The following is a 57,671-nucleotide window of genomic DNA, read 5'->3' as shown; positions in this document are numbered from 1 at the left end:
TTTATCGCACCAGATGCATTGGTAAGTATCAGAGTTTTTATTCTAAGTAGCTTTAATACATATACAGGAGTGGCAAGCTCACTGTATTCATATCCTTCATAATAATGAAATCTCTTAGTCATACAAATTATATATTTTCCAGATAATCTGCCAAAAATAAATTTACCGCCATTACTTTTGACTGTAGAAATTAAAAAATTCGGCACATCTTTATATTCAATTTCAATTTTATCTTCAATCTCATCTAAAAGTGTTTCAAGTCCTGTTCCAAGAATAATTGCTATTTCAGGTTTTATTTTTATTTTATCTAATATAAAATCTGCACTTTCTTGATAGTGTTCAAATTTTTTCTCTGCTATCATATCCTACCTCACAAAATTTAATATAATTTTAGTCTAACACAGCTTAATTAATTGTCAATTATTTGCTATATGTGATAAATTATATATTATAAATACGAGGTGTATAATGAATTATAGAAAATTATTGGTAGAATATGGAATAAAACTTCTTAATAAAAATTTAGTGGCTGGAACTAGTGGCAACTTAAGTATAAGAGGTGAAGACGAAGATAGCTTTTATATAACTCCAAGCGGTATTGATTATTTAAAAATGCGTGAGGAAGATATTGTCAAAATCAACTCAAAAGGTGAAAGTTCAAATATGAATACAAAACCTTCTTCAGAGTGGAGAATGCATATAGAGATTTATAAGAATTATCCTAATTACAACGCAGTAGTTCACACCCATTCAACTATTGCAACTGCATTTGCTGTATCCAATAAGAAAATTCCACTTATTTTAATAGAGATGATTCCGTTCTTAGGAGGCGAAATTGATGTAGCTCCTTATGCAAAAGCAGGTTCTAAACGGCTTGCCCAAAATATAATACCATTTCTTAAACATGCCAATTCCTGCTTAATGGCAAATCATGGAGTTGTATGTTGCGGAAAAGATTTGGAGAGTGCATTTTTATCCGCAGAATACGTAGAAGACGCTGCAAAAATCTATTATTATTCACTAAATATTGGAAACCCCAATATTATATCCATATAAAAAAGAGCCCTTGGGCTCTTTTTTGGTGGGATAAATTATAAATAATATTATTTTGTTTCTAGTCTGTTTTTATTCTTGTCGCTAAATAATACTTGGAAACCTACTTTCATAAGTACTAATGCAAGTATAAATAGTACTATTGGAAGAACTGTCATTATCCAGTTGCCTGCTCCACCCTCAAGTGTAGCTTTTCCAAAGTAGTTTTTAGTTTCTACTACAAGAGCAGTTAAAGTGGCTGCAAACATGAAAAACATTGGGAAAATAATCATCTTATAATTTCTATTTTCACCTTTTAGCCATCCTGCAACTGCAAGAAGAGCAAGTCCTGCCAATAGTTGGTTTGCAGATCCAAATATAGGCCAAATAAGTTTATAACCTTTAAGTGCAAAAGCAAAACCTACAACAACAGTGATAGTTGTTGATACCCATTTATTTGTAAGTGGAGATTGTTCACCAACTCCATCATTCTTTTCAAAGAATTCTTGGAATATAAATCTAGCAAGTCTTGTTGCTGTATCTAGTGAAGTAAGTGCAAATGCAGATACTGATAAAGTAACAAAAGTTAGACCATGTTCATAAGGAATACCAAATTTAGACATAAAGTCTGCAATACCCATTGAGAATAATACAGTCGGTCCTTTTTCTCCAAGTATTTCTCCATAATTCTCTTTTGTCAAATATGCTGCAGTTACAAGTGCAATTGCTGCAAGTGCACATTCTATTAACATACCACCGTAACCAATTAGCTTAGCATCACGTTCATTGTCAATTTGTTTAGAAGTCGTACCTGAGCCAACAAGTGAGTGGAATCCTGAAATAGCACCGCAAGCAACTGTAATGAATAATGTTGGGAATAATAATTTTACAGCACCATTGGCACTTTCAATTTTAAATCCAGAATATGCATCCATTTGGATTTCTGGTCTAGCAATTAAAATACCAAGAACCGCTCCAAGCATCATTGCATATAGTAGATATGAATTTAGATAATCTCTTGGTTGAAGTAGAATCCAAACTGGAGCCGTAGAAGCCACAAATGCATATATTCCTAAAAAAATAACCCAAGTTGTTGCAGAAAGTTGTATTGGGAAAAATTGTGCTACATAAATTGATACAAATAAGAAAATAACACCTATTACAGTAGCTATTCCTAAATTAACACCTTTTCTGTAAACAAAATATCCAAAAATAATTGCCTCTACCATAAATAATATTGAAGCAGTTGCTACAACAGGTGTTGATTCAAATGATTGAGCTACAATTGAACCAAAAGCTGCTACAACAAGAATAAGAGTCAACCAAGCAAAAGCTGAAAATAAAGTTTTACCTGTGCTACCCATATAGTCTTCAACAATCGTACCAACAGATTTACCATCATGTTTCATAGAAGCAGTTAAAGAACCATAATCGTGAACTCCTCCGAAGAAGATACCACCAATTATAATCCATAATAAAACTGGTACCCATCCAAAAACTGCTGCTTGAACTGGTCCATTAATAGGACCTGCTCCTGCAATTGAAGCAAAGTGGTGTCCCAATAAAACTTGTGGTTTAGCAGGTACAAAGTCTACTCCGTCTTCTTTTGTATGAGCAGGAGTTGGCTTACTTGAGTCTATTCCCCATTGATCAGCTAAATAATCACCATAAGTCTTATAAGCAATGAAAAATAAAATCATACTTATAAGTACCATACCTAAAGATAACATTTTTTACCTCCTTGTAAAATATAATATTAAATTTTGAAATAATCTCTACCATTTTTCCCCACCTTATTGTGGTAAAAATTATCTCTATTATTTATATCAACCAAATTCAGACCAATATTAACCCATCCTTTGAAGCCAAATAAAAAACTTTTATAATATTTATACTTTTTAATAAAATTTATTATTTCATCGCTAGGTTCTTCATTTGTAACAATAACTCCTCTAATGATGCTTGACATATGGTCATCATTGGGTTTGACAAAATTTGTGATATTTGTTTCCAAAAAATTTGTGAAATCCTTAACATATTCTAGTGTAATATTCTCAAAATACTTACAAAAAATATGTTCGAAAGCCTCTTGTGAATAAATCACTGATTTTTTGCTCAAAATATATCTATCATTTTTTTCAAAATATTTCGCATAAAGGTCAATACTTCCGTATTCTGAACTTAAACTTTCGTCCAAATCATAATAAATGCTTAAATTTTCTTTTAGTCTATTAAAATATAATTCCTTATCCATATTTCACCTTTCGCTTATTTAAATTAATTATCTCATTTAAAAAAATCTTTGTCAAATATCTAAATATAGAGGATTGAAAGTATTAAATATATACAAATTTTTACTATTATCTATTTTTTAATATCAATATGTATGTAAAAATGAATATTAATGATTAATTTTATAAGTTTTTTTTTAATTTTTTGCATTAGCTATATATGTAAATCTAATTTAAAATAAAAAACCTACTGCCGCAAGACAGTAGTCATAATAAATCATCTCAAAAATTTAACTTCTGCTTCTTTAAAAAGAATATATCCATCATCATCAGCAGATACACCATAGTAATTTTCATCTAAAGCTTTTCTCATATCATCAATATCTTCATGAAAAATCTTTCTTTCTCTTCCAGTGAAATTATATTCAACATCATCTGATTTATGAGTTATAAAACGATAGTATCCATCAGGATTCTCATCATCAGCATAAATCTTTTCTAATGCTATTACAGTATAACCACTGCCAATTGTATTTTTATAAGAAGGAGGATTCATAGGAGATACTGTTCCCATTCTATGTGTATATTTACTTCCTTCAAATTTTTCTATCATTATTTCACGAGTTTTATTTTGGAGTTGCATACCCCTGTAATCTTCTCTAACAACTACAGCATCATTTACAAGAACTTTGTCAAAAGGAATATCAAATTTCTTGACATATTTAGCAATATTAGAATCATCATCAGGAAGCTTAACACTTCTGTAGGCAATTAACTCATCACCATCAAAAACTCCTAAAAATGACCCTCCTAAATTTAGAATATTATGAAGTTCTTCTCTAGAATCTTCAGAAAATACATGTTTACTTTGTATTTTAGAGTTAACTTCATTGGTAAGTTTTAAAATATCATCAATGTCACCATAAGATAAAAATCTAAATTCTAAATTTTCTTTCATATTTTCCCTCCAATATTAAATTATTTTTTGTATAAAAAAACGTCGATGTAAATCATCGACGCCATTTATATAAATAAATTATAATACCCTTGTTGCATTAACATAAGTATTTTCGTAATAATCTTCAGATAATGAAGAAGTAATTACTTTACCTTGGCCAGATGAAGCATGAATGAATTTATCATTCCCTATATATATACCCACATGGCTTACTCCACTACCACCTGTATTGAAAAATACTAAGTCACCTTGTCTCAATTCACTTTTTGAAATTTGAGTTCCAACTTGAGATTGTTCTCTAGAAGATCTAGGAAGTTTAATTCCGAGTTCATTAACATAAATAGAATAAACAAGACCTGAACAATCATATCCTCCATTTCCAGTTGCACCATATACATATGTTGAACCTAATTTACTTTCTGCAGAAGAAAGTATTTTTGATGCAGTACCTGTTAAATTTGCAGCTGCAGTTGCCGTAGATGCGGGAGCAACAGATGCTTGTCTATTGTTCTCTAATTCTAATCTAACTATATTTTCTTTATTATTAACTTCTTTAAGATTTGTTTTTTCAATTGTCTTTCCAGAAACTATATTAAGACTTTCTGCAGAAACTTTATATTCTGAATTATTGTTGTCTTTTATTGTAAATTTACCTGATTCATAGTCAACAACATTTGCAGTTTCACCAGCTTTTAAATTTAATGATTTGCTGCCTGATTTTGCAACTGCATCTTTTTTAACTTTTACTTTTGTAATGTTATCTCTTTTATCAGAAATTTTCTTTATAGAATCTCTTGATACAAATCCAACTGTTCCATCATTGCATTTTACTTTTGCCTTATCTCCTTCTACAGAAATACCAACAGCATATTCGTCAATGAATAGATTTCTTATGATAAGACCATTCTCATCAAAAATTGGACTTGCATTCACAATTTGATAAGTAGGTACATCTAATTCTTTTACTAGAATTTTATCTTGTGGAACTGTAACTTTAGCTTTGCCTTTGGATACATAATATCCATCTTCTTTTTGTTCAATGATTTGAACTTCTTCTCCAACAGCAAACTCTATTTCATTTCCACTATATGTTTTTTGTACGTGTGCGTTAATAAATACTCCCGTATCTTTTAGCCCAAAAAGTGATACAGCACAAAGTGCCACTACACCTAGTGGGAACTTATTTCTTGAGGATTCCAATACTAACAACTCCTATACTATTTTTTCTAATACTCACTATTAAAATTATAATTTCTTCTCGTTAACTAAATATATAACAACCTCACAAATTGTTACTATTAAAGTATAACAAAATTGTTACAAAAAAACAACAAAAAGTTACAAAAAAGTTAAGATTTTTAACTTTTTTGTAACTTTTTGTTGTAAAAACATTAAAATATAAGCAAATCTATAAGCCGCGTTCTGTTTTGTTAACTATCTATCTCGGACTAAAGTCGCCATTAGTCTCTAGCAACCTACCTACCGGCAGATGCGAGCAGCATCTGTTTTTCCTATTCGGTTTTGCTCCAGATGGGGTTTACATAGCATTATTATCACTAATAATCTGGTGAGCTCTTACCTCGCCTTTCCAACCTTACCAATATGGCGGTATATTTCTGTTGCACTAGCCTTGGGGTCGCCCCCACTGGCCGTTAGCCAGCATCATCGCTCTGTGGAGCGCGGACTTTCCTCGCATATAGCGCAGTTAACTAATTTACTCACCTTTTAATTATAAACAAGTTCCAAGTATTAATCAAGTTCAAATGAAGAATTTTCGCAGATTTTCATATCTAGATTAGGAAATTCAATAAGGATACGATTTTTAATTTCTTCAAGTACAAATTTTTCAGAGTGAAAATGCCCTAAATCCACCACAATGAAGTCATTTTCGTAAGCCCATTGCCCTTCATGATACTTTACATCTCCTGTTAAATATACATCGGCAATATTTTTTGCATTATTTATAAAAAGAGAGCCAGCTCCTCCCATTAGTGCAACTTTCCTAATTTTTTTATATGGATTTTTCCCATATGACTTTGTATTTTTGATATTCAGCTCAGTAGAAATATTTTGTAAAAAATCTTTAAATTTCATAGGTTCTTTTAAAGTACCCACTAAGCCCATGGGTTTTTCTTCTTCAAAGGCTAAAATTTCTCTATCCTTTAACAAAAGTTTATTGAATAAACTATCATTTACTCCTCCTTGTGCAATATCCAAAGAAGTATGAGCAGAAAAAACAGAAATTTTATTCTCCAGAAGATTTATAATATTATCTCCAGAATAAGTGCCTTTAATTATATTTTTAATTTCACCAAAAAATAATGGATGATGCGTAATGATTAATTTTGAATTACTATCTATGGCTTCCTTTATTAATTTATCTGTAACATCCATTCCAATAATTATAGAATTTGTCATTTCTTCAAAGAATATCTGCTTACCAGAATTATCCCACGAAAGCTGATAACTATTTTTTGCCCAATTTTCCATAAAATCTACTATATCTTTAACTGGATATTGCATTTATAGCCTCCTCTAAATATTTTAAATTTAATTTCAATTCTTTTCGTCTTGCCAAAGCTCTTTGTCTATTTGCTATAAATTTATTTAGAATATCATCTAAAATTTCTTTTCTTTCTAATAAAAATTTATAATAAATTTGGTTCTTTCTATTGACAAGTATTTTTGAAATATATAGGTCCTTGTCGCTATATGAAACATTATTGCCAGTGTATTTCGCTAATAAAATTTCAAAGAATCTGTCATCTTCATATATAATATCTTCATCAAAAATTTCAAAAGAATTATCCATTAGTTCTCGCCTCAATATAGACGTTTTTTGCATAGGTTGTAATATAAGTTTTTTAGCATCTTGACAAACTTCTATCTGATTTTTTATAATTTCTGCAATTTGTATACCCCCAAGTCCTGCTATTATTATATTTTCACGCGGCTCTTTGACTATACCATTGCTCAAAATATTTTTTATATATTTTTCATTATTAAGCTCTTGTGTCAGTTGAATTGATTTGTTGAGGGAATTTTCAGAAATATCTGTCGCTATAATATCCTTTGATATATTATTTATGCATAAAAAATTGGGCACATAACCATGATCTGTGCCCACATCTATTACTGAAACTCCATTATCAATTAAATCAGCTATCCTTTTTAGTCTTTTAGATAATTTTATCATTCTAGATAGTCCTTTAATTTTTTTGAACGACTAGGATGGCGAAGTTTTCTTAGTGCTTTTGCCTCAATTTGTCTAATTCTTTCTCTGGTTACATCAAATTCTTTACCAACTTCTTCAAGTGTTCTAGCTCTTCCATCATCAAGTCCAAATCTTAATGTTAGTACTTTTTTCTCTCTATCAGTTAGAGTTTCTAACACTGTAGATAATTGTTCTTTTAGTAAAGTAAATGTTGCAGCATCTGATGGTGATAGAATTTCATCATCAGGGATAAAATCGCCTAAGTGAGAATCTTCTTCTTCTCCTATTGGTGTTTCAAGAGAAACAGGTTCTTGGGCAATTTTTTGAATTTCTCTAACTCTTTCAACATCTAAATTCATCTCCTTAGCAATTTCTTCAGGTATAGGGTCTCGACCAAGTTCTTGAACAAGTTGTCTTTGTACTCTGACCAATTTATTAATAGTTTCTACCATGTGAACAGGAATTCTAATTGTTCTGGCTTGATCTGCAATGGCTCTTGTTATTGCTTGGCGTATCCACCAAGTAGCATAAGTAGAGAATTTAAATCCTTTAGTATAATCAAATTTATCAACTGCCTTCATTAGACCTAAATTTCCTTCTTGTATCAAATCGAGGAAACTCATGCCACGCCCTACATACCTTTTCGCAATAGAAACCACTAGCCTTAGATTTGCTTCTGCTAATTCTTTTTTTGCAAAAGGATCTCCTGCTTCCATTCTTTTGGCAATTTCAACTTCCTCATCAGCGGTTAATAGTGAAATCTTTCCTATTTCCTTTAAATACATTCTCACAGGGTCATCTACAGTTATCCCTTTTGGTACAGATAAATCTTCTTTTGTCACATCGACTTCATCATCATCGTCGTCTTTATCACCTTTTACAGAAACTAATTCAATATCTTGATTTTCAAATTCTTTATAGATAGAATCTATTTCTTCAGAGTCTATTTCAAAACTCTCAAGAGCATCACCTATTTCATCATAAGTCAGCTTATTCTTTTCTTTACCTTTTTTTAATAATTCATTTATCACAGATTCTTTCGATTTTTCTATTTTTTTACCTTTATCAGTCTTTTTTGGTTTTTCACTCATTTTAATCCTCCTTTGACTCACTTAGCTTTATATTAATCTCTTGTAAATTAATTAAAGCTTCGCGTAAGAGATTTATATCGCCATCTCTTTGGAGAGTTTCAATTTCTTCCAAAATTTTTGACTTCTCCTTCTTTAAATAGTTTCTTCTTATAGAGCTTATTAGCTCTTCTATTATATTATCTTTAATTACTAAATTATTGCTAATATTCAATATTGTCCTCACATAATTATATGATACAAGCTTTTTATTATACAAGTCTTGCAGAAAATCTTTTAATTCTAGCTCTTCATCAAAAAATCTAAAGCTTTCTTCAAAAGTAATTCTGCATTCTAAATCAGTAAAATATTGAATATCTATTTTTTCTTTTATTGTTTTTAATATATCTATATCTGAAAGTGCATATGAAATTAATTCTTCTTGTGCTTTTTTACCACCGTCAAATATTTTTTGAGTATTTTTTTTTGGAATTTTATTCTTTACTATATTTTTTTTCTTATTATTTCTATTGATATAATTAATATAATTATTCACTGCATTGTAAGAAATATTATATTTTTTACTAAATTCTTTTATATAAATGTCACGCTCTATTGGATTTTTCAAACCAGAAAGAATTTTTGCAGCTTCCATAGTGAAATTCGATAATCCCTGTGAATCATTCAAATTAAAATTAGTCTTTAACTTTTTTATTTTGAAATCAATATAACTAGTTGCATTTTTAATTTCTCTTAAAAATCTATCTTTTCCGTATTTTTTTATATAATCATCAGGGTCTAGCCCATCTTTTAATTCTATTATTTTGGGTCTAAGTGACTGAGATAGAAATATATCTATAGCACGCAATGTTGCATTTATACCAGCGTTGTCACTATCGTAACAAATATAAATATCTTGAGCCATCTTTCCTATTATACGTGCCTGCTCTTCTGTCAAAGATGTTCCAAGACTTGCTACACTATAATTAATACCACTATTATAAAGACTTATAACATCCATATAACCTTCAACAAGTATGATCTTCTCTCTAGTAGATTCTTTTGAAACAATATTTATATTAAATACATTTTTCCCCTTATTAAAAATAGGGGTTTCTCTAGAATTTAAATATTTTGGCTTCGCATCACCTAAAGCTCTTGCACCAAAACCAATAACTTTATTATTTCTATTAATAATGGGATACATAATCCTATCACGAAATCTATCATAATAATTCCCATTTTTGCTCTTAGATATAAGATTTAGTTCCAATAATTCATCTTCGGTAAAACCCAAAGTCGTGAGATGATTTAATAAATCATCCCATGAATCTTTTGAATAGCCCAATCCATATTTGACTAAAGTTTTTTTAGTAAGAGATCTATTCTGTAAATAGAATTGAGCTTTAGTGGAGCTTTGTAAATTCTTTAAAAAATGCATTGCCGTTTCGCGATTAATTTCATACATTCTTTCGCGTTTATCACGTTCTTCTTTATTTTCGTCTTTATATTCTCTTAGTGCAATATTATATTTTTCTGCAAGAAACTCGACAGCCTCTCTAAAGCCTAAATTTTCTCTTTTCATTATGAAGGTAATAACATCTCCACCTTCACCACATCCAAAACACTTAAATATCCTTTTGGATGGCGAAACAGAAAAAGAAGGCGTCTTCTCAGAATGAAAAGGACACAAACCCATGTAATTTGCTCCTGATCTTTTTAGACTTACATATTCACCAATTAAATCAACAATATCTGCTCTTTCTCTAATTTCATCAAGCACTGCATCATCTATTATATACAAATCACATGCTCCAACCTTTCGGAATAAATATTTCTTTAATTTGTTTCATGGCATAAGTATCTGTCATTCCCGCTATATAATCCGATATAATATCTTCCTTGTCACAATTAGTTCCTTCATAAATTTTTAAATGATTATTAGGTATTCTAGTGATATCTTCAAGATAATAATTATATAATTCTGTCAAGAGTCTATCTATCTTATGATTTTCACTTTTTACGACAGCATCTAGATAAACTCTTTTAAACATATATTTTCTCAAGTCCATTGTCGCTTCATAAATATCATCTTCCATCTCAATAACTGGTTTTGAATAACTTTTTGAAATAATTGCATTAATCATTGTATTTATTCTCTGAGAAGATGAATGACCAAGAGTTTTTGTAAGTTCCTTAGGAAGAGAATTTCCTTCTATAATTCCTGCTCTTATAGCATCATCAATATCGTGATTAATATAAGCAATTCTATCAGCAAATTTAATAATTCTTCCTTCTAGTGTACTTGCAGTGTCTGTTCCAGAATGATTTAGTATGCCATCTCTTACCTCTTGTGATAAATTTAAACCTATCCTATTGTCATTTCGCTCTAAAAAATCTATAACCCTAAGTGACTGTTCATTATGTCTAAAACCTTTTGAACGAAGTTTATTAAGCACCGCTTCACCTGAATGACCAAAGGGAGTGTGCCCCAAATCGTGTCCAAGTGATATAGCCTCAACTAAATCTTCATTAAGACGAAGTGCTCTTGCTATAGTCCTTGCTATTTGACTAACTTCTAAAGTATGTGTGAGTCGTGTTCTAAAATGATCACCTTCTGGTGATATAAAAACTTGCGTCTTATGTTTAAGCCTTCTAAAACTTTTGGAGTGTATAATTCTGTCCCGGTCTCTTTGAAACACTGTACGCATATTACATTTTTCTTCAGGATACTTTCTTCCAATACTCTTATCTGCAAAAGTTGCAAACTCAAAATAAATTAAATGTTCAAGCTTTTCTCTTTCGACTCTCAAATTCATAATTACCTCGCAAAGTGTTCTTGATATCTTTCTATAATTAATTCAGCAGTTTCTTCAATTGCTTTATCTGAAACATCAATAACATAACAACCTAAATCATCCATAACTTGACGCGAATAGTCTAATTCTTCCTTTATCCTATCATAATTAGCATATTTAGCACCCGACTCTAGGCCTAATGATTTAAGTCTTTGTTCTCTGATTGTAATTATTTTATCTGGATTAGCAATAAGCCCCACTACTCTATTTACGTCTTTTTCGTAAACTTCTTTTGGTACTGGCACTTCAGGAACTAGAGGTATATTTGCTACTTTATACAACTTATTTGCTAAATACATTGAAAGCGGCGTTTTAGAAGTTCTAGATATACCTACTAGACAAATATCTGCCTTCCTGGCACCTCTTGGATCTTTTCCATCATCATATTTAACTGCAAATTCCACGCACTCAACTTTTTTAAAATAGTTCTCATCAAGACGTCTTATAAGGCCAGGCTCCCTTAGAGGTTCATAACCTAAAATATCTTCTATTTGTCTCATTGGTTCGCCCATAACATCGACTACATGTAGTCCAAGTTCTTCTGATCTTTTCTCAATATAATCTCTTGTGTCTTTTACAACATTTGTATAAACTATAAGACTATTCTGAATTTTATAGGCTTCTTCCAAAAGTGGTTTTATTTGCTTTACACTATTATGATAAGGGTATCTTCTAATTTCAAAATTTTCCGATTCAAATTGTCTTACAGAACTCTTAGCTATCAGCTCACCTGTTTCCCCAATTGAGTCAGAAATTACAAATACTACTAAAGGATTATCTAACTCTCTCATTGTTCCCCCTAAATAATTTCTCCATCACAAATATCCACAAAAAGTCTTGTAACATTTGTTTTTGTAAAACGGCCAACTATTTTATAATCTATATCATTTTTTGTCTCAACTACTGGCAGTGAATCAACACCTCTAGTGATAATTAAACTAGCAGCTTCATATACACTATTTTCTTTATCAATATATACAAGATTTGGCATCCTACTCATAATTATAGATATGGGTGTTTTTTTGATGTCAGAATTGCCTAGAGTAAATCTTATTAAATCCTTCCTTGACACAATTCCAGCTAAAAAACCATCTTCAGTTACAAACATTGAAGAAATATCTTCCATGAATAAACCCACAACTACATCGTAAACTGATGTCTTTATATCTACCGAAAAAGGTAGTGACATATAATCTTTGACTTTCAATTTTTTGAAATCTTCAGTCAAAATGCTGAGCTCACTTTTCCCAGTATAAAAATATCCAACTTTAGGTCTTGCTCCTATTAGTCCTATCATCGTAAGCACGGATAAATCGGCTCTAATAGTAGCCCTAGACAGTCCTAAATTATCTGCAATCTCTTCTCCAGTAATTGGACCATTTGCTTTTACAATTTCTATTATTTCAGCCTGCCTATCGCTAATTTTCAACGTATCACCGAGCCTTACTGAACAATTTTTTCAATACTTAATATTCTTTGAATATCATTTTCTACAGAATTCAAAAGAGAAAGTCTGTTATTTTTAATATCTTCTTCTTTTGTCATTACCATTACATTTTCAAAATATTCATCAATATATTTAACTAGTGAATTTAGATTATCCATTGCTGAAGTGATTTCCATAGATTCTATATTATCACTTACTAATTCATGTACTTCTAAATATTGGTTATACAAATTTGTTTCAGCTTCGTCTTTAAAAAGAGATTTATCAACTTCTGTATTATCAAAATCTTTAGTCATATTATTAATTCTTACAAAAGAATCCACAAAGTTCGTTCTATCTTCTTTTTCAAACCAAGTATTTAGTTCTTGTGCCTTTTCAAATATTTCTAATATAATCTCATCATCTCTTAGAAGAGAGTCTATAATATCATATCTAATTCCCTCTTCATGAAGCATTGTTTTGATTCTTGCCAAGAAAAACTCATCAATTTTTTCAATTACTTCTTCATGATTAAAGGTTAAACCTAGCGTTTCAATATATTCATATAAGGAAGTAATTAGAATATCTTTTAAGTCAAATTTCCAGCCTGTTTTTCTAATAATATTGATAACTCCAATAGCCAATCTTCTAAGTTTAAAAGGATCTGCTGAACCTGTAGGAATTTCACCAATAGCAAAAAGGCCCGCAATTGTATCTAGTTTATCTGCAAGTGAAAATATAGAGCCTACAGTAGTATTTGGTAGTTCATCACCTGCAAATCTTGGCAAATATTGTTCCCGAATGGCAGTAGAAACAATATCTTTTTCGCCAGATTTTTTCGCATAAATTGAACCCATAACTCCTTGTAATTCTGTAAATTCAATTACCATTTTTGTTGTTAAATCTGCTTTAGAAAGATGTGCAACTCTCTCTATATCTTCAATTGCTTCATCTGCTACTAAAAGAGTCTTGCCAATTTTTTTAGATAAAGTAGCATTTCTTCTCTCTTTCTGCATCATAGTACCAAGTTCTTCATGAAACATAACGCCATTTAGATTTTCTACATAATCTTCAAGTGATTTAGATATATCATCTTCATAAAAGAACTTAGCGTCTTCAAGTCTTGCACCAAGTACTTTTTCATTTCCTGCTATTACTATATCTTTATAATCTTCATTACCATTTCTTATAGTAATAAAATAAGGAAGCAATTCTCCATTTGGTGCATACACAGGAATATATCTCAAATGGTCAATCATTGTCGTTGTTACAACTTCTTTTGGCAGAATCAAATATTCCTTTTTTATATCTCCTTTAATTGGTGTCGGATATTCTACTATATATGTTAATTCCTCTAAAAGTTCAGGGTTAGAATGAATTTCACCACCAAGAGATTTTGCAATTTTATTTGAACCAAATTTAATTGTTTCGCATCTGTCATCTTGATTTATAATTACATAATTATCTTTAAGAATTTTTTCGTAATTTTCTACTCTATCAACTACTACATTTGAAGAACCCAAGAATCTATGTCCATGAGTTTTGTTTGAAACTGGGATGTTTTCAAAATCAAATTCTACAATTTCATCATTAAATAAAGATACTATCCATCTTATTGGACGTGCAAATCTTATATTCTTGCCGCCCCATCTCATGTTTTTCGGAAAATTGATATTTTTAATTAAATCAGGAATTATATTTTTTAGTATTTCTGTTGTTTTAATACCACCTGAAGAAATATTCGCAAAAACATATTGTGTACCTTTAAATTCCTTTATAATTATGTCTTCTTGAGTTATTCCCTGCGACTTCATAAAACCTTCTAGAGGTTTAGTAGGATTGTTGTTTTCATCAAAAGCAATTTTTGCAGATGGCCCTTTAACTTCTTTTGTGCTATCTTCTTGTTTTTCTGCAATGTTTTTTACAATTAAACTAAGCCTTCTGGGTGTAGCATATACATACATTTTTTCAAAATCTATTTTATATTCGTTAAGAAGTTTTTCAGCCTTGCCTTTTAACTGTTCTATTGCCATACCGACAAATCTTGATGGTAACTCTTCAACCCCTATTTCTAATAAATAATTATTCATTATCTTCACCTCTTTTAAGTAAAGGATAACCCATTTCCTCTCTTTGGACTAGATACTGTTTAGCGACAAGTCGTGCTAAATTTCTCACACGCTGTATATAAGATGTTCTTTCTGAAACAGATAATGCCCCACGAGCATCTAGCATATTAAAAGCATGAGAACATTTTAAAGTATAATCATATGCGTCTAAAACAACTTCCTCTTCTATAATTCTTTGTGCCTCTTTTTCATACATGTCAAAGAGCTTTTTAAGCATATCAACATCAGCCATTTCAAAAGCATAAACTGAATGCTCATACTCATTTTGTCTAAAAACATCTCCATATGTTAAATTCTCATTGTATTTAATATCATAAACAGACTCTACATCTTGTAAATACATGGCAATTCTTTCTAGCCCATAAGTAAGCTCTGCACTTTCAAGATCTAAATTGACTCCACCCACTTGTTGAAAATAAGTAAATTGAGTGATTTCCATTCCATCTAACCAAACTTCCCAACCAAGTCCCCAAGCTCCAAGTGTTGGAGATTCCCAGTTGTCTTCAACAAATCGTATATCATGTTTTTTAGGGTCAATACCTATTGCAAAAAGCGAATCTAAATACATTTGTTGTACTTCTTCTGGCGATGGTTTTAATATTACTTGTAGTTGATGATGTTGATAAAGTCTATTGGGGTTTTCACCATATCTACCATCTGCAGGTCTTCTTGATGGCTCAACATAAACAACTTTCCATTCTTCAGGGCCAAGTGCCCTCAAGAAAGTTTGGGGATTCATTGTACCTGCTCCCTTTTCAATATCGTAAGGTTGCAATATAATTGCTCCTTTTTCTTTCCAATAATTTTCAAGTGTCAAAATTAAATCTTGGAAATACATTTTTTCCTCCTTAACTAAGCAATTTCAATGAATTAAAATTGCTTATTTCTAAATTATATTTAATATATTTAATAATAATATTGTGTAAAAAAAATTTTCTATTAATGCCATAATTATATTCTGAATCTAAAGTATTGTGTAATAGAAAATCTAAATAGGCAATATCTTCTCTCGTGACCTCGAAAGAATACTCATCTCTGTAATCAATTATTCCCTCTCTTATAGAAAAATAATTATAATCATAGATTCTTAGTTTTGGTCTATAACCCAAGAAACTTAAATATTTTATTTCAAAACTAATTATCAGAGACAAAGGATCTAAAGAACCATTAAATAAATTCAATGTCTTATTTAATAAATCAAACACCTTAATATTTGGATCTCTTTCAATTGTACTTTTGTCAATAAGTTCAAGAGCAAGCGAAGCATAAATTGTATTTTCTAAATTTTCTCTAATCTTAAAATTTGATTCAATTATTTTTGCATTATTAATATAGTAAAAACTCTGCCCTTTTCTAAATAAATATTCATTTAGCCCAAAAACTTGTGAAACTGCTAAATTTTTAGATTTATTAGTCTTGGCACCTTTTACCATTACAGATAGTTTTCCATAATCTCTAGTAAAAACTCTGATAATTTTAGAAGTCTCACCAAAGTCCATATCATTTAATACTATCCCTAGTGTAAAATCTTTAATTGTATCCAAACTTCTTTACCGAATTGTCCTTATCTCGCCAATTCTTTTCTACTTTGACCCAGACTTGTAGATTAACCTTTGTTCCTATTAGCTGTTCGATAGATTCTCTTGATTCTTGAGCAATTTTCTTTAACATTTGCCCTTTTTTACCAATAATTATTGCTTTGTGACTTTCTCTTTCAACATAAATAATAGCATTTATATCATAGAGTTCTTTGTTTTCTCTTTTTTTGAATTTCTCTATTTCTACAGCTAAACCATGAGGAACCTCATCTTGAAGATATTTTAAACCTTTCTCGCGAATAAGTTCAGCAGCGATAAATCTTTCATTTTTATCAGTAATCATATCATTTGGATAAAACATAGGGCCTTCTCTTAAATAATTTTTCAGTATTTCAATATAAAGGTCTGTGCCATCGGCATTTATCGCAGATATTGGTATTATTTCATCAAATATTGATTCGCTACTATACATTTCTATTATTTGTAGTAATTCATCTTTTCGAATATTATCGATTTTGTTAATCAAAAGAATGATAGGAATCTTTCCTTTATAATTTTTTAAAAGTTCTATTATCCCTCTTTCAGCTTTACCAATTTTTTTTGAAGTATCTACTATATAAGTCACTACATCAGCATCTTCTATACCAGCTTTTGACTCTTCAAGCATATATTGTCCTAATTTATTCTTAGGTTTTTGCATACCTGGTGTATCCAAAAAAATAATTTGTGCATCATCGTCTGTATATATAAATGTTATATTTTGTCTAGTCGTCTGTGGTTTTGGAGAAATTGCAGAAATTTTTTCACCAATTATCTCATTTAGTAAAGTAGATTTACCAACATTGGGTCTTCCTATTATTGATACATAACCTGATTTAAAGTTTTTTTCTTTCATTATTACTCCTTACATAAATCTTCTGGTCCAAAAGAATGCGGCAGAATTTCTTCCATAGTAAAAACTTTGTAGTCATCTATACTATTTGCAATTATTATCTGGACGTTTTTCGCAAATTCGCGAATGACTTGTCTACACACTCCACACGGAAATGTATATGGACTATCTCCAGTTATAACAATTCTTTTAATTTCTCTTTTACCTTCTGAAACAGCTTTGAAAATTGCAGTTCTCTCAGCACAATTAGTAGGAGAATAAGACGCAATTTCTATATTACCACCTGTATATACAGAACCATCTTCCATCTCTACACTACATCCTACATTAAAATGTGAATAGGGCGTATAAGTTTCATTTTCCTTTGCTATTATGGCTTTTTTAATAAGTTCTTTTATTTCCATTTATCCCACTACCTTAAATACAAAAATCGCAACACATATTCCTAATATTGCACCTACTACTACTTCTGAAGTTTTGTGAATTTTTCCTTCTACTCTCGACTCGGCGACTAAAAAAGCTAACCCAAATGCACATAAAGTTATTAGAGATTTTTCTGCAAGCATTGATATTATAGTAGCTGCACAAAAAGCAATAGCCGAATGTCCGCTACAAGCTCCCCCTTGAAAATATGTTCCACCACTTCTTTTTGCCATTAAAAGCTTTGCTCCTACTGTTGCAATTATTACAATTATTAGTGAAACAAATGCTAAATGGTTAGGAACATTTTTTATTTTGAATAGCAATAAATCTCCTACTGATGCAAATTTATCATAAAAAACTAAATACGCAACTACTATAGCATTAAGAGCAGTAATAAGAACTGCTCCAGCTGCCACATCTTTTACATATTTAGCTATAGGATTATACTCTTGTACTACTAAATCTACAGTTCTTTCTATTGCTGTATTCATCATTTCAGCGAAGACTACTAGCACGATGGCAAAAAGCATCAGAAGAAATTCTGTACTAGATATATCAAAAAACAACGAAATAACTATTACAAGAATTGCAGCTAAATAATGAAATTTCATATTTTTTTCTGTTTTTAATACAGATATTATTCCCTGAACAGCATAATTAAAGGAAGATATAAAACGTCCTTTTTTCATAAAATCACCTATCTGAAAATCTGTAATTTAGACATTGCTAGCTTTTCTTTTTCACGCATTAGCTTTTTATCTTCATCTTTCATATGATCATACCCAAGTAAATGAAGCACACTATGAACCGTTAAGTATGCCAGTTCTCTCTCATTAGAATGTCCTAATTCACGAGCCTGTTTTACAACTCTCATAATATTTATTATTACATCACCCAGGATATTTACATTAATTTGAAATTCATCATCAATTGGAAAAGATAATACATCTGTTGAAGAATCAACATTTCTATAATTTTTATTTAAATCTTTAATTTCTTTATCGTCAACAAATGATACTGAAACTTCAGCATTTAAATCGACATCTTCTATTTGTAATACACAAATGATAGCTTTGTTGATAATATCTTTTATGTCATCAGTAATCTCTAAAACATCTTGCCTATTGTCAAAATAAATATTCATTTTCTCGCCTCTTTAGGTAAGTTTCTATTATGATTTTTTTTATTATCTGATGACTTTTCATATTTTTCATAAGCTGTAATAATTCTTTGTACAAGTGGATGACGAACAATATCATTTCTATTTAAATAAGTAATTCCAATTCCTCTTACATCCTCTAGAATTTTCAATACAGTCTTAAGTCCGGATTGTTTTCCTCTAGGTAAATCTATCTGAGTTACGTCACCAGTAATTATCGCCTTAGAACCATACCCTAATCTTGTAAGAAACATCTTCATTTGTTCATTTGTAGTATTTTGAGCTTCGTCTAAAATTACAAAAGCACTATCTAAAGTTCTACCGCGCATATAAGCTAAAGGTGCTACCTCAATAAGCCCTTTTTCAACTAAATTATTATAATTGTCATGCCCAAGTATTTCAAATAAAGCATCATATAATGGTCTTAAGTAAGGATCGACTTTATTTTGAAGGTCCCCTGGCAAAAACCCAAGATTTTCACCCGCTTCAACTGCAGGTCTAGTAAGAATTATTCTATTTACTTCTTTTGCTTTAAAAGCTCTTACAGCAGCGGCCATAGCAAGATAAGTTTTGCCTGTACCTGCAGGTCCTATTCCAAAAACAATATCATTATTATTAATATTATCAATATATCTCTTTTGGCCTAATGTCTTTGGTCTAATGGGTTTTCCCATTGAAGTATAGACTAGAGGCTCGCTTAATAATTCTGATATTGACCTTTTTTCATTATTCTTTATAAGTGCAATAGAATATCTGACATCGGCAAGACTTAATGTCTTTTGCTTCTTTGCTACTATTATAAGATTTTGAAGTAAAATTTCTGTGTCAGCTACATTTTCATCTTCGCCACACAGAATCAATTTGCCATCCTTAGATTTCACTTTAACATCAAATTCATTTTCAATTAGATTTATATTCTCATCTAATTTCCCAAATACTATTGATGCTAAATTTATATCATCAATATCAATGGATCTTTGTGTTTTTGCCAAATAATTACCTCCTAAACGTGAATAATATAATATCATAAAAAGGCTTACTTTTCCATAGTCTATGAAAAGTAAGCCTCAATTTATCTTAGACTTAAAGGCTTATCGAATATTTCTTTATATGCAAAAATATCAGCGACTTTTTCAGTATCAAAATCCAGAAAATCATCTTCTTTATTATTTAAATAAGTCTTGTCGTCGGTTATGATTTCATTTAATGTTTTATTATCTGATAAATTTTTTTGAGTTATAATTTCATCAGATTTTTTATTAACCTCTTTTAATACATTAATTAAATCTTGTTCCTTATTCTTTTTAACTTTTGTCTTAGCAGCCTTATCTTTTTTCAATTTCTTATTATTATCAAACAAGTTTTCTATACTTTTAGATAAACTTGAAAAATTATTAGATTTACTGACTCTTTTTATATTTTCTAAAGCATCCTTGGAATTGTTCTTATTAAATTCTTTTCTTTGTCTGTTATTCTTTTTATTAATATATACATCCTCTTCTTTTTTCTTTTTTTTATTAACATTCCTATATATAGAAAGTACAGCTGAAAATAAGAAAATAATTACAGGAGCATATGTTATAAAAACCAATTTTAAAATATCAGAAAAAGACATTATTTATTATCCTTCTTTTTATTATTATCAGATGCTTTAGCTATTTTTGTTCTCATATCAGTATCAGAATTTAAATTCTTAAGTTTATAATAGTCCATAACTCCAATATTTCCGCTGCGAAGAGCCTCTGCCATCGCTATTGGAATTTGTGATTCTGCTTCTACAACCTTAGCTCTCATAGATTCAACTTCAGCTCTCATTTCTTGTTCACGAGCAAGAGCCATAGCACGTCTTTCACTTGCTTTAGCTTCTGAAATTCTCTTATCGGCTTCGGCTTGATCAGTTTGAAGTCTAGCACCAATATTTCGAGCAACGTCTACATCAGCTATATCAATAGATAAAATTTCATAAGCTGTTCCTGAATCAAGGCCTTTATCTAAAACTACTTTTGATATAGAGTCTGGATTTTCCAAAACAGACTTATAAGTCATAGATGAACCAACAGTCGTTACAATTCCTTCTCCAACTCTTGCAATAATTGTTTGTTCACCAGCACCACCGACAAGTCTATCTATATTTGCTCTAACAGTAACCTTCGCCTTTGCAATTACTTCTATACCATCTTGGGCAACAGCAGATATGTTTGGTGTTTCAATTACTTTAGGATTTACAGATACTTGAACAGCTTCAAGTACATCTCTACCTGCAAGGTCAATTGCAGCAGCTCTTTCAAATTGTAATGGTATATTAGCTCTTTGCGCTGCGATAAGTGCATCTACAAGAGTATTAACATTACCACCTGCAAGATAATGAGCTTCCAGTTCTGAAATATCTAAATCTAAGCCCGCTTTAGTCGCTTTAATTGCCGGTCTAACAATCCTTGAAGGTTTAACTCTTCTAAGTCTCATTCCTATAAGTGAAGATATTTTAATTTTTACTCCAGAAAAAAATGCGGTTATCCATAGACCCACTGGCACAAAAGATAAAAATAAAATAACTAAAACAACAACAATAAATACACTTCCAATTGGTAAAAATCTCATATTCCCTCCTATTTAGCTAGTTCAACATAAATTCTTGAACCTGATATCTTTACTACAACTACTTCTTTTTCTCTGTCAACGAAACCAGAACTTGAAATTACTTCCATCTTTTTCCCATCAAATAATGCATAACCAGTTGGTCTTAGTATAGTCAATGTAACCATTTTTTGGCCAACTTCAACTTCTGCGCTATCATTTGATAAAAAGCCAGAATCAGTGTTTGTGCTCGTGAATAATCTCATTCGATTAATCACTTCTGAATTCAAACCTTTTTTTAAAAGATAGGTTCCTATAATTGCAGATATTACAATCGCAATTAATAGAGATAAAAATGCAAAATAAATATCACTCATGGCAAGAACTATTGCTGCTATAAGTGCAAATATTCCACCAATCCCCGCAATCCCAAAGCCCGGTATTAATACTTCAAGACCAATTAATAATATACCTATGACAAAAAGTATCACAGAATACCAATCAGTATGGCCCATAAGTAAGTTTCCCCAAAAGAATAAACCAAAACACACTAAAGATATTGTACCACCAAAGCCAAAGCCTGGCGTTAAAATTTCTAAAACTGCTCCGGCAATAGCTACAACAAGTAAAATTGTAAAGATATATTCATTTGAAAAAATACCCCTAGCAGTGCTTTCTGATGATTGATTTGCAAAGACACTTATAGTCGTGTAATTCAAAATGAATGCAGAAAGCAAAAATCTTTTTAGAGCCTTCATATTGCCCTCCTTCAATAATAATTGAATACTTTTTTATTTAATACCCATTATTATTAATAAATACCATATAACACAAAAAAACCTAGGAAATTACCCTAGGTTTAATTTGTTTAATCTAATAAATCTTTGGCAATTTTATTAACCATATTGCCATCTGCTCTACCTTTAACTTTAGGCATAACATTTTTCATAAGATTACCGATATCCTTCATAGAAGTTATATCATTTTCATCAATTGTCTTTTTTATAATATCGCGAAGTTCGTCTTCAGATAATTGCTCAGGTAAATAATTAAGTAATATTTCTATTTCTTTTTTTGTTTGAAGAACAAGGTCTTCTCTATTTCCTTTTTCAAATTCGGCTATTGATGATTTTTTCTCTTTTAATTGTTTGGCAATAATATTTTCAACATCTTTATCGCCTAGTTCAACTCGCTCATCTACTTCTTTTTGTTTTATAGCTGCGCGAATCATGGTTATAACATCTTTTTGAAGTTTATCTTTATTCTTCATGGAAGTCTTTAAATCAGCCATGAGTCTCTCTTTTAGAGACATAAGAACACCCCTTAGTATCTGTGTTTTTTTCTGCGTGCCTCTTCAGATTTTTTCTTTCTTCTAACACTTGGTTTTTCGTAGTGTTCTCTTTTTCTTACTTCTTTAAGAACGCCACTGCTGGCACATTGTCTTTTGAATCTCTTTAACGCATTGTCAAGTGATTCATTTTCTCCAACCTTGATTTCGGACATTTTAAACCTCCTCTCGTAGAAAAGAGTAGCCTTACGGCAATGTAGTTCAATTATAACTTATTGGATATAAAACTTCAATATTATTTTAAAATTACGTAAAATTTATTGCTTTTAAAATTGAGATATTTTTTAAAAATATTACTTTGAATTTACATTGCATTTTTTATCAATTATAAATAATATCAAAAATATTCTGATATATATTTTATCAGCCTGGTGGCCAATTCAAACTTCTCCCACCAAGAACATGGAAATGAAGATGATCTACTGTTTGTCCTCCATCTTCTTTACAATTATTTACTATTCTATACCCCTTTGTTAATCCTTCTTTTGCACATAAATCTTTAGCAACCAAAAATATATGACCTATAAGAGACTTATGCTCTTCTTTTAGTTCATCGGCAGATGATATATGCTCTTTTGGAATAATCAAAAAGTGAGTTGGGGCTTGAGGATCAATATCTCTAAATGCATAAACTAAATCGTCCTCATAAAGTTTTGTTGAAGGAATTTCTCCTTTTATTATATTGCAAAATAAACAGTCCATAACTACCTCCTTTTAAATTTACTACTTTCTATCTCAAGACACAAACCATTCCATTTGCAATCTTCACATATTTCAGTACGTCTATGTCCTTTAAATATTATATCATGTGATGCTTTTTTTACATCATCCCAGTTAATAATTTGATTTTTAAAAAGTCCAAGATATTCTAAAACTTTTAAATCATAATTTTTTACTTTTTCATAATCACTACATCTTTTTCCATCATTTTCAGGACAAGCTTTACAGATATCATCAACAGAAGCGATTAGTCTTACTTTTGGATTTTCTTTGAGTTTAGAAATTATTTTAGACATATTCTTAGAAAAACTGTCACTATATCCTTCTCCAACAAAATTTTCAGTACACAATATATGGTGTGCTCTTATATTTAGCATTTATACTCCTATTAATCTAATATTTTACAACTGGCCAATTCTTCAGTATCTAAAATTTCAACTTGTTTAATTTTATTTGTTAAATCTACATCTGATTTTGCCTTCACTCTAATATAGTTTGTAGTATATCCATAATACTCATTATCATGTTGTTCTTCAAATAAAACAGATTTAGGTATATTCATATTTAATCTCTTAAACTTTTCGCTGTATATTTCACCAACTTTTATCAACTTGTCAGAACGTTTTTTCTTAATATTGCCATCGACTTGATTGTTCATTTTAGCTGCTGGAGTATTCTTTCTTTTTGAATATTTGAATACATGAATTTTTGAAAATCCGACTTCTTTTACTATTGATACTGAATCTTCAAAATCCTCTTCAGTTTCTCCTGGAAAACCAACAATGATATCAGTTGTAAGACCAGCCATTGGCATATATTTTTTTATTATATTAGTTTTTTTAATATATTCTTCTCTTGTATAATGCCTATTCATGGCTTTTAAAACTTTATTTGAACCACTCTGTAATGACAAATGGAAATGATCACATAGTTTATTTGTTGCAACTGCTCTCTTCATAAAGTCATCATCTATTATATTTGGTTCGACTGAAGAGAGCCTAATTCTTTCGATTCCATCTACTTGAGCTATTTGTTCAATTAAATCTATTAGCCTTTTATCTCCCTTATCTTTTCCAAAACTTCCAATATGAATTCCTGTCAATATAATTTCTTTAAAACCTGAATCTGCTAAAACTTCAGCTTCATCTACTGCATCTTCTATATCTCGTGACCTTATAGGACCTCTAGCATACGGAATGATACAATAAGTGCAAAATCTATTACAACCATCTTGGACTTTCATATAAGCTCTAGTTCTATTATTGCTATCAAAATTTGTAGTATTGGCAAATTCACGCACATTCTTTAAATCTCTTACTATATTAATTTTTGTACCAGATTTTGCCTCTTCTACTAAATTTACAATTCTATTCCTATCAGTTGTACCAATTACTACATCCACACCTTCTATGTTCTTAACCTCACCAGGACTTACTTGTGAATAGCAACCGACAACTGCCACTATAGAGTTTGGATTTTGTCTTTTAGCACGTCTAATAAATTGTCTTGATTTTCTATCAGAAAGATTTGTCACAGTGCATGTGTTTACAATATAAACATCACTATAATCTTCATTTTCTACTTGAGTATAACCTTCTTTTTCAAATAACTCACTCATCGCTTCTGATTCATATTGATTTACTTTGCAACCTAGCGTGAGTATAGAAAAAGTTTTATCCATCTAAACACTCCTTGCCATGTATTATATAAAAAGCTGCAACTATAGATGCAGTCTCAGCTCTTAAAATTCTTCTTCCTAATCCTACTTTATATTCGTCTTTAAAAAGAGAAATTTCTCTTTCCGAAAGACCACCTTCTGGCCCAATAACTAAAGCTATATCATTTGATAAATCTTTAATTATATCCCCAAGTTCTATTTTATTTTCGTCTTCGTAGCATATGACTATATCTTTCTCAAATTTTTTGATATCGTCTGTTTTTACTAGATTATGAACAATGGGAATTATATCTCGTTTTGACTGTTTTGCAGCAGCCTCAACGACTTTTTGAAATCTCTCTTTCTTCTTTTCGAATTTTTTTGAAATATCTGAAATGGACCTATCCATGGAAACCGGATAAAAATCACTGACACCTATTTCTGTGGCATGTTTTAAAACATCTTCATTTTTATTCCCTTTTAAAATTCCAAAAAAAAGGGAAAGTCTTATTGGTGACTCATTGGAGTTTTTAATCTCATATTTTTTTATTATTTTATTATCTTCTATTTCAAACGCAAAAATTCCATCTTTAAATACTACTTGAAATTCCTCTCCATCTTCGATTCTAATTACATTTTTAAGATGGTGTAAATTATCTTCCGATAAATTGGTATTTTCTTCAAAATTTCTATTTTCAAAAAATCTATACATTTAATTTTCCTACAATTGCAATCCAATTATTCTTTGATTTTTCATCAATTATATCAAATCCGCTTTCTTCAAGTGCATCAACTACCATATCTCTTCTCTGTGATATAATACCAGAACAAATAAATATGCCACCGTCATTTAAATGATTTTTGAGATTTTTTATCTCGTCAACTATGATTTCAGCTATAATATTTGAAACAATTATATTGGCATCACCTTTTACAACATCAAGTAAATTGCCTTTTTTTACATCAATTTTTTCAGATAAATCATTTAGCTTTGCATTTTCTAAAGTTGCATCAATGCATTTATCATCAATATCTACTGCCAAAGCGTGCTCAGCACCAAGCTTTAAAGCTGATATTGCAAGAATGCCAGAACCACAACCAATATCAAAAACAACATCCTTTGTTTTTACATATTTTTCAAGCATTTCTAAACACATATAAGTGGACTCATGTGTTCCTGTACCAAAAGCCATTCCAGGATTTATAATTATTTCAATTCTATTGTCTTTTGACTCATATTCTTCCCACATTGGCACAATTGCTAATTTTTTGCCGATTTCTAAAGGTTTATAATATTTTTTCCAATTATTTGCCCAGTCCTCATCATCTTTTTCATAAGTAGTGCAAATACCTAAATTTCTGTTTTCAATCGCAGTTTTAATTTCTTCTGCTGACGATAAGTTTTCCGGATATGTTTTTAAAATTAATTCATCGTCTTTAACATCAAGAATTGGATAATCAATAAAGTCCCAATCTCTCTCATCTTGATTTAACTCATCAATTATATTTTCTGATATTTCTTCAATAGTATAAATATCAAAATCATACAAAACACCTAAAATTTCATTTCTATTTTTTATTTTTGTTTTAATATCCATTTCAATGTATTTCAATTTAATCACCTGTCTTCATTATATATTAACAAAAATTTTAATACAATTTAATAAAATAAAAAACTACTAATAACAAATTTTTGCTGATGTTCAATAAAAAAATTAAAAAATGTCAAATAATAAAAAATAATCTAAAATACAAGTTTATAACTCATACTCTAGATTATTTTAATTAGTCAAACAGGTCTTTTAATTTATCCAAAAATGACTTTTTGTTTTCAGTAACTTCTGGCTCTTTGTCCCTAAGCTGCTCCAAAAGTTCTCTTTGGTCATCAGTAACCTCTTTAGGTATAATTATTTTTACTTGAAAATAAAGATCTCCCTTTTTATTTTCTCTATTTACAAAAGGTACACCTTCACCTTTAAGTTTAAATACCGTTCCACCTTGAGTACCTTTAGGTATATCATAATCCACTAACTTTTTTAGTGTAGGTACTTTTATTTTTGCTCCAAGAACTGCATCAGGATAAGAGATTGGTATATTTAAATAGATATCATTTCCTTCTCTTTTAAACACTGGATCAGATTTAACTCTAATATATACATAAATATCACCCTTTGGTCCGCCATTTTCACCAACCGAACCTTGTTCTACTAGAGGAATAATATTTCCAGAATCTACTCCTGCTGGAATACGCACTTTTAGTTTTTTAACTTTTTGTACCTTCCCTCGTCCATGGCATACTTTACAAGGTTCATCAATGATTTCGCCAGTTCCATTACATTTATCACAGGTAGATGTTCTTACGAATCTTCCAAATGGTGTATTCTGTTCAATATGAATCTCTCCTGTTCCATTACATTTATCACAGGTATGTTTAGAAGTACCTGGCTCCATTTTTTCACCATGACAATGTGAGCATTCTTCATTAATTTTTACCGATATTTCTTTTTCAGTACCAAATATTGCTTCAAAGAAATCTAAAGATATTTCTACTCTGCTATCAGGCCCTTTTTTTGGCATGTCTTTTGCGTTTCTATATTCATATCTTGAACCTCTAGAACCGCCAAAAATATCAAATATATCATCGAAAATATCTGAAAATCCACCAAAACCTTGGCTGCCTCCCACATTTCCATTTAAACCTTCTTCGCCATATACATCATAGATTTGTCTTTTTTTATCATCAGACAATACTTCATAGGCATAAGAAATTTCTTTAAATTTAGTTTCAGCTTCTTCATCACCAGGATTAAGATCCGGATGATATTTTTTAGCTAGTTTTTTATATGATTTTTTTATTTCATCTATTTGAGCATTTTTATCCACACCCAATATTTCATAAAAATTTCTCATTATTCACCCCAAATCGAACTTATATTTTAATACAAAAAGGAACAAAAATAAAGTGCAAAAAAATATTGCAAGGAAAACTCCCTGCAACATTTTTTATTTAATTAAAATTATTCTTCGTCCTCGTCAACAACTTCATAATCCGCATCTACTACATCATCATCTTGTGTTTGTTCTCCAGTAGCTTGTCCTTCTTGAGAATTTTTATAGATTTGTTCAGAAATTGAGTAGAAAGCTTGTGTTAGTTCTTCAGTTTTAGCTTTGATATCTTCGACATCTTCTGAATCTTTAACTGCTTTTAAGTTTTCAATTGCAGATTCAATTTTATTCTTGTCATCGTCAGAAATTTTGCCTTCAACATCTTTTAGAGTGTTTTCAGATTGATAGATGATAGAATCAGCATTATTTTTTGCTTCGATTAAATCTTTTTTCTTTTCATCTTCTTTTGCATACATTTCTGCTTCTTTAACTTTCTTTTCAATTTCTTCTTCATTTAAATTAGTAGAAGAAGTGATTGTGATGTGTTGTTCTTTTCCAGTACCTAAATCTTTTGCACTTACATTAACTATACCATTTGCGTCAATATCAAATGTTACTTCGATTTGAGGAACTCCTCTTCTTGCTGGTGCAATACCATCTAGTGTAAATCTACCAAGAGTAACATTATCTTTTGCCATTTGTCTTTCACCTTGAAGAACATGAATTTCAACTGAAGTTTGATTGTCAGCTGCTGTAGTAAAAGTTTGAGACTTTTTAGTAGGAATAGTTGTGTTTCTTTCAATTAGTCTTGTTGTGATATTACCCATTGTTTCAATTCCTAAAGAAAGTGGTGTTACATCAAGTAAAAGTAAATCTTTTACATCACCAGATAAAACTCCACCTTGAATAGCTGCACCAAGTGCTACACATTCATCAGGGTTTATATCTTTTTGAGGTTGTTTTCCTGTTAATTTTTTGATACATTCTTGTACTGCAGGTATTCTTGTTGAACCACCAACAAGAAGAACTTTATCAATATCATTTGCAGTAAGACCTGCATCTGATAATGCATCTTTTACAGGTCCCTCAGTCATCTTAACTAAATCTTGTGTCAATTCATCAAATTTAGCACGTGATATATCCATATTTAAGTGTAGTGGACCAGATTGACTTGCTGTAATGAATGGCAAGTTAATATTAGTACTCATTGTTGAAGATAATTCTTTTTTAGCTTTTTCAGCTGCTTCTTTAAGTCTTTGTAAACTCATTTTGTCAGCTTTTAAATCAATACCATTTTCTTTTTTAAATTCTTCAGCAATATAGTCGATTAATTTATTGTCAAAGTCATCTCCACCGAGTTTATTATTACCCCTAGTTGAGTGAACTTCAAATACTCCATCAGAAAGTTCTAGAATAGAAACATCAAATGTTCCACCACCAAGGTCATAAACCATAACAGTTTGTGAACCGCTGTCTTTATCTTCGCCATAAGCAAGAGCTGCAGCCGTTGGTTCATTTACAATTCTTTTTACATCAAGGCCTGCAATTCTTCCTGCATCTTTTGTTGCTTGTCTTTGAGCATCTGTAAAGTATGCTGGAACAGTTATAACAGCTTCTGTAATTTTTTCTCCTAGATATGATTCAGCATCAGACTTCAATTTTTGTAGAATCATCGCAGAAATATCTTGTGGAGTGTAAGTTTTTGAATCAACTTTGATTTCGTAATCACTACCCATATGTCTTTTTATAGACTGAATTGTTCTATCAGGATTTGTGATTGCTTGTCTTTTTGCAGTTTCACCTACAAGTCTTTCACCGTCTTTAGTAAATGCAACTACTGATGGAGTTGTTCTATTGCCTTCAATATTTGGTATTATTACGGCGTCTCCACCTTCCATAACTGCCACTGCAGAGTTAGTTGTACCTAAATCAATTCCTATAATTTTTCCCATATTAATTTTCCTCCTAAATTAATCACTGTGACACTTTAACCATAGCCGGTCTAAGTGTTTTATCTTCAATTAAATAACCTTTTTGCAATACTTCAATAACTACTCCAGAATCATATTCATCGCTATCTTCTGTTAAAACAGCGTGATGATAAGTTGGATCAAATTCTTCTCCTAATGCTTTCATCTCAACGATTCCTTCTTTTGCAAGCACTTCTGTCAATTGATCTTTAATCATTTTAATACCGTCATAAGTCTTATCCTTTTCCTCGACAGAGTCCATTGCTCTTTCAAAATTGTCTATTACAGGTAGTAAATTATTTACTACTTTTTTCACTCCAAGTTCTATATAATTCTTTTTTTCTTCTTCAGTTCTTCTCTTGAAATTAGTAAAATCTGCTTGAAGTCTGATAAATTTATCTTTTAATTCATCATATTCTTTATCATTTGTATTCTCATTTTTCTCTTTTTCAGCTGTTTTAGTACTGTCTTCTGTTTCATTAGTTTCGGTTTTTTCTTCTATATTTTCATTATCAAGATTATCATCTTTAATATCTTTTTTTATTTCATCACTTGCCATTTAAACACCCCTCTACATTTCTACAAGACCCTTTGCCACGCCATCGCTAAATACTTTAATTATTTTTAAGAGTTTTGGATAATCAATTCTTACAGGACCAATTATGCCTAAACTTCCCAAAACACCATAAGATGAATTAAAGGGAGCTCTGATAATAGAATTCTTCTTCATAAGCTCAGCTTCGTTCTCATCCCCTATTATCACTTCTATCTTATTCGATGATAAATCGTTACTTAAAATTTCCATAAGAGAATCTCTGTCTTCAATTAAACCCATAAACTCTCTTGCTCTATCCAGGTCTTTATATTCATCAAAATTTAAAATATTTGTGAGACCATCATAATAAATCTCTATAGCAGAAACTTTTTTGTTGAAGTTTCTTGCTAATTTTATTATTTCGGAAATAAATTTTCCATATTTTGCCATATCCATTGACAAAGTTACTTTTAATGATTCAATCTTTTCAAAATCAATACCACAAATTTCTTGGTTTAAGATTTTTTCAATATATTCAAAATCTTCATCTTCAAAATTAGATATTTCTAAAAAATGTCTCTCAACAATTCCCTTATTTCCAATCAATATTAAAAGTGCAGTATATTCATCTAACTTTACTAGAGTTAGCCTTTTAATAGTTGTATCGGGTCTTTCTGGAGTTACCAAGTAAGATGTGCAGTTGCTTATTTCAGCTAAAAGATTAACAGTATTTTTGTAAAATTCTTCTAAATCATTCGAAATATGCAACAATCTGTTTTTTATATTTTCAGAATATTTTTTATCTTCATAGGCAACAAAATTTTTATATAGTTCATTGACATAAAATCTATAAGCCTTATTTGATGGTATCCTGCCAGCAGATTGATGAGGTTTATTTAAAAAACCAAGATCTTCGAGATCTGCCATCTCATTTCTTATGGTCGCTGAACTGACACCCAAATTATATTCTTTGGATAAAGTCCGTGAACCAACAGGAGTTGGCATATCAATATATGCTTCAATTATGGCATTTAAGATATTTATTTTTCGCGTATCCATAATCTCCTCCTTTATTAGCACTCACTCTATCCGAGTGCTAGTATATTTATATATTAAGACCTTCCATAACTTTTGTCAAGGGTTTACTATATATTTTTTCAACCTTTTTTGACATTTGAAATATATTTTCAAAATTATGCACTTGTATTTTTATAAAATATTTTAATTTATATAAAATTATTTTTTGCTAAACAAATTAGCCCCAACTATGACAGTAAATGGTATAGTCAAAAGTAAAGCAATACTACCTGCAACAGAACGTACAATTTCAGAAGCAACTTCATCTAGATTTATTATTTCTATAATTTGAATTTTATAAACTATAAAAAGTATTATCATGTGTAATGTACTTCCTACATATGCAAGAATTAAAGTATTTGACATGGAGCCCAATATATCTTTTCCTATATTTATACCAGATTTAAACAATTCTTTTTTTGAAATATCCTTATTTATATTTTTGAGTTCATAAAGAGAAGTGGAAATAGAAGTAGCTATATCCATAATTGCTCCCACTGCTCCAATTAAAATTGTTCCATAAAGTATTCCTTGAAAATTCATATCTCGAAAATGAGGTATATAAAATAAACTAATAGCACTTTCATTAGTAAATCCAGTAAGTTTTGTGAATTTTCCAAATATAACCGATAAAATAGCTGAACAAATAATTCCACATATAGTGCCAATGATTGCTACTTTTGTTTTTAAATTTTTGCCCATTATAATTAATAATGCAACTACAACGGAAATAATTGAAATAAAAACCGATGTCAACAATGGATTAAATCTTTTTAAAATAAGAGGAATATACACCCCAAATATTAAACCAAGAGTAAGTACCAAAGATAATAAAGTTTTTAAACCAGATAATTTTCCAAATAGTATCAATAAAGTTATAAATAAAATTGTGATAATTATAACTTGAGTGTCTCTTACTTTTTCTTCAATCTTAACTGTATCTATTTTTGCATTTTTTTCTGTAACCCTGAGCAAAAGTCTATCTCCAGGTTTGAATATATAATTACCTGGCATAATTCTCTCAATTGTGTGTTTTATTATTAATTCTTCATTCTTATAATTACCATTTAATATTTTTATTTTTAAATGTTGATATCTTATGTCAGCTTCTAGAGGAACATCTCGCAACTCATCAGTATCATCATATTGGACTTCGATAACTTTTGCTTTTAATACTAAATAATCTCGATGATTCATTTGATTATCATAATATGCACGCATTTCACTGTCGTTGTATAAATTATTTGCAAAAACATTCATAAGTAATAATGATAGAAATATAACCGATGATAATAAATTTTTTATCTTCATGTAATTCTCCTTTTTTTATTTAATTATTTATTTAAAACAATGATAAGCATTTACAGAATTAAAAATTAAATATTTATGCATAATATTTTTAATTGATATTTTTCAGTTTTATTTATGTATTTTTAAAAGTTTTTTATCTATCTGCTGATAAATGTTTAAAAGTTGATTTATTAAACTTAATTATAAAAAGATGCTGCTAAATTATAAAATCTGCAGCATCTTTTTATATTGAATATTTTTGTTAAGCAGCTTTTGGCATATTTGCAACTTCTGAAACTTCTTTTATATAATCTATTGGCTTAGGTGTAATAGTTTTTTCTTTTTTAATTTTTTCTACTAGTACATCTCTAATTGGGATATAAGTTTCATCTACATTTGTTGCATTTGAAAAATCATAACCATCGCCACCTGTAAACATGAAGTCATTGACAACAACTCTATAAGTTTTGTTCATATCAACAGGAGTTCCATCTTGTAGAGTAATTTTAGTAATTTGCTCTCCGTAAAGAAGATTTTTGTCATATTCTACAATTAGTCCACTAAAAGCACCATCTGTAGTCTTTGGCATATTTATACCATGGTCAATTGCTTTTTTCAAATCGGCACCCTTTAAATCCATTACCACAAGATAATTGTCAAAAGGCATAATTTCATATAAATCTCCCATTGTTATTTGACCTTTTTCAAGAGTTCTTCTAAGTCCTCCACCATTTTGAATTGCGACTTGAGCATTTGTTTTTTCTGCCATAACTTCACAAGCCCAATATCCTAAAAGTGTATTAGAGCCTTTAGAACTTCTTTCATGAGTAAACTCTTCACTAGCTTCACCAAGTAACTCACCTTTGATAGGTTTTAGTTCTTCTTGTAAATCAGTATAGAATTTTTCAGTTTCAGTGTCTTTTAAGATATTATTTTTGATTTTACTTCCTTCTACTATTTTTGTAGTTACATCTACTTTTTGGTTTTCATCAATATTTATTTCTAAATCACCAATGGCTCTACCATAACAATACGCTTGTAAGATATCAATGCCATTTACTTCCCCACTTACTGTTCTATGTGAGTGAGCTGATAAAACTGCATTAAGTCCTGGAACACTTTTTGCAAGTTCAGCTGCATTGCCAGTAATCTCTTTAGAATCTTTATTTTGATCAGAATCTAGATGAGTTAATGCAACTATAACATCAGGTTTTCCTTCTTCTGCTTTTCCAGAAGTTAGATACTGAACCCAATATTTTGCACTTTCAATTGGATCTTTAAATTCATATCCTTCAATGTATTCTGCTTTCGTAAGCGTTGATGTTTCGGGATGAGCAAGACCAATTAAACCAATTTTCATACTATTTTTTTCAATAATCATATATGGTTTTGCCCACTTTACTGGCTCATTGGTATTTTTATCATATATATTTGAAGCTAGATAAGTGAAATCACCATCCTTACCCCAAGTTTCAATTCTTTCTGCTCCCCAATCAAATTCATGATTACCCACAGCAGATGCTACTGTGCCCATGCCTTTCATCATAGCAGTTACAGGTTTTCCAAAAGTAAGATTTGCATCACTAGTACCTTGATAGTTATCTCCACCAGATAGAACTATAGTATTAGGATGTTTTTCTTTAAATTCATTAACATAGCCTACCATTTTAGACATGCCCATATTTCTCTTTTTGCCTGTTACTTCTTCTGCAACATTTCCATGAAAGTCATTGAAATATAAAATATGAACTCCTTCTTCTGATAATTCTCCAAATACTATACCTATTTCTTTTGCTTTTTCTTCAGTTATAGAACCTTTTTTAACTAAAAGTTCTCCCAAAGTATAGCCAGTATTATCGTTAATCTTTTGATTTAAAGAATTAATAATATATTGTGCAGCTTCTCTTTTTGTAATATTAGAATTGATATCATCATCTTTTGAAATAAGTCCTATTTCTTTAGAAATACTTTCTGCATCAACATAAGATTTTACACTATCATAAGATAAACCTCTCAAAATAAAAGATATAAATTCTCTCTTACTTAAATTTTCTTTAGGATAATATTTATCTTCTGACTTACCTTTTGCAATATTTAAATCAAATCCAAGTCCAGCATACCCTTTAAACCAGTCAGCAACATCTGTAAATGGATTCAATTTAATATTTGCTTCATCTTCTGAAATCTCTTGAGAATAACCTAGAGATTTCAAAACCATTGTCAGACCTTCAGCTCTGTTGAGCTTTTTGTCTAACGTCTCTTCTGAATTGTCTTTGTCAAGAAGTTCTAGTGCCTGTAACTTTTCTACTGAATCAATTTCGTCGCTTACAGCAAAAACTGACTGAAAAGTACTAAGCATTAAAATTAATGCCAAAAACAATGACAAAAACTTTTTGTTGGTTTTTTTCATAAAAAATCCTCCTTTTTATATTATGATTATATAATAACACATATCAATTAAATTTTTGCATTCGTTTTCATATATTTGATAAATTTTTTGTATTCTTTCTGTATAATTTTTTAAGCTCTATTATTGTGTACCTGTACTATCTTTTTTCAATTTATGATAAAATATGTAGTATTGGAGATGATTATTTGAAAAAAAATGAAGGTTTGTCCTTTTTATTTACAATTTTAATTGCAGTTTTAATTGCATTATTCATAAGAAATTTTATTTTTAATATTGCTGTAGTAAATGGCCAATCAATGGAACCCACACTACACGAAAAAGACAAATTAATATGTCTTTCTTACAGACGATTTACTGAAATAAATACCGGTGAAATTGTAGTTATTAGCCCCCCAAACGACAATAGAAATTATATTAAAAGAGTTGTTGCCAAAGGTGGAGATACAATTGAGTTTAAAGATGGTAAAGTCATTTTAAATGGTGAGGTATTGGAAGAAAACTATACTTCAAGTGATACAACTCACTCTGATGTAGAGAAATTTACATTAAGGCCTAATGAATATTTTGTCATGGGAGATAATAGACTACCTGGTAAGAGCACGGACTCAAGATACTTTGGTCCAATTGAAAAAGACAGAATAAAGTCTGTAGCTTATTTTAGAATTCTTCCCTTTTCAAATAAAGGCAAAATCTAAAATAATTTAAGAACTACTTATTATATACAATTTAACGGAGGTAACATTTGAACAATCAGGAAAATATTAGAAATTTTTCTATAATTGCCCACATTGATCACGGAAAATCTACATTAGCAGATAGACTAATAGAATCTACTGGAATGCTTACTAAAAGAGAAATGGAAGCACAAGTTTTGGATTCTATGGATCTTGAACGTGAGCGAGGAATTACAATAAAACTAAAAGCCATAAGACTTATATATAAAGATGATAGAGATGGCAAAGAATATATACTTAATTTAATAGATACTCCTGGGCATGTCGACTTTAACTATGAAGTGTCACGTTCTCTTGCAGCTTGCGAGGGGGCTATTGTTGTTGTCGATGCCTCGCAAGGTGTTGAGGCTCAAACTTTGGGAAATGTATATTTGGCAATTGATCAGGATTTAGAGCTTATTCCCGTAATAAATAAAATTGATCTTCCTAGTGCCAGACCTGAAGAAATTAAACTTGAAATTGAAGATATTATTGGGCTAGATACTGAAAACATTCCATTAATTTCTGCAAAAGAAGGAATAGGTATAGACGATGTGCTTCATCATATAGTAGATAATGTAACTTGCCCATCTGGTGATATTAATAAACCTCTAAAAGCATTGATATTTGATTCTATTTACGATTCTTACAGAGGAGTAATTTGTCATGTGCGAATTATAGATGGAAGTATCAAACCAGGTGACGAGATTCTGATGATGGCAACTGGCAAAACTTTTGAAGTAGTAGAGGTCGGAGTAATCGCAAATGGGCATATAACTTTAGACTCATTAAGTGCCGGCGAGGTTGGTTATATAACAGCATCTATTAAAAATGTAAAAGATGCACGTGTAGGAGACACTATAACTTCTAAATCAAATCCAACTGAAGAACCTATGCCTGGTTATAAAAAAGTTGTGCCTATGGTTTTTTCTGGTATTTACCCAGGAGAAGGTGAAGAATACAACGAAGTGCGTGAAGCATTAGAAAAACTGCAAGTAAATGATGCAGCACTAGTTTTCGAACCTGAAACCTCAGTTGCCCTTGGTTTTGGTTTTAGATGTGGATTCTTAGGGCTACTGCATATGGAAATAATCCAAGAAAGACTCGAAAGAGAATTTGATTTGAATATTGTAACTACTGCCCCATCTGTAATTTACAAAGTTTTGAAAAAAAATGGCGAGTTCTTAGAAATTCAAAACCCTACTAATTTACCTGAACCAACTGAGATAGAATACATGGAAGAGCCAATTGTGAAAGCAGAAATTATGACTCCAACTGATTTCGTAGGTGCAGTTATGGAATTATGCCAAAACAGACGTGGCGTATTTAAAGATATGCAATATCTGGAAGAGACTAGGGCTTTAATAACTTATGAGATGCCCCTTAATGAAGTTATATATGACTTTTTTGACGCATTAAAATCAAAAACTCGTGGTTATGCTTCTTATGACTATGAACTTTGCGGATATCAAGAGTCTAAACTTGTAAAATTAGATATTTTGATTAACGAAGAACTTGTGGATGCTTTTTCTATTATTGTTCACGAGTCTAATGCATATCAAAGAGCAAGAAAAATATGTGAAAAATTAAAAGATGTTATACCTCGTCAACAATTTGCTGTGCCTATACAAGCTGCAATCGGCAATAAAATAATCGCAAGGGAAACTATAAGAGCCCTTAGAAAAGATGTACTTGCGAAATGTTATGGCGGAGATATTTCAAGAAAAAGAAAGCTTCTTGAAAAGCAAAAAGAAGGTAAAAAGAGAATGCGTACAGTGGGCAATGTCGATATTCCACAAGATGCATTTTTGGCTGTGCTTAAATATGATGAAGAAAATTAATACAGGAATTTATATCCATATTCCTTTTTGTGAGAGTAGATGTCACTATTGTGATTTCTGCTCTTCTATTATTGATAAAAATCAAGTTGGAAAATATTTTAAATATTTGAAAAAAGAAATTATGCTTTATGATGAACTCCTAAAAAATAGAATTATTGACACAATTTTTATTGGAGGAGGAACACCATCTTCAGTTGATGAAAAATATATCGGTGATTTATTTGATTTATTAAATAGATATGAAATAAAATCCGATGCGGAAATAACGATAGAAACTAATCCCAACTCTTTAACTCTTACAAAAGCGAATGCTTATAAATCTTTTGGTATAAACAGAATTTCAATAGGTGCTCAGTCATTTAATGATAAAATATTAAAAACTATTGGCAGAATTCACACTAAAAAACAAATTTATAAGGCTGTTGAAAATGCAAATAAAGCCAATATAAATAATATAAATATTGATTTAATGTCTTCTCTTCCCCAACAGAAATTTAAAGATATTGAAAACTCATTAGATGAGATTAAAAAACTTAATCCCACACATATATCTTATTATTCTCTGATATTAGAAGAAAATACCAAGTTATTTGAAATGTATCAACATGATGATTCTCCATTTATAGGCGAAATAACTGACCGCAAAATGTATCATTATATTGTTGAAAAATTAAGGGATATGAATTACGAACAGTACGAAATTTCAAATTTTGCTAAAGATGGTTATAAATGTAGACATAATATTAGATATTGGAAATTAAAAGATTATATATCTTTTGGTATGTCTTCATCATCAAATATTGAAAACTTGAGGTATACAAACTCTTCTAATTTCAATGACTATTACAGTTTTATAGATAAAAATAAAAAACCAATTACTTTTTCAGAAACTTTGTCTATACAAGATAGGATAAATGAATTCATAATAATGGGAATAAGGTTAAACGATGGTGTAAATATAGAAGAAATTAATAAAAGATTTAATATTGATTTTGAAAATTTATATAAATATGAACTTGATAAAAATATTTTAAATGGATTAGTCGAAAAGAATAAATATAATATCAAACTAACATCTAAAGGTCGAGATTTATCGAACCAAGTGGAACTTGATTTTCTAAAATAAAAGAAACTCTATATCAAATGTTAATTTCATAGATATAGAGTCTTTTTTATTAAATAATATTGTAAATTAAAAATAGAGAAACTTTCCCGGGAAAATTTCTCTTAGCCTGCAATCTTGTCGTTAAGCTTCTTTGCTAGTCGACTAATTTTTCTAGAAGCTTGTTTTTTGTGGATTACATTTTTTGTAGCAGCTCTTTTAAGTTTTTTATCTGCAACAATTAAAAGTTCTTTTGCATCATCAATTCTATCTTGATCAATTGCTTGATTAAATTTTTTGATTGCATTTTTCATTTCAGTTTTTACTGGTTTGTTTCTTTCAGTGTTTCTTCTTGCTACATCAATTCTTTTGATAGCTGATTTAATATTTGCCATTTATTTCACCTCCAAATAATTTAACGCATTTGCTATTCTACCATGAATTTACTAGAATTTCAAGTAAGTTTTACACAATATTTAACAATCAAAGACTCCATTATCAATTTGTCTTCAATTGAAGTTGTTTTTAAAAGTTCATCTGCTTTTAATAGCTCGTCATAGAATTCAACCAAAAATGTTTTATTGAAATTTTTAGACATTCCACTTATTTTTTTTAATTCAAAATTTTTGACTCCTATTATATTCATTATTTCAAAATTAGAATAGCCTTTTTCCTTTAAAGAAATATATGATAGGAAATTTTTGACTTGCCTTATTACCATTGTAAATATTTTTAAAATAGGCTCATTTAATTTATATAAATTATCAAGTTCAATTAATGCCACTTCTGCATTCCTATTCATCAGTGCATCTAAAAAATTAAAAATATTAGTATCTATACCTTCGCTGATACTTGCATCTATATCTTTTTTAGTTATAACTTCTGATGAGTTTAGAGATACTATCTTGTCAAGTTCTGACTTTAAATCCAATAAAGTTATGTCTTCATTGCGAGAATTATAATTTGACATATCTATTAAATAGGATACATCAAATGGCTTGATTTTTTTACCTTTGCGAATCAAATAACCTTTTACAAAATTAGTTAAATCTATATTCTTTAATTTAGGAAATTCCATATCCCTGTTTTTCTTTTTGAAATATTTATATATTTTTGTAGTTTTTTTAATATTAGATCTATCCCAAAAAATTAATATTACAAAATCAGACAAATTATCTAAAAAATCAAAAAAGCTTTTATTTAAATCATTTTCGCTTACAAATTCAACTACATCTTTTACAATTACTATTTTCTTGTCGCTCATTATAGGATATGTTTCGCAAGCATCAATAATCTCGCTAGGGCTACAAGTTTTGCCATCCAGTTTAGTTAAATTAAAAGCTGAAGTATCTTTAACATATTTGACAGTTAAATATTTAATTGCATTTTCTATAAGATATTTCTCTCTTCCATAGAACAAATATGCTCCATTATGAATATCTGCTGAATAAATTTTTTTGTAATTCATATTCTCCCTTTGCCAATATAAATAAAATTAAGCTCTTTAATATTATAACAGATAGAGTATAAATATTGATTGAAGTTTTATCAAGGAATTTGTCCACATTACAACTTCCACCTCTATTTATATAAATACTAACTTGTCCACAATCTTTTGTATTCAAAAATTTAATATTTTTCTCTTGTAGCCTTGTGGTAACTTCTTGATGTGGATGTCCAAATATATTATCTCTTCCTGAGGAGATAATAGCTAATTTTGGTGTTGTTCTATTTAAAAATTCTTCCCCTGTAGAAGTCTTAGAACCGTGGTGTGCTACTTTTAATATGTCAATATCTTCATCAATGTTTTTTTCAATATTCTCTGAAATATCACCCGTGAAAAGTGATTTATATTCACCATATTGAACCATGAATACTAGAGATTTATCATTAGCATCTGCATTTTTTACCAAATTATTGTCACTTAAAACTTTTATTTTTATTGAATCATTCAAAAATAAAATGTCATTTTTATCTAATAATTTGAGTTTACTATTTTTTTGAGCCTTTTTTAAAATTGAAATATCTTCTGGTATATAAGATAAATATATTTTATGAACTTTATAATTATCAATTATCTTACTCAAATTACCCACATGATCTTCGTCAAAATGTGATATGAAAATTGCATCAATATTCCGTATTCCATTATAATTAAAAACTGGAAACAAAAATCGCTCTGCAAATTTATTTTTCATCTTTGAACCGCCCGTGTCTATTAAATAATTATGTCCTTTATACATTATTAAAGTACAATCTCCCTGGCCTACATAAATATGTTTCTGAGCATATGCATAATATTGATTGATATTAGTCATTCCAATATTTAAAAGTATGGTAAATATGTATATAAAAATCACAAATCTGCTTCTTGAAATGATATTATATTTATAATCTTTGAAATAAAAACTTAAAATAGCAAAATAATATAGACCTAAATAGTTGATATTAAAACTTAAGTTATTTAACGACAAAAAATTAAATTTAAGTAGCAAAGATTCTAATCCATATACAGAATTCAATAAAAAGTTTTCAATATTACCCACGATACCAGGAATTATGCCAACACTTAATATAAAACCTAAGGCAATAATAATGCTATAAATTGGAACAATGATTACATTTGCTGCTAATACTAAAAAAGATATATAACCAAAATTATAAACTAAAATTGGATAAAGCATAATAATTACCGATAAACTAATCAAAATAGATTCAACAAATAAATTATTAACTGTGAAATAGCTCTTTATCTTTGGATATAAAAATATTATTGCAAATATTGCACCATAGCTCATTATTAAAGATAATGAATAAATCGCCAGAGGATTTACAAATAAAATTAGACCAAGACTAATAAAAAACACGTCTTTGCTTCGCAAATCTACTGAAAAATACAGGTTCAATTTATAAAGTATAAAAAATAAATAAGCTCTAACTACAGAAATTGGAAAACCAATTGAATAAATATACAGACCAATAATAATTAAAGTTAATATATCTGTAATTTTTTTGTTTCCTGTTATCTTAATCAAACTAATATTTAAAAATAATGCTAATATTCCAATATGTAATCCAGATACTGCTAATAAATGACTAAGACCCAACTCTTTAAATCTTTGGTTCTGATATTCCAATAAATTTGTCCTATCACCTAAAATTATTGATTTTAAAAGCCTAGCATTTCTATTATTTAAATGCTTATCAAAAATATTTTGAGCCTTTCTTATATAAAAATTACCAAAAATTTGATTTGAACTATTTGAATTATACTCTATAATGTCATCTATTTTTCCAATTAAATAAATACCTTGCGATTTATAATTCAAATTAGCATTAAAGTTACCTTCATTCATAGCTTCATCAGGTGCGGCAAAATTACCAAAAATTTTATATTTAGAATACTCATTTAATTTATCATAAAATAATATTTTAGTTTTAAATTTCTTGCCATTAATTGTATCTGTTTTTAATACAGTACTTTTATTTTTTACAGAAATAACTCTGCCTGTTACTTCTCCTTTAAAGCTTTCTAGATTGTAGAGTTTTCTATTATAATTTATGAAAACACACAAAAATATTAAAGAATATATGAATACATATTTTATCTTAAACAATTTACTATTTATAACTCCATAAAATAAAGTGCATAGTAAAGCATACCACATATTATCAGTAAAAATGCCTATAATCACACCAAGAATTACAGATATAAAAAACATCATTAATATCACCAAATCAATTATATCTTTTTTTAAGCTTTTTTTGTACTTTTGTGATAATATAATTCTGGAGGTTTTTATGACAAACACAAATATAAGTCCTTATAGAAAAACATATAATATAGATATAATTGAAAAATTAACTGAAAATGGAAATACTTATGCAAAACTTGCACATTATCCTGCTTTTATGGGAAATCTTAATGTAGAGTCTGACGAATTTAAAATAAATGGAAAAGAACCAATCACTTTAAAAAATAATTCTGAATACTATTTAGTAGAAAAAGATTTAGACTATGTAGAAATCACTTTAAATTGGAAAAAAAGATTGGGAATAATGCAACAAAATTTAGGTAATGCTCTATTTAGACATTTTATAAATGAAAGTACCGACTTTGAAATTATAAATTATAAAGTTCATGAACGCAGCTCTTATATAGATATAAAAGCTAAAGATTTGAGATTTGTCACAATGAATAATTTAGAAGAAATGACAAATTATGCTATATTATCTAATCTAAAAGTTAGTTATTTCGATAAAGGTATTAATATTGACGGGCTTGGAAAAATATATTATGAAGGTCCTGTATTAGCTAGAACTGGTGAAACTGCTCTGGTAATTATAAGAAATGTCTCAAAAAAAGAAGACTATCTTAGAATCTCACTAATATCAGGAGAACAAGCTTTTAAATATGCTAGAGATGCAATCAATAATTTAAATAATATTAGAATGTATTTAGGTTCAAAGTCTTTAGATGCAGTTTATTCTGATGTAAAAAAATTAAAAGGAAATATATCATTAGACAATAAAGAATCTCAAAATATTCAAGATAAGCCTGTTAAAACTAAAAATTATGAAAACATATCAAAATCTAATATGGAAATTGGTACAAATTCCGATATCAAAAATTCCAATAAAACAAATAATAAAAACAATGACAAAAAACTAGATTTAAAAACTGCCGCAGTGCCTAAAGATAATAATCTTACGTCTTCAAAAAAAGATATAATTGAAACCAAAAATTCTGAAAATATAGATGAAGATACCAATAACAATTTTAATAAAAATGATGATAATAATAAATTAAAAGCAAATGAAAAAGAAATTTCTGCAAACAGTGAACAAAGCAAAAATTTAGATAATGCAGTATCTATGTTTAAAAATTATGCGACAGAAGTAAATAATATTAATTATATCTATAAAGTATTAAGAGATGTAAATTTAACTGAACTAAAAGAAGTTTCCACAAGATTATTAAAAGAAGATAATTTTATCCAAATATATGGAATTATGGGTTCCAAAAAATCCAAGATAATGATTTTTAGATCACACAATTTAAATTTTAATCTAAAAGAAGTATATGAAAAGCTCAAAACAAAATATGACATAATGGGTTCAGGTAATATGTTTACTCTTAATATAGACTGTGAATCGAGAGATGTGGTTGAACTTATGGAGACATTTTTAATCGAGATAAGAAGAGCAATAAAATAATTATTTAAAACTGAATTAAAAACTACGGTATTAGGAATGTTTAATATAAAAAAGGACTTACTCAATAAAAGTGATAAGTCCTTTTTTTTGTATAAACAAAATGCGATTTTATTAAAAAATACACTCCTAAATAACTATTTTTTATAAAAAGTAGCAGCAATATAATCAATTTCGTCATTTTTAATTATTGTTAATATAAAATATTAGTCTTTATAATTCTTTATGATATATCTAGTGTATATTCCAAATAATATTCCTATTGCTATCGGTATATAAAATGAATAACTATGAATAAAAAAATAAAACCAAAATACATGTGGTATATATAAAACTATTAAAAATAAGACAAATAACCTTTTTTTGAATAAAACTGGCAAAAATAACAAAAATCCTAATAAAAAAGGTACTACAATTTTTATATTTAAAACCGCTATATTTGTATAAATCTCTGGCATTTCACCAATACTTAGAAATAAAATTCCACTGATTAAATATACAAAAAATATACAAAGTGCTTTTTCTTTATCTCCTTTATTATAAAAATTCATTATATATTTACTCATGCAATTCTCCTATATATTGTTTGAATTGTAAATCATTATTTAGTAATCAATTCCAAAAAAATATTTATAAACTAATTTATTTAACCAAGATGGTAAAATAAAATTTTTTGTTCTTTACTCTAACTTCATAATCCCATTTCATCTTATCTAGGGCTTCTTTTACTATGGAAAGACCAAGCCCTGAAGATTTTCTTGAATTATCAATAACTCGCATTCTATCAAGCAAACTCAAATACTCTCCATCTTCTAACTCTGTATCATTTGAAAAAATAATTATAATATTTTGATTTTTTCTAATCTCTATTTTATTATTTCCAAGAGAATATTTATACATATTATCCAAAAGATTATTAAAAATCATCACAAGAAGTTTTTCAGATGCATAAACTTCACCTACGCCATCATCAACTTCAATTGTAATGCTCTTGTTTTCGTCATTGAAAATATCGTAATAATTTATCAAAACCGAATTAAAAATGTCCACTAAATTTATTTTTCTTAATCCATAATCTACTTCTCTACTAGAAACCAATGAATATTCATAAAATTTCTCTATAAGTTCTTTAAGTTGACCAGCCTTAGTCAGTGAAATATCTAAATACCTTTTGTTATCGTCTTGACAATCAATTAAGCTCAAATAACCAATAATTGAAGTTAATGGAGTTCTTAAATCGTGAGATAAATTTGCGAGTAAATCTCTATAATCTTTATCAAGTTCAATTATTTCTTTGTTTTTAACATTTATTTCCCAAATTAACTTTTCATTAATACTCGCTATCTCTCTTTGTGTATTATCATAACCATATTTATCAAATGTAGATAGATCGATATTTTCTTTTTTGTTTTTTAATTCTTCCAGTATCCTATTGTTGGAATTTTTAATTCTAATATATTTAATTGTAACGACTATAATAATTAAAAGTAAACAAATTGTTAAAATTATAGGACTTCTTCCTCTCTAGTTATCTAAATCTTTTTTAGTAATAGTAATTAAAGACAAAGATATAAATAGTATAATAAAAAATACAGAAGTTATATAATAAATTTTATAATCTAAAAAATTTACATTTGCAATACCATTGGTATTTACAATTGATGCTATCTTTCTAAAAATTGCAGATGGCATAAAAGTTGCAACTTTTTGAATGGATTCTGATTTAAAAAGCATCCCCAGATATTTTAAAATTGTGTGCAAATACGTGCCATAAAGAACAGTAATAATAGACGATATAAGCTCTCCTTTAATCTGGAGTGACAAAAAGTTCATACAAGCAATTAATGAAATAAGTGGCAGTGCAAGTAGACCAATAGTTTTTATTAAATCCATTATATAATGTAGAGAATCACCGTCAAGCCCATATAATATTTTTACTATTAAAATATGAAAACCTATCACAACTACTGCATAAATAATAGAAATAATGATACTTTCTATAAATTTTGAAATTACTATATTTCTTTTAGAAATACCGCATTCTACAGCTCTTAGAATGCCCCTTTCCTTGTCCTCTTCCACATACACATAAGATGCAGCTATAAAAGTGATATATGGTATAGTTGTAAATATTGCTTGAAAAGCTATTAGAATGAGAAACTCGCTTGAAGTAAAACCGCGTACATTTTCTCCAGGACTTAATAGATTTGTCTTTCCTGCAAGAGATAAATAAGACATACTATTTACAAATAATACAAAAATGATGGATATAATCCAAAATACTTTTGTACTTGTTTTTGAAAAAACTCTTCTAAAATCAGTTTTAAAATATTTAAGCATTTTGACCTCCCATGAGCTTTACATAATATTCTTCTAGAGTTGATTTTTGATGATATATTTCATTCAAATAAATATTGTGTTTAGCCATTTCTTTTTGTATTTTTAAAATTTCTACATCTTCATAAACTCTAATCTCTTGATTTGCCATAATTTTAAAATTATTAATATTAAGATTTTCCTCCAAGATATTTACTATTTTATTTAAGTTCTCTGAATTTCCCACAATCTTGATGTAGTCTTTGACTTTACTTTCGAGTTCTTCACGAGTTATCTCTTCTAACATTTGTCCCCTTTTTATAAAACCTATCCTATTTGCAACTAAAGAGAGTTCATTTAAAATATGTGAAGAAATAACTATAGTAGTATTCCATTCTTTATTAATTTTTACCAAAAAATTTCTTAAATCAACTATACCTTCTGGATCAAGTCCATTAATAGGTTCATCTAGTATCAAAACTCTTGGTCTATTCATAAGTGCCGCTACAATTCCAAGTCTTTGTTTCATTCCAGTAGAATACGCTTTTACTTTTTTATTAAGTGCATTATCGATTTTGAATATCTTTGCTATTTCTATAGTTTCATCAGGCAATTTAATACCCTTTAGTTCTGCAATATATTGAAGATTTCTCATTCCAGTAAAGTATGAATAAAGTGCTGCCTCTTCAATTAGAAAACCAAAACTATTTCTTATTTTAAAATCCTCTTCTAAATTTTTTCCAAAAACTAAAATATCACCGCTATCTTTTTCAATATGTCCAGCAATAATTTTTAACAATGTAGATTTGCCAGCACCATTAGAGCCTACTAGACCATAAATGTCACCATCATAAAGATTAAAATTCAAATTATCCAGTGCCTTTGCATTATTATATTTTTTGTTCAAATTGTTAATTTCAATTAATTTATCCATCGCTTACCTCCTAAATATATTATTACCGATAATCTTTAATTTATGATAAAGGAGTTCTAAAGACTTTCTAAAGAAAAAAATCTAGGCTGACCTAGATTTTACTTTAGCTTATATCCAATTGACCATACCGTTTCTATATAATTATCTCCAGTAACTTTCTTTATTTTGGAACGCAAATTTGAAATATGTGCATTTATAGTATCTGAATCGTATAAATATTCATCTTCCCAAACCTCATTATAAAGATTTTCTCTTGTGAAAATTCTATTTGGATTTTTCATAAGAGAAACTAAAATCTTATACTCAATTGGAGTCAATTTAATTAAGTTTTTTTTAGCTGTAACAGTCATACTATCTAAATCTACATTTAAATCTTTAAAATTTAAAATTTTAGATTTTACATATTTTTTATCATTAAAATCTTTATACCTTCTAATAGTAGCACCTACAATAGCTAATAATTCATCTTTATCAAATGGTTTTTCTATAAAAGCATCTGCACCAATATTTAATACATTGATTTTTGATTCCTTAGCTATTTTAGCGCTTAATACTATGACAGGTAATTTTTTAATTTTACGCAGTTCTTTTAGAAAATCTTCTCCACTCATACCTGGCATCATTAAATCCAAAAGAATCAAATCAAAATCATGAATTTGTAAAAACAAATTTGCTTCTCTTGCATTTAATGCACCAAAGGATTCATATCCACCTTTTTTTAAAATCTCAACAACTAAATCATTTATATCTTTATCATCTTCCACAACGAGAATCTTTTCCATTAAATCACCAACTCCATGTAATTAAATTCTAACCTCACCATTTCCAAAAATAATATATTTATAACTAACTAGTTCATCAAGCCCGACTGGTCCTCTTGCATGAAGTTTTTGTGTAGAAATGCCAAGTTCTGCACCTTTGCCAAACTCGCCACCATCTGTAAATCTAGTTGATGCATTTACATAGACACAGCTGGAGTCCACTTCATCTAAAAATTTCATGGCATTTTCATAGGACTTTGTGAGTATTGCTTCTGAATGTCCAGTAGAATATTTTTCTATATGCTTAATAGCATCGTCAATATTTGAAACAGTCTTTACAGAAAAAGCATAGTCTAAAAATTCTTTTGCATAATCAGCTTCAGTTGCAATAGTAGAATTTTTTAATCTTTTTTTTGCTAATTCGTCCGCATAAACCTTTATATCAAATTCTTGAATGATTTCATTTAAATAAATATAAAACTCATCACTTAAATTTTCGTTTAGGATTAAAGATTCCATTGCATTGCACACTCCAATACGAGTGGTTTTTGCGTTTTTTATTATTTCAACAGCCTTTTTAATATCTGCACTCTCATCTACATATATATGACAGTTTCCAACACCAGTTTCAATTACTGGTACAGTTGAATTTTCTACCACTGAATTTATTAAAGAAGATGAACCTCTTGGTATTAATAAATCAACATAGCCCTTTTGTTTCATCAAATTTGTGGCACTTTCTCTAGAGGTATCTTTGATTATTTGCACAAAATTTTCATCGTAGCCTGATAATTTTATGCCCTCTCTTATGGAATTTGCAATAGCTATATTTGAATTTATTGCTTCTTTGCCGCCTCTTAATACTATTGCACTTGATGCCTTTAAAGATAAAATTGCAGCATCTAGTGTCACATTTGGTCTAGCTTCATAAATAATAGCTATAACTCCCATAGGCACAGTCTTTTTACCTATCTTGAGTCCTTTATAATTCTCTTCCATAGACAGGACCCTACCTACTGGGTCTTTAAAATCGACTACATCATCTATAGCTTTTGCCATATTCTCAATTCTATCAGTAGTAAGTAATAATCTATCAATAATGCCTTCAGTAAGATTATTATCTTCTGCACTTTTAACATCCTTTTTGTTCTCTTCTAATATTTTATTTAAATTATCCATTAATGAATTTTTAATAGAAATTAATATTTTATTCTTCTCCTCGGTTTTAAGTTTTGCAAGTTTACGAGAAGATTCTTTGGCAATTTTACAAATTTCATTGACATTTAAAATACGTTCCAATATTTTCACCTTTCACTATATCTCTAATTATTTTCATATTTTTTCCAGATGCTATTACAACTTCAATATTCTTTTCTAAGGCTAAAGAGGCTGCTTTTAGTTTAGTTTTCATCCCACCTGTACCCATATCAGAGTTTGTATTTTTAGCAGACTTATTTACTAAATTAATATCACTAACTTCTTCTATTAAAGTAGCATTTTTATTAATACGCGGATCATCAGTGTATAGCCCTTCAATATCTGTGAGCATTATAAGTAAATCAGCATCTATTAATCGAGCAATAATAGCAGATAATGTATCATTATCTCCAAATTTAATCTCATAAGTAGATATGGTGTCGTTCTCATTAATTATCGGTATGACTTTCATGTCCCTTAATGTTTGTAAAGTATTTTTTGCATTTTCTCTCATTATTTCATCTTTTTCGATTTGTTTTGTAAGTAAAATTTGAGCTGAATTATATCCATATGTTATTAGACTTCTGTCATAAATATTAGTAAGCGAAACTTGCCCTACAGCAGCAGCGGCTTGTTTAACAGAAGTTTCTTTAGGTCTATCTTTAAAATTTAATTTTGCTCTTCCTGCTGCTATTGCACCACTAGATACTAATACAACATCATAACCACTGTTTTCGAGATTAGCAATTTCAAAACACAGCTCGTCTATTTTTTGTAGATTAATTCTTCCATTGTCATGAGTAATAGATGAAGAACCAACTTTGATTACAATTTTCTTTAATTTATTTTTAAAATTTCTCATAATAATCTCCATTTTTAATATACTTCAAAAATCTATTTACGTAAAGGAAAATATTATTATCCTCATATAGTAAATATTGAGTTAAATACATTGTTTTAGTTTTCACAATGTTTTATAATTATATCAATGGAGGGAATTAAATGTCAAAAATTTTAAGAAAAGAATTGTTAGCACCAAATATTTACTTATTTGATGTTTATGCGCCAAAAATTGCTGCTTCAGCAAAACCTGGTCAATTTATTATTTTAATTGCAGATAAATATTCAGAAAGAATTCCTTTAACTATTTCAGATTATGATGTAGAAAGAGGAAGTGTTCAAATTGTTGTTCAGGCATCAGGTGAGTCTACTAAAAAGATTGTCGAATTTGAAGAGGGTGACGAATTCAAAGATTTTGTGGGCCCACTTGGCAAAGAATCCGATTTTGTGAGTATGGAATTGGAGAAATTAAAAGATAAAAAATATCTTTTTGTAGCAGGTGGTGTCGGTACAGCCCCAGTATATCCACAAGCTAAATTCTTCAAAGAAAATGGACTTCATTGCGATATTATTATTGGAGCTAAATCCAAAGAGTTCGTAATATTAGAAGATGAACTTGCATCTGTGTGTGATAATCTATACATAACTACAGATGATGGCAGTTATGGTTTTAAAGGTCTTGTAACAGATAAACTATCTCATCTCGTTGATAAAGAAAACAAAAAATATGATCATGTAGTTTCTATTGGACCAATGATAATGATGAAATTCGTAGAACTTACTACTAGAAAATATGACTTGCCAATAACAGTATCTTTAAATCCTATCATGGTAGATGGAACTGGTATGTGCGGAGCTTGCCGTGTAAATATTGGTGGTAAAACAAAATTTGCATGTGTCGATGGACCTGAATTTGACGGTCACTTAGTTGATTTCGATTCAGCTATGAAAAGACAAAAACAATACATCAATAATAAAAAAACTACAGAAATAAAAGATCATCACTGCACAATGGATATGGCAGTAGAAGCTCAAAAAATTATAGAAGACGAAGATTTAAGTGAAAAAATAGAAATCAAGAGAGCCGAAGATAGATTTACTCGCACCCCTATTGCCGAACAAGATCCAAATGTCAGAAATAAAAACTTCGAAGAAGTTTGCTTAGGTTACACTCCAGAGGAAGCTGTAATTGAAGCGTCTAGATGTCTAAATTGTAAAAAACCAGGCTGTGTGGTTGGATGTCCAGTATCCATTGATATACCCGGCTTTATAAAAGAAATTGCCAGTGGTAACTTCGAACAATCATATAAAGCACTATCACTTTACACTTCACTGCCAGCTGTATGTGGAAGAGTATGTCCACAAGAAACACAATGTGAACAGAGATGTGTGCTTGCCAACAAAGGTGATTCAGTTTCAATAGGTAAACTTGAAAGATTTGCAGCAGACTATGCAAGAAGACATCATGTAAATATTTCAGAAAAACCTAGAGCTTTGGATAAAAAAGTAGCGGTAATAGGTGCTGGACCTGCTGGGCTTACTTGTGCGGGCGAGCTTGCAAAAATGGGCTATCAAGTAACTATATTTGAAGCACTCCAAGAAAGCGGTGGTGTTTTAACTTATGGAATTCCAGAATTTAGATTACCAGAAGAAGTTGTCGCCGCAGAAGTAGAAAATATCAAAAAGCTTGGCGTTAAAATTGAAAATAATACAGTTGTAGGTAGAACACTCACAATAGATGAATTAATAAATGATGGTTATGAAGCAGTATTTATTGGTTCAGGAGCAGGACTTCCTAAGTTTATGAATATACCAGGCGAAAATCTAAATGGTGTTTATTCTGCAAATGAATTTTTAACAAGAAATAACTTGATGAGATCTTTTGATGAAGAATATGACACACCAGTAAATGTAGGCAAAAAAGTTGCGGTAATTGGTGGCGGAAATGTTGCTATGGATGCTGCTAGAGTTGCAAAAAGACTTGGTGCCGATGTATCTATTCTTTATAGAAGAACTGAAAAAGAACTTCCAGCAAGACTTGAAGAAGTTCATCATGCAAAAGAAGAAGGAATCAAATTTGAAATGCTAACTGCACCTACAGAGATTTTAGGTACAGAAGACGGTTGGGTAAAAGGTCTAAATTGTGTAAGAAACGAACTAGGACAACCTGATGAGTCCGGACGTAGAAGACCTGTTAAAATAGAAGGTTCCGATTACACTGAAGAATTTGAAACAGTAATCATGGCTCTTGGCACAAATCCTAATCCACTAATCTCCTCTACAACTAAAAACTTAGAAATACAAGATTGGGGCGGAATTATAGTTAACGTAGAGTCTCAAACATCTAGAGAAGAAATATTCGCTGGCGGAGACGCTGTAACTGGATCAGCTACAGTAATACTTGCCATGGGTGCTGGTAAAAATGCAGCGAAATCTATTGATGAATTTTTAAGAAATAAATAATAATTAAAATTATTAAAGACCACTAATTAAAAACTATAGTGGTCTTTATATTTTAATGTTTTTTATTTATACAGGATACTACTATAAGTGTAACTTCGATGATTACAGTAATTAAGTAAAGATTTTAATACTTTTAATTGACTAAGTTTTTTCTTTATTTTGATATTAAAATGGAACTTAAATATATTTCATCATTAACTCAATTAATTTTTTACACAATAGATATATCCATTTTCAACTTTTATTTTATCAATACGGCCTTTTTTTTCTAAATTTTTTAAATTATTATCTATTCCAAAAACTAAATCAACTTCATTTGTTAATACAAAATTATAATTCTCAATATATGAAAGCAAAACTTTTTCGTCATTCATATCAATATCTTTTTCTTTTAAATTCATGTTTTCCAATATAAAAGTATCAATTAAATCTAAATTTAATATATTTTGTAAAACTCTTCCATTTTCTTCAATTAAGAATCCTGGCAATTTTTTTATTCTATAATCAAATGAGAGCATTCGATTGGCAAGAAAAGTATCATCAATCATTTCATATTCACTCCAAAAAACAGATGTATCAATATTAAATGATTTTAATATATCATCTTGTGCTTCTTTCAAAAATATATTTTTATCAAATAAAATTGCCTCTTCTAATAATTTTCTTAGATAACTTTTTGAATTAGCTTCATCTATTTCCTTAAAAGTAAGATAATACTTGTCTAAAGTATATGTAGAATTATATTTATCTGTATAAAGATTTGGTACTTTGTTAAAACCTGGCATACCTGTCATTGTCGAAGTTGCACGATACATATCATATAAAATTTTATTGCCTAGCTCTACATTATTTTTATCTCTAAAATTATGTGGCAAAAATTCTTCATAGTTTCCAATCAAACCAGCCATAATAAAATCGTATTCAAAATTTTCATAAAAAAATTCATATTTTCTTAACTTTGGAAAAATTCCCCATAAAAAAGGGTCTAAAACATCGGTAAAAATTTTTAGCATACTCATCCCCTCTTTTTAAATTATAACATAATTTTAGCTCTTTAAATCCGTTTATTCATTAATTTAAGAATAAAGTGTATATCTAAAAATACACTATATCTCGGATAACCATTTACTGATACCACAATATGTTGTATAATATATAAAGTGAAAAGATGAAGATGTATATTTTGAGGAGGACAAAATGCCTAGTGTAATTAAAAGAAATGGTAAAGAAGTTGAATTTAATAAAGACAAAATTGTTGTTGCTATTAAAAAAGCAATGGACTCAAGTTCTGGAGTGTATGTAGAAAATCAAGCAGAAAAAATTGCAGCAGAAATTGAAGAACTTGCTAATTCCAAAGAAATACCATTAAGTATTTATGATATAGAAGAAGAAGTATATTATAGACTTATTCAATATAAAAATCCAGCAACTGCAAGAGCTTATGAAGCGTATAAATCTGTTCAACAATACAAGCGTGAACAAAATACTACTGATGAAGGTATTCTTGGTCTATTAAATGAAACAAATGACGAACTAATGGACGAAAATTCCAATAAAAACGCTATAATTGCATCCACTCAAAGAGATTTAATTGCAGGCGAAGTATCTAAAGATATTGCCAAAAGGAAGATGATACCATTAGATTTAGTAGAAGCTCATGAATCGGGAGCTATACATATCCATGACATGGACTATATTATCCAGCCAATTTTTAATTGTTGCTTAGTCAACATGAAAGATATGCTTGATAATGGAACTGTTGTCAATGGCAAAATGATTGAAACACCTAAGTCATTTCAAGTGGCATGTAATGTCATGACTCAAATTATAGCTCAAATCGCTTCAAACCAATATGGTGGTCAAAGTATTAATATATCATGTTTAGGTAAATATTTGAGGAGATCTTATGACAAAAACCTAAGTCTTGCTCTAGATACTTTAGGTGATATTTCCCTAGCTGAAAAAATGGCTCATAGAATGACTAAAAAGGATCTGGAAAGTGGAATTCAAACTATTCAATATCAAATTAACACACTTATGACATCAAATGGACAAGCACCTTTTGTAACTTTATTCATGTGGTTAGAAGATGATGACCAATATGTAGATGAAGTTGCCATGATAATTGAAGAAATACTTAAACAAAGAATACAAGGTATCAAAAATGATGCTGGTGTTTATGTGACTCCTGCATTCCCAAAATTAATCTATGTGCTTGATGAAAATAATATACACAAAGAATCTAAATACTATTATCTAACTTCTTTGGCAATTCGTTGCACAGCTAAGAGGATGTATCCAGACTACATTTCAGCCAAAAAAATGCGTGCTAACTATGAGGGAAATGTATTTAGCCCTATGGGATGTAGAGCTTTCTTACCACCATATAAAGATGAAAATGGCAAATACAAATTTGAAGGAAGATTCAATATGGGAGCATGTTCAATTAACCTTCCTCAAATAGGAATACTTGCTGGCGGTGACGAGCAAAAATTCTTTGATATTCTAGAAAAAAGATTAGATTTAATAAAAAGAGTTGGTCTATTGAGATACGAACATCTAAAAAAAGTCACAAGTGATTCCTCTCCTATCCACTGGCAACATGGTGCCATCTCAAGACTTGGTAAACATGAATCAATTGCTCCACTATTAGAAAATGGATATTCTACTGTATCTCTAGGATATATTGGTATATACGAGGCTACAATGCTCACAAAAGGAGTAAGCCACACAACAGAAAAGGGATACCAATTCGCAATGAGAATAATGGATGCATTAAATGCAGCTTGCAAAAAGTGGACTGAAGAATATGGCATTAAATTTACTCTATATGCTACTCCTGCTGAATCACTTACTCAAAGATTTGCAAATATTGATAAAGAAAGATTTGGCATTATAGAAAATGTAACTGACAAAGGCTATTATATAAACTCTTTCCATGTAGATGTTAGAGAAAATATATCTGCCTTTGAAAAATTTACTTTTGAATCTAAATTCCAAGATAAGTCTACTGGCGGTTGCATATCTTATGTAGAAATACCAAATATGAATCACAACCTAGAAGCACTTGAAACATTAGTAAGATTCATATATGACAATATTCAATACGCCGAATTTAACACAAAATCTGATTACTGCTCAGAATGTGGTTTCGATGGAGAAATCAAATTAAATGAAAACGGACATTGGCAATGTCCTCAATGTGGCAACACAGACAGAGCAAAACTTTCTGTAGTTAGAAGAACATGCGGATATTTAGGTGAAAACTTCTGGAACGAAGGTAGAACTAAAGAAATTAATGCGAGGGTGTTGCATATATAATGAGATATGCTCAAATACGAAAATATGATGTAGCCAACGGACCTGGAATTAGAACTACAATTTTTGTAACAGGATGCACACACAATTGTAAAAACTGTTTTAACAAAGAATATCAGGATTTTAATTTTGGTTACGAATGGACAAAAAATGAAACAGAAAAAATAATAAAATATTTAAACTTAGATGAAGTAAAAGGGCTTACAATACTTGGAGGTGAGCCCTTTCAAAATGTAGATGACCTATACAAAGTAGTAAAAGATATAAGAAAAAAAACTTGTAAAGATATTTGGATATACTCCGGCTACACATGGGAACAACTTACAAAAGAAGAAAGTAAAATAGAATTACTAAAACTTTGTGATGCATTAGTAGATGGCCCTTTCATTGAAAATTTAAAAGATTTAACACTAAAATTCCGAGGATCATCTAATCAAAGAATTATAGATATAAAAAAATCGCTTAAAGAAAATAAAATTATAGAACTAAACTTATAGAAAGAGCCTTTTTCCCACAAAGGGCTCTTTTATAATTAAACAAACTAAAAATATAATGTTATAATGTATATAATATAAAATTTTATATAACCGAAAGGAGAAAATATGTCAGAGAAAATATCTATCCAAGAAACATATGGCGAAAGATTTCAACATTGTTGGGGTTGTGGTCCAAAAAATGAACATGGTATGCATATAAAATCTTATCCAAGTGCTGACGGCAGTAAATGTATCACAAAAGTAATTCCCGATTCAGTTTATACTGGCGGCGTGCCACAAAACTTATTTGGTGGAATGATTGCGATGATTTTCGATTGCCATGGAACAGCTTCAGCAGCATGGTTTAAGCATAAAGATTTAGGACTTGAACTCAATAAAGATACTGTAATAGGTAGATTTATTACTGCAAGGCTTGAAGTTGATTTCAAAAAGCCCACACCAATGGACAAAGAAATTACTGTAACTGCAATAGCTGAAGAGATTGGAGAAAGAAAAGTAATAGTAATTATGACAATGGAATCAGATGGCGAAATAAGAGCAGAAGCTAAAATGGTAGCCGTTGGAGTAAAGGATAATATGTAAAAACAAAGACTGATACGGAATCATTAAATTCCATATCAGTCTTATTTAAATACAACAAGAAATAGATTCATATTTTATAACTACTAATTGATACTTACTAAATCTATAATATAATATTTTTAGTATTTAAGTTGTGATAATATCTATTCAATTTAAATAGCTTAATAAATAATATAACTCATATTTTCAATAACTTTAAGTATTGGTATTAATTTTCAACCAATCAATTAGGATATAAAAAAATCTTCCATCTCAGGAAGATTTTTCTATCTTTAATAATATGTAATGAGCTTCGCCCATTAAGGAATAATTAAAGCAAAATATTTTACTAATTTTAAAAGGAGTATTTTTAAAAAATAAAAAGTCTATCAACGAAGTCTCTCTTGCGTCGGTAGACCTTTTAACTGGCAATAACCTACTCTCCCAGGCCGTCTCCAGCCAAGTACCATCAGCGGATTAATGCTTAACTTCTGTGTTCGGTATGGTTACAGGTGTTTCC

At 29.5% G+C, this 57,671-nt stretch carries 56 protein-coding genes, 1 rRNA gene and 1 other RNA gene (1 of these 58 running past the window's edge); 9 read left to right on the top strand and 49 right to left on the bottom strand.

The window, feature by feature from the left end:
- Positions 1 to 362, bottom strand: the 5' end (the start) of a protein-coding gene (locus tag ABID14_RS04650) for a purine-nucleoside phosphorylase (protein ID WP_354367636.1). Its footprint begins 463 nt before the window's first position; 362 of the gene's 825 nt are visible here — the first part of the coding sequence; its start codon is at positions 360 to 362; its stop codon lies off the left edge, out of view.
- Between the two features lie 106 nt (positions 363 to 468).
- Between ABID14_RS04650 and ABID14_RS04645 the strand changes: the two genes are divergently transcribed.
- Positions 469 to 1,056 (top strand): class II aldolase/adducin family protein, encoded by a 588-nt coding sequence (locus ABID14_RS04645; RefSeq protein WP_354367634.1) that lies wholly within the window; start codon positions 469 to 471, stop codon positions 1,054 to 1,056.
- A 47-nt stretch (positions 1,057 to 1,103) separates the two neighbouring features.
- Here ABID14_RS04645 and ABID14_RS04640 read toward each other — a convergent pair whose 3' ends face one another.
- The 36 genes from ABID14_RS04640 to ABID14_RS04465 all read right to left on the bottom strand — a co-directional run bounded on the left by ABID14_RS04640 (position 1,104) and on the right by ABID14_RS04465 (position 35,394).
- Positions 1,104 to 2,762 carry a carbon starvation CstA family protein gene (locus ABID14_RS04640; protein WP_354367632.1) on the bottom strand — a complete coding sequence of 553 codons (1,659 nt, stop codon included), beginning with the start codon at positions 2,760 to 2,762 and terminating at the stop codon, positions 1,104 to 1,106.
- Positions 2,763 to 2,788: 26 nt separating this feature from the next.
- Complete coding sequence (locus ABID14_RS04635) at positions 2,789 to 3,286, bottom strand: DUF8052 family protein (RefSeq protein ID WP_354367630.1); 498 nt, start codon at positions 3,284 to 3,286, stop codon at positions 2,789 to 2,791.
- Positions 3,287 to 3,540: 254 nt separating this feature from the next.
- The gene (locus ABID14_RS04630; RefSeq protein WP_354367628.1) at positions 3,541 to 4,221 is read right to left on the bottom strand and encodes a GNAT family N-acetyltransferase; all 681 of its coding nucleotides are present in this window, start codon (positions 4,219 to 4,221) and stop codon (positions 3,541 to 3,543) included.
- 78 nt (positions 4,222 to 4,299) lie between these two features.
- Positions 4,300 to 5,421 carry a C40 family peptidase gene (locus ABID14_RS04625; protein WP_354367626.1) on the bottom strand — a complete coding sequence of 374 codons (1,122 nt, stop codon included), beginning with the start codon at positions 5,419 to 5,421 and terminating at the stop codon, positions 4,300 to 4,302.
- A 195-nt stretch (positions 5,422 to 5,616) separates the two neighbouring features.
- Positions 5,617 to 5,942: RNase P RNA component class A (gene rnpB, locus ABID14_RS04620), an RNA gene on the bottom strand.
- A 28-nt stretch (positions 5,943 to 5,970) separates the two neighbouring features.
- Positions 5,971 to 6,744, bottom strand: coding sequence for a Nif3-like dinuclear metal center hexameric protein (locus ABID14_RS04615; protein WP_354367624.1), 774 nt, complete (start codon positions 6,742 to 6,744; stop codon positions 5,971 to 5,973).
- A complete protein-coding gene (locus tag ABID14_RS04610; RefSeq protein WP_354367622.1) occupies positions 6,728 to 7,417 on the bottom strand; it encodes a tRNA (adenine(22)-N(1))-methyltransferase in 690 nt (229 codons plus the stop codon). Before ABID14_RS04610 ends, ABID14_RS04615 begins: the two co-directional genes overlap by 17 nt.
- The gene (gene rpoD, locus ABID14_RS04605) at positions 7,414 to 8,526 is read right to left on the bottom strand and encodes an RNA polymerase sigma factor RpoD (RefSeq protein ID WP_354367620.1); all 1,113 of its coding nucleotides are present in this window, start codon (positions 8,524 to 8,526) and stop codon (positions 7,414 to 7,416) included. Before rpoD ends, ABID14_RS04610 begins: the two co-directional genes overlap by 4 nt.
- A 1-nt stretch (position 8,527) precedes the next feature.
- Positions 8,528 to 10,306 (bottom strand): DNA primase, encoded by a 1,779-nt coding sequence (dnaG, locus tag ABID14_RS04600; RefSeq protein WP_354367618.1) that lies wholly within the window; start codon positions 10,304 to 10,306, stop codon positions 8,528 to 8,530.
- A gap of 1 nt (position 10,307) precedes the next feature.
- Entirely contained in the window at positions 10,308 to 11,321 is a 1,014-nt protein-coding gene (locus ABID14_RS04595) for a deoxyguanosinetriphosphate triphosphohydrolase (protein WP_354367616.1), read from the bottom strand.
- Positions 11,322 to 11,323: 2 nt separating this feature from the next.
- A complete protein-coding gene (locus ABID14_RS04590; RefSeq protein ID WP_354367614.1) occupies positions 11,324 to 12,151 on the bottom strand; it encodes a pyruvate, water dikinase regulatory protein in 828 nt (275 codons plus the stop codon).
- A gap of 8 nt (positions 12,152 to 12,159) precedes the next feature.
- Positions 12,160 to 12,789, bottom strand: a complete 630-nt coding sequence (gene ccpN / locus ABID14_RS04585) for a transcriptional regulator CcpN (RefSeq protein WP_354367612.1) — start codon at positions 12,787 to 12,789, stop codon at positions 12,160 to 12,162.
- A 14-nt stretch (positions 12,790 to 12,803) separates the two neighbouring features.
- Positions 12,804 to 14,876: a glycine--tRNA ligase subunit beta gene (glyS, locus tag ABID14_RS04580; protein ID WP_354367610.1), complete on the bottom strand. Its 2,073-nt coding sequence runs from the start codon at positions 14,874 to 14,876 to the stop codon at positions 12,804 to 12,806.
- Positions 14,869 to 15,753, bottom strand: a complete 885-nt coding sequence (locus ABID14_RS04575; RefSeq protein WP_354367608.1) for a glycine--tRNA ligase subunit alpha — start codon at positions 15,751 to 15,753, stop codon at positions 14,869 to 14,871. The genes glyS and ABID14_RS04575 overlap by 8 nt, the downstream gene beginning before the upstream one ends.
- 10 nt (positions 15,754 to 15,763) lie before the next feature.
- Complete coding sequence (gene recO / locus ABID14_RS04570) at positions 15,764 to 16,459, bottom strand: DNA repair protein RecO (RefSeq protein ID WP_354367606.1); 696 nt, start codon at positions 16,457 to 16,459, stop codon at positions 15,764 to 15,766.
- Positions 16,446 to 17,348, bottom strand: a complete 903-nt coding sequence (era, locus tag ABID14_RS04565) for a GTPase Era (RefSeq protein WP_354367604.1) — start codon at positions 17,346 to 17,348, stop codon at positions 16,446 to 16,448. The genes recO and era overlap by 14 nt, the downstream gene beginning before the upstream one ends.
- 2 nt (positions 17,349 to 17,350) lie before the next feature.
- On the bottom strand, positions 17,351 to 17,749 hold the full coding sequence (cdd, locus tag ABID14_RS04560; protein WP_354367602.1) for a cytidine deaminase: 399 nt from the start codon (positions 17,747 to 17,749) through the stop codon (positions 17,351 to 17,353).
- Positions 17,750 to 18,457, bottom strand: a complete 708-nt coding sequence (locus ABID14_RS04555; RefSeq protein ID WP_354367600.1) for a diacylglycerol kinase — start codon at positions 18,455 to 18,457, stop codon at positions 17,750 to 17,752.
- Positions 18,458 to 18,465: 8 nt separating this feature from the next.
- The gene (ybeY, locus tag ABID14_RS04550) at positions 18,466 to 18,912 is read right to left on the bottom strand and encodes an rRNA maturation RNase YbeY (RefSeq protein WP_354367598.1); all 447 of its coding nucleotides are present in this window, start codon (positions 18,910 to 18,912) and stop codon (positions 18,466 to 18,468) included.
- Positions 18,909 to 19,919 (bottom strand): PhoH family protein, encoded by a 1,011-nt coding sequence (locus tag ABID14_RS04545; RefSeq protein ID WP_354367596.1) that lies wholly within the window; start codon positions 19,917 to 19,919, stop codon positions 18,909 to 18,911. Before ABID14_RS04545 ends, ybeY begins: the two co-directional genes overlap by 4 nt.
- Before the next feature lie 80 nt (positions 19,920 to 19,999).
- Positions 20,000 to 20,542: a hypothetical protein gene (locus ABID14_RS04540; RefSeq protein ID WP_354367594.1), complete on the bottom strand. Its 543-nt coding sequence runs from the start codon at positions 20,540 to 20,542 to the stop codon at positions 20,000 to 20,002.
- Positions 20,542 to 21,525, bottom strand: coding sequence for a flotillin-like protein FloA (gene floA, locus ABID14_RS04535; protein ID WP_354367592.1), 984 nt, complete (start codon positions 21,523 to 21,525; stop codon positions 20,542 to 20,544). Before floA ends, ABID14_RS04540 begins: the two co-directional genes overlap by 1 nt.
- A gap of 8 nt (positions 21,526 to 21,533) precedes the next feature.
- Entirely contained in the window at positions 21,534 to 22,259 is a 726-nt protein-coding gene (locus tag ABID14_RS04530; RefSeq protein WP_354367590.1) for an NfeD family protein, read from the bottom strand.
- 110 nt (positions 22,260 to 22,369) lie between these two features.
- A complete protein-coding gene (locus tag ABID14_RS04525; protein WP_354367588.1) occupies positions 22,370 to 22,813 on the bottom strand; it encodes a GatB/YqeY domain-containing protein in 444 nt (147 codons plus the stop codon).
- Between the two features lie 11 nt (positions 22,814 to 22,824).
- Positions 22,825 to 23,004: a 30S ribosomal protein S21 gene (rpsU, locus tag ABID14_RS04520; RefSeq protein WP_354367586.1), complete on the bottom strand. Its 180-nt coding sequence runs from the start codon at positions 23,002 to 23,004 to the stop codon at positions 22,825 to 22,827.
- Positions 23,005 to 23,212: 208 nt separating this feature from the next.
- Positions 23,213 to 23,551 carry a histidine triad nucleotide-binding protein gene (locus tag ABID14_RS04515; RefSeq protein ID WP_354367584.1) on the bottom strand — a complete coding sequence of 113 codons (339 nt, stop codon included), beginning with the start codon at positions 23,549 to 23,551 and terminating at the stop codon, positions 23,213 to 23,215.
- A gap of 2 nt (positions 23,552 to 23,553) precedes the next feature.
- Complete coding sequence (locus ABID14_RS04510) at positions 23,554 to 23,946, bottom strand: DUF1284 domain-containing protein (protein ID WP_354367582.1); 393 nt, start codon at positions 23,944 to 23,946, stop codon at positions 23,554 to 23,556.
- Between the two features lie 11 nt (positions 23,947 to 23,957).
- Positions 23,958 to 25,250, bottom strand: coding sequence for a tRNA (N(6)-L-threonylcarbamoyladenosine(37)-C(2))-methylthiotransferase MtaB (gene mtaB, locus ABID14_RS04505; RefSeq protein ID WP_354367580.1), 1,293 nt, complete (start codon positions 25,248 to 25,250; stop codon positions 23,958 to 23,960).
- A complete protein-coding gene (locus ABID14_RS04500; RefSeq protein ID WP_354367578.1) occupies positions 25,243 to 25,938 on the bottom strand; it encodes an RsmE family RNA methyltransferase in 696 nt (231 codons plus the stop codon). The genes mtaB and ABID14_RS04500 overlap by 8 nt, the downstream gene beginning before the upstream one ends.
- Positions 25,931 to 26,848 carry a 50S ribosomal protein L11 methyltransferase gene (gene prmA, locus ABID14_RS04495; protein WP_435529947.1) on the bottom strand — a complete coding sequence of 306 codons (918 nt, stop codon included), beginning with the start codon at positions 26,846 to 26,848 and terminating at the stop codon, positions 25,931 to 25,933. Before prmA ends, ABID14_RS04500 begins: the two co-directional genes overlap by 8 nt.
- A gap of 163 nt (positions 26,849 to 27,011) precedes the next feature.
- Positions 27,012 to 28,136 carry a molecular chaperone DnaJ gene (dnaJ, locus tag ABID14_RS04490; RefSeq protein ID WP_354367574.1) on the bottom strand — a complete coding sequence of 375 codons (1,125 nt, stop codon included), beginning with the start codon at positions 28,134 to 28,136 and terminating at the stop codon, positions 27,012 to 27,014.
- A 107-nt stretch (positions 28,137 to 28,243) separates the two neighbouring features.
- Positions 28,244 to 30,064, bottom strand: coding sequence for a molecular chaperone DnaK (gene dnaK / locus ABID14_RS04485; RefSeq protein WP_354367572.1), 1,821 nt, complete (start codon positions 30,062 to 30,064; stop codon positions 28,244 to 28,246).
- A 22-nt stretch (positions 30,065 to 30,086) separates the two neighbouring features.
- On the bottom strand, positions 30,087 to 30,641 hold the full coding sequence (gene grpE, locus ABID14_RS04480; protein WP_354367570.1) for a nucleotide exchange factor GrpE: 555 nt from the start codon (positions 30,639 to 30,641) through the stop codon (positions 30,087 to 30,089).
- Between the two features lie 12 nt (positions 30,642 to 30,653).
- Entirely contained in the window at positions 30,654 to 31,676 is a 1,023-nt protein-coding gene (gene hrcA / locus ABID14_RS04475) for a heat-inducible transcriptional repressor HrcA (protein ID WP_354367568.1), read from the bottom strand.
- A 177-nt stretch (positions 31,677 to 31,853) separates the two neighbouring features.
- Positions 31,854 to 33,005, bottom strand: a complete 1,152-nt coding sequence (locus tag ABID14_RS04470; protein WP_354367566.1) for a YibE/F family protein — start codon at positions 33,003 to 33,005, stop codon at positions 31,854 to 31,856.
- Between the two features lie 241 nt (positions 33,006 to 33,246).
- Entirely contained in the window at positions 33,247 to 35,394 is a 2,148-nt protein-coding gene (locus ABID14_RS04465) for a 5'-nucleotidase C-terminal domain-containing protein (RefSeq protein WP_354367564.1), read from the bottom strand.
- Between the two features lie 185 nt (positions 35,395 to 35,579).
- Between ABID14_RS04465 and lepB the strand changes: the two genes are divergently transcribed.
- Genes lepB through hemW form a run of 3 tightly spaced genes read left to right on the top strand, consistent with a single transcriptional unit; the run spans position 35,580 to position 39,074 of the window.
- Positions 35,580 to 36,089, top strand: coding sequence for a signal peptidase I (gene lepB / locus ABID14_RS04460; RefSeq protein ID WP_354367562.1), 510 nt, complete (start codon positions 35,580 to 35,582; stop codon positions 36,087 to 36,089).
- Between the two features lie 47 nt (positions 36,090 to 36,136).
- Positions 36,137 to 37,948 (top strand): translation elongation factor 4, encoded by a 1,812-nt coding sequence (lepA, locus tag ABID14_RS04455; RefSeq protein ID WP_354367560.1) that lies wholly within the window; start codon positions 36,137 to 36,139, stop codon positions 37,946 to 37,948.
- Entirely contained in the window at positions 37,935 to 39,074 is a 1,140-nt protein-coding gene (gene hemW, locus ABID14_RS04450) for a radical SAM family heme chaperone HemW (protein ID WP_435529952.1), read from the top strand. Before lepA ends, hemW begins: the two co-directional genes overlap by 14 nt.
- Positions 39,075 to 39,175: 101 nt before the next feature.
- Here the strand turns inward: hemW and rpsT are convergent, their stop codons facing one another.
- From rpsT to ABID14_RS04435, 3 genes are read right to left on the bottom strand one after another with little or no spacing between them, the layout of a single operon-like run.
- Positions 39,176 to 39,445, bottom strand: a complete 270-nt coding sequence (rpsT, locus tag ABID14_RS04445) for a 30S ribosomal protein S20 (RefSeq protein ID WP_354367556.1) — start codon at positions 39,443 to 39,445, stop codon at positions 39,176 to 39,178.
- A 59-nt stretch (positions 39,446 to 39,504) separates the two neighbouring features.
- Positions 39,505 to 40,518, bottom strand: a complete 1,014-nt coding sequence (gene holA, locus ABID14_RS04440; RefSeq protein ID WP_354367554.1) for a DNA polymerase III subunit delta — start codon at positions 40,516 to 40,518, stop codon at positions 39,505 to 39,507.
- Positions 40,481 to 42,775, bottom strand: coding sequence for a DNA internalization-related competence protein ComEC/Rec2 (locus tag ABID14_RS04435; protein ID WP_354367552.1), 2,295 nt, complete (start codon positions 42,773 to 42,775; stop codon positions 40,481 to 40,483). The genes holA and ABID14_RS04435 overlap by 38 nt, the downstream gene beginning before the upstream one ends.
- 76 nt (positions 42,776 to 42,851) lie before the next feature.
- Here ABID14_RS04435 and ABID14_RS04430 point away from each other — a divergent pair, with 76 nt between their 5' ends.
- Positions 42,852 to 44,267, top strand: a complete 1,416-nt coding sequence (locus ABID14_RS04430; protein ID WP_354367550.1) for an alanyl-tRNS synthetase — start codon at positions 42,852 to 42,854, stop codon at positions 44,265 to 44,267.
- A 203-nt stretch (positions 44,268 to 44,470) separates the two neighbouring features.
- Here ABID14_RS04430 and ABID14_RS04425 read toward each other — a convergent pair whose 3' ends face one another.
- The 7 genes from ABID14_RS04425 to proB form a co-directional block, all read right to left on the bottom strand.
- Positions 44,471 to 44,830 (bottom strand): hypothetical protein, encoded by a 360-nt coding sequence (locus ABID14_RS04425; RefSeq protein WP_354367548.1) that lies wholly within the window; start codon positions 44,828 to 44,830, stop codon positions 44,471 to 44,473.
- Between the two features lie 76 nt (positions 44,831 to 44,906).
- Complete coding sequence (locus ABID14_RS04420; RefSeq protein WP_354367866.1) at positions 44,907 to 45,551, bottom strand: sensor histidine kinase; 645 nt, start codon at positions 45,549 to 45,551, stop codon at positions 44,907 to 44,909.
- 237 nt (positions 45,552 to 45,788) lie between these two features.
- The gene (locus tag ABID14_RS04415; RefSeq protein WP_354367546.1) at positions 45,789 to 46,604 is read right to left on the bottom strand and encodes an ABC transporter permease; all 816 of its coding nucleotides are present in this window, start codon (positions 46,602 to 46,604) and stop codon (positions 45,789 to 45,791) included.
- Positions 46,597 to 47,514 (bottom strand): ABC transporter ATP-binding protein, encoded by a 918-nt coding sequence (locus ABID14_RS04410; RefSeq protein ID WP_354367544.1) that lies wholly within the window; start codon positions 47,512 to 47,514, stop codon positions 46,597 to 46,599. Before ABID14_RS04410 ends, ABID14_RS04415 begins: the two co-directional genes overlap by 8 nt.
- A 98-nt stretch (positions 47,515 to 47,612) precedes the next feature.
- Complete coding sequence (locus ABID14_RS04405) at positions 47,613 to 48,296, bottom strand: response regulator transcription factor (RefSeq protein ID WP_354367542.1); 684 nt, start codon at positions 48,294 to 48,296, stop codon at positions 47,613 to 47,615.
- A gap of 21 nt (positions 48,297 to 48,317) precedes the next feature.
- On the bottom strand, positions 48,318 to 49,574 hold the full coding sequence (locus tag ABID14_RS04400; RefSeq protein WP_354367540.1) for a glutamate-5-semialdehyde dehydrogenase: 1,257 nt from the start codon (positions 49,572 to 49,574) through the stop codon (positions 48,318 to 48,320).
- Positions 49,549 to 50,334 carry a glutamate 5-kinase gene (gene proB, locus ABID14_RS04395; protein ID WP_354367538.1) on the bottom strand — a complete coding sequence of 262 codons (786 nt, stop codon included), beginning with the start codon at positions 50,332 to 50,334 and terminating at the stop codon, positions 49,549 to 49,551. The genes ABID14_RS04400 and proB overlap by 26 nt, the downstream gene beginning before the upstream one ends.
- 140 nt (positions 50,335 to 50,474) lie before the next feature.
- Between proB and ABID14_RS04390 the strand changes: the two genes are divergently transcribed.
- A complete protein-coding gene (locus ABID14_RS04390) occupies positions 50,475 to 52,775 on the top strand; it encodes a bifunctional dihydroorotate dehydrogenase B NAD binding subunit/NADPH-dependent glutamate synthase (RefSeq protein ID WP_354367536.1) in 2,301 nt (766 codons plus the stop codon).
- 203 nt (positions 52,776 to 52,978) lie between these two features.
- On the opposite strand, the gene ABID14_RS04385 is transcribed toward ABID14_RS04390, so the two are convergent.
- Complete coding sequence (locus ABID14_RS04385; RefSeq protein WP_354367534.1) at positions 52,979 to 53,788, bottom strand: disulfide bond formation protein DsbA; 810 nt, start codon at positions 53,786 to 53,788, stop codon at positions 52,979 to 52,981.
- Between the two features lie 184 nt (positions 53,789 to 53,972).
- Here ABID14_RS04385 and nrdD point away from each other — a divergent pair, with 184 nt between their 5' ends.
- The 3 genes from nrdD to ABID14_RS04370 all read left to right on the top strand — a co-directional run bounded on the left by nrdD (position 53,973) and on the right by ABID14_RS04370 (position 57,172).
- Positions 53,973 to 56,096 (top strand): anaerobic ribonucleoside-triphosphate reductase, encoded by a 2,124-nt coding sequence (gene nrdD / locus ABID14_RS04380; protein WP_354367532.1) that lies wholly within the window; start codon positions 53,973 to 53,975, stop codon positions 56,094 to 56,096.
- Complete coding sequence (nrdG, locus tag ABID14_RS04375; protein ID WP_354367530.1) at positions 56,096 to 56,590, top strand: anaerobic ribonucleoside-triphosphate reductase activating protein; 495 nt, start codon at positions 56,096 to 56,098, stop codon at positions 56,588 to 56,590. Before nrdD ends, nrdG begins: the two co-directional genes overlap by 1 nt.
- A gap of 105 nt (positions 56,591 to 56,695) precedes the next feature.
- Positions 56,696 to 57,172: an acyl-CoA thioesterase gene (locus ABID14_RS04370; protein WP_354367528.1), complete on the top strand. Its 477-nt coding sequence runs from the start codon at positions 56,696 to 56,698 to the stop codon at positions 57,170 to 57,172.
- 402 nt (positions 57,173 to 57,574) lie between these two features.
- On the opposite strand, the gene rrf is transcribed toward ABID14_RS04370, so the two are convergent.
- Positions 57,575 to 57,671: ribosomal RNA gene (rrf, locus tag ABID14_RS04365) — 5S ribosomal RNA — on the bottom strand; the annotation flags it as partial.

The sequence above is a fragment of the Peptoniphilus olsenii genome (assembly GCF_040545475.1).
Classification (GTDB): Bacteria; Bacillota; Clostridia; order Tissierellales; family Peptoniphilaceae; genus Peptoniphilus_A; species Peptoniphilus_A olsenii.
The sequence above is the reverse complement of the archived record's forward strand: the minus strand, read 5'-3'. Positions and strand labels throughout refer to the sequence as shown.

What these genes read in the sequence shown, in the direction of transcription:
- ABID14_RS04645 (WP_354367634.1), top strand. Translation starts at nt 469, where the DNA reads ATGAATTATAGAAAATTATTGGTAGAATATGGAATAAAACTTCTTAAT.
- ABID14_RS04640 (WP_354367632.1), bottom strand. Translation starts at nt 2,762, where the DNA reads ATGTTATCTTTAGGTATGGTACTTATAAGTATGATTTTATTTTTCATT.
- ABID14_RS04635 (WP_354367630.1), bottom strand. Translation starts at nt 3,286, where the DNA reads ATGGATAAGGAATTATATTTTAATAGACTAAAAGAAAATTTAAGCATT.
- ABID14_RS04630 (WP_354367628.1), bottom strand. Translation starts at nt 4,221, where the DNA reads ATGAAAGAAAATTTAGAATTTAGATTTTTATCTTATGGTGACATTGAT.
- ABID14_RS04615 (WP_354367624.1), bottom strand. Translation starts at nt 6,744, where the DNA reads ATGCAATATCCAGTTAAAGATATAGTAGATTTTATGGAAAATTGGGCA.
- ABID14_RS04610 (WP_354367622.1), bottom strand. Translation starts at nt 7,417, where the DNA reads ATGATAAAATTATCTAAAAGACTAAAAAGGATAGCTGATTTAATTGAT.
- rpoD (WP_354367620.1), bottom strand. Translation starts at nt 8,526, where the DNA reads ATGAGTGAAAAACCAAAAAAGACTGATAAAGGTAAAAAAATAGAAAAA.
- ABID14_RS04595 (WP_354367616.1), bottom strand. Translation starts at nt 11,321, where the DNA reads ATGAATTTGAGAGTCGAAAGAGAAAAGCTTGAACATTTAATTTATTTT.
- ABID14_RS04590 (WP_354367614.1), bottom strand. Translation starts at nt 12,151, where the DNA reads ATGAGAGAGTTAGATAATCCTTTAGTAGTATTTGTAATTTCTGACTCA.
- glyS (WP_354367610.1), bottom strand. Translation starts at nt 14,876, where the DNA reads ATGAATAATTATTTATTAGAAATAGGGGTTGAAGAGTTACCATCAAGA.
- ABID14_RS04575 (WP_354367608.1), bottom strand. Translation starts at nt 15,753, where the DNA reads ATGTATTTCCAAGATTTAATTTTGACACTTGAAAATTATTGGAAAGAA.
- era (WP_354367604.1), bottom strand. Translation starts at nt 17,348, where the DNA reads ATGAAAGAAAAAAACTTTAAATCAGGTTATGTATCAATAATAGGAAGA.
- cdd (WP_354367602.1), bottom strand. Translation starts at nt 17,749, where the DNA reads ATGGAAATAAAAGAACTTATTAAAAAAGCCATAATAGCAAAGGAAAAT.
- ABID14_RS04555 (WP_354367600.1), bottom strand. Translation starts at nt 18,457, where the DNA reads ATGAAAAAAGGACGTTTTATATCTTCCTTTAATTATGCTGTTCAGGGA.
- ybeY (WP_354367598.1), bottom strand. Translation starts at nt 18,912, where the DNA reads ATGAATATTTATTTTGACAATAGGCAAGATGTTTTAGAGATTACTGAT.
- ABID14_RS04540 (WP_354367594.1), bottom strand. Translation starts at nt 20,542, where the DNA reads ATGTCTTTTTCTGATATTTTAAAATTGGTTTTTATAACATATGCTCCT.
- floA (WP_354367592.1), bottom strand. Translation starts at nt 21,525, where the DNA reads ATGAGATTTTTACCAATTGGAAGTGTATTTATTGTTGTTGTTTTAGTT.
- ABID14_RS04530 (WP_354367590.1), bottom strand. Translation starts at nt 22,259, where the DNA reads ATGAAGGCTCTAAAAAGATTTTTGCTTTCTGCATTCATTTTGAATTAC.
- ABID14_RS04525 (WP_354367588.1), bottom strand. Translation starts at nt 22,813, where the DNA reads ATGTCTCTAAAAGAGAGACTCATGGCTGATTTAAAGACTTCCATGAAG.
- rpsU (WP_354367586.1), bottom strand. Translation starts at nt 23,004, where the DNA reads ATGTCCGAAATCAAGGTTGGAGAAAATGAATCACTTGACAATGCGTTA.
- ABID14_RS04515 (WP_354367584.1), bottom strand. Translation starts at nt 23,551, where the DNA reads ATGGACTGTTTATTTTGCAATATAATAAAAGGAGAAATTCCTTCAACA.
- ABID14_RS04510 (WP_354367582.1), bottom strand. Translation starts at nt 23,946, where the DNA reads ATGCTAAATATAAGAGCACACCATATATTGTGTACTGAAAATTTTGTT.
- mtaB (WP_354367580.1), bottom strand. Translation starts at nt 25,250, where the DNA reads ATGGATAAAACTTTTTCTATACTCACGCTAGGTTGCAAAGTAAATCAA.
- ABID14_RS04500 (WP_354367578.1), bottom strand. Translation starts at nt 25,938, where the DNA reads ATGTATAGATTTTTTGAAAATAGAAATTTTGAAGAAAATACCAATTTA.
- dnaJ (WP_354367574.1), bottom strand. Translation starts at nt 28,136, where the DNA reads ATGAGAAATTTTTATGAAATATTGGGTGTGGATAAAAATGCTCAAATA.
- dnaK (WP_354367572.1), bottom strand. Translation starts at nt 30,064, where the DNA reads ATGGGAAAAATTATAGGAATTGATTTAGGTACAACTAACTCTGCAGTG.
- grpE (WP_354367570.1), bottom strand. Translation starts at nt 30,641, where the DNA reads ATGGCAAGTGATGAAATAAAAAAAGATATTAAAGATGATAATCTTGAT.
- hrcA (WP_354367568.1), bottom strand. Translation starts at nt 31,676, where the DNA reads ATGGATACGCGAAAAATAAATATCTTAAATGCCATAATTGAAGCATAT.
- ABID14_RS04470 (WP_354367566.1), bottom strand. Translation starts at nt 33,005, where the DNA reads ATGAAGATAAAAAATTTATTATCATCGGTTATATTTCTATCATTATTA.
- ABID14_RS04465 (WP_354367564.1), bottom strand. Translation starts at nt 35,394, where the DNA reads ATGAAAAAAACCAACAAAAAGTTTTTGTCATTGTTTTTGGCATTAATT.
- hemW (WP_435529952.1), top strand. Translation starts at nt 37,935, where the DNA reads ATGAAGAAAATTAATACAGGAATTTATATCCATATTCCTTTTTGTGAG.
- rpsT (WP_354367556.1), bottom strand. Translation starts at nt 39,445, where the DNA reads ATGGCAAATATTAAATCAGCTATCAAAAGAATTGATGTAGCAAGAAGA.
- holA (WP_354367554.1), bottom strand. Translation starts at nt 40,518, where the DNA reads ATGAATTACAAAAAAATTTATTCAGCAGATATTCATAATGGAGCATAT.
- ABID14_RS04435 (WP_354367552.1), bottom strand. Translation starts at nt 42,775, where the DNA reads ATGATGTTTTTTATATCTGTAATTCTTGGTGTGATTATAGGCATTTTT.
- ABID14_RS04430 (WP_354367550.1), top strand. Translation starts at nt 42,852, where the DNA reads ATGACAAACACAAATATAAGTCCTTATAGAAAAACATATAATATAGAT.
- ABID14_RS04425 (WP_354367548.1), bottom strand. Translation starts at nt 44,830, where the DNA reads ATGAGTAAATATATAATGAATTTTTATAATAAAGGAGATAAAGAAAAA.
- ABID14_RS04415 (WP_354367546.1), bottom strand. Translation starts at nt 46,604, where the DNA reads ATGCTTAAATATTTTAAAACTGATTTTAGAAGAGTTTTTTCAAAAACA.
- ABID14_RS04410 (WP_354367544.1), bottom strand. Translation starts at nt 47,514, where the DNA reads ATGGATAAATTAATTGAAATTAACAATTTGAACAAAAAATATAATAAT.
- ABID14_RS04405 (WP_354367542.1), bottom strand. Translation starts at nt 48,296, where the DNA reads ATGGAAAAGATTCTCGTTGTGGAAGATGATAAAGATATAAATGATTTA.
- proB (WP_354367538.1), bottom strand. Translation starts at nt 50,334, where the DNA reads ATGAGAAATTTTAAAAATAAATTAAAGAAAATTGTAATCAAAGTTGGT.
- ABID14_RS04390 (WP_354367536.1), top strand. Translation starts at nt 50,475, where the DNA reads ATGTCAAAAATTTTAAGAAAAGAATTGTTAGCACCAAATATTTACTTA.
- ABID14_RS04385 (WP_354367534.1), bottom strand. Translation starts at nt 53,788, where the DNA reads ATGCTAAAAATTTTTACCGATGTTTTAGACCCTTTTTTATGGGGAATT.
- nrdD (WP_354367532.1), top strand. Translation starts at nt 53,973, where the DNA reads ATGCCTAGTGTAATTAAAAGAAATGGTAAAGAAGTTGAATTTAATAAA.
- nrdG (WP_354367530.1), top strand. Translation starts at nt 56,096, where the DNA reads ATGAGATATGCTCAAATACGAAAATATGATGTAGCCAACGGACCTGGA.
- ABID14_RS04370 (WP_354367528.1), top strand. Translation starts at nt 56,696, where the DNA reads ATGTCAGAGAAAATATCTATCCAAGAAACATATGGCGAAAGATTTCAA.